This window comes from Pseudomonas taiwanensis DSM 21245 (assembly GCF_000425785.1).
GTDB lineage: Bacteria > Pseudomonadota > Gammaproteobacteria > Pseudomonadales > Pseudomonadaceae > Aquipseudomonas > Aquipseudomonas taiwanensis.
In genome coordinates this window covers 57,672-113,886 of record NZ_AUEC01000019.1, presented here as the reverse complement: position 1 = coordinate 113,886, position 56,215 = coordinate 57,672, and the positions used below count along the sequence as shown (strand labels likewise).

The 56,215-nt window shown below is 62.7% G+C and carries 53 protein-coding genes, 2 pseudogenes and 1 riboswitch (1 of these 56 running past the window's edge); of the genes and pseudogenes, 27 read left to right on the top strand and 28 right to left on the bottom strand.

What is annotated here, in order from left to right; genetic code table 11:
- The first annotated feature begins 101 nt into the window (after window positions 1-101).
- A complete protein-coding gene (locus tag H620_RS0108760; protein WP_027907187.1) occupies window positions 102-701 on the top strand; it encodes a hypothetical protein in 600 nt (199 codons plus the stop codon).
- A gap of 70 nt (window positions 702-771) precedes the next feature.
- On the opposite strand, the gene H620_RS0108755 is transcribed toward H620_RS0108760, so the two are convergent.
- Window positions 772-1,650, bottom strand: a complete 879-nt coding sequence (locus H620_RS0108755) for a DMT family transporter (RefSeq protein WP_023380233.1) — start codon at window positions 1,648-1,650, stop codon at window positions 772-774.
- Between the two features lie 229 nt (window positions 1,651-1,879).
- Here H620_RS0108755 and H620_RS0108750 point away from each other — a divergent pair, with 229 nt between their 5' ends.
- A complete protein-coding gene (locus H620_RS0108750) occupies window positions 1,880-2,704 on the top strand; it encodes an aldo/keto reductase (RefSeq protein WP_027907186.1) in 825 nt (274 codons plus the stop codon).
- Window positions 2,705-2,787: 83 nt separating this feature from the next.
- Here H620_RS0108750 and H620_RS0108745 read toward each other — a convergent pair whose 3' ends face one another.
- Together H620_RS0108745 and H620_RS0108740 are read right to left on the bottom strand one after the other, a co-directional pair.
- Window positions 2,788-4,875, bottom strand: coding sequence for a putative bifunctional diguanylate cyclase/phosphodiesterase (locus H620_RS0108745; RefSeq protein ID WP_023380231.1), 2,088 nt, complete (start codon window positions 4,873-4,875; stop codon window positions 2,788-2,790).
- A gap of 148 nt (window positions 4,876-5,023) precedes the next feature.
- Window positions 5,024-5,518, bottom strand: coding sequence for a GNAT family N-acetyltransferase (locus H620_RS0108740; protein WP_023380230.1), 495 nt, complete (start codon window positions 5,516-5,518; stop codon window positions 5,024-5,026).
- A gap of 168 nt (window positions 5,519-5,686) precedes the next feature.
- Between H620_RS0108740 and H620_RS0108735 the strand changes: the two genes are divergently transcribed.
- Complete coding sequence (locus tag H620_RS0108735; protein WP_023380229.1) at window positions 5,687-6,010, top strand: hypothetical protein; 324 nt, start codon at window positions 5,687-5,689, stop codon at window positions 6,008-6,010.
- Between the two features lie 44 nt (window positions 6,011-6,054).
- Here H620_RS0108735 and H620_RS0108730 read toward each other — a convergent pair whose 3' ends face one another.
- The gene (locus tag H620_RS0108730) at window positions 6,055-6,525 is read right to left on the bottom strand and encodes a hypothetical protein (protein ID WP_023380228.1); all 471 of its coding nucleotides are present in this window, start codon (window positions 6,523-6,525) and stop codon (window positions 6,055-6,057) included.
- Between the two features lie 139 nt (window positions 6,526-6,664).
- Here H620_RS0108730 and H620_RS0108725 point away from each other — a divergent pair, with 139 nt between their 5' ends.
- The gene (locus tag H620_RS0108725) at window positions 6,665-7,672 is read left to right on the top strand and encodes a GlxA family transcriptional regulator (RefSeq protein WP_023380227.1); all 1,008 of its coding nucleotides are present in this window, start codon (window positions 6,665-6,667) and stop codon (window positions 7,670-7,672) included.
- 7 nt (window positions 7,673-7,679) lie between these two features.
- Here the strand turns inward: H620_RS0108725 and H620_RS0108720 are convergent, their stop codons facing one another.
- Window positions 7,680-8,351, bottom strand: coding sequence for a TetR/AcrR family transcriptional regulator (locus tag H620_RS0108720; RefSeq protein WP_023380226.1), 672 nt, complete (start codon window positions 8,349-8,351; stop codon window positions 7,680-7,682).
- 344 nt (window positions 8,352-8,695) lie between these two features.
- Window positions 8,696-10,603 carry a 3-dehydroshikimate dehydratase QuiC gene (gene quiC / locus H620_RS0108715; RefSeq protein WP_023380225.1) on the bottom strand — a complete coding sequence of 636 codons (1,908 nt, stop codon included), beginning with the start codon at window positions 10,601-10,603 and terminating at the stop codon, window positions 8,696-8,698.
- 512 nt (window positions 10,604-11,115) lie between these two features.
- On the opposite strand from quiC, the gene H620_RS0108710 reads away from it, so the two are divergent.
- Window positions 11,116-12,489, top strand: coding sequence for an MFS transporter (locus tag H620_RS0108710; protein ID WP_023380222.1), 1,374 nt, complete (start codon window positions 11,116-11,118; stop codon window positions 12,487-12,489).
- 33 nt (window positions 12,490-12,522) lie between these two features.
- Here the strand turns inward: H620_RS0108710 and H620_RS0108705 are convergent, their stop codons facing one another.
- The 5 genes from H620_RS0108705 to H620_RS0108685 all read right to left on the bottom strand — a co-directional run bounded on the left by H620_RS0108705 (window position 12,523) and on the right by H620_RS0108685 (window position 18,757).
- Window positions 12,523-13,935 carry a DOPA decarboxylase gene (locus H620_RS0108705; RefSeq protein ID WP_027907184.1) on the bottom strand — a complete coding sequence of 471 codons (1,413 nt, stop codon included), beginning with the start codon at window positions 13,933-13,935 and terminating at the stop codon, window positions 12,523-12,525.
- 203 nt (window positions 13,936-14,138) lie between these two features.
- On the bottom strand, window positions 14,139-15,083 hold the full coding sequence (locus H620_RS0108700; protein WP_023380219.1) for a LysR family transcriptional regulator: 945 nt from the start codon (window positions 15,081-15,083) through the stop codon (window positions 14,139-14,141).
- Between the two features lie 100 nt (window positions 15,084-15,183).
- Window positions 15,184-15,894: a YebC/PmpR family DNA-binding transcriptional regulator gene (locus H620_RS0108695; protein WP_023380218.1), complete on the bottom strand. Its 711-nt coding sequence runs from the start codon at window positions 15,892-15,894 to the stop codon at window positions 15,184-15,186.
- Between the two features lie 140 nt (window positions 15,895-16,034).
- A complete protein-coding gene (locus tag H620_RS0108690; RefSeq protein ID WP_027907183.1) occupies window positions 16,035-17,426 on the bottom strand; it encodes an FAD-dependent oxidoreductase in 1,392 nt (463 codons plus the stop codon).
- Between the two features lie 14 nt (window positions 17,427-17,440).
- On the bottom strand, window positions 17,441-18,757 hold the full coding sequence (locus tag H620_RS0108685) for an MFS transporter (protein WP_027907182.1): 1,317 nt from the start codon (window positions 18,755-18,757) through the stop codon (window positions 17,441-17,443).
- Between the two features lie 247 nt (window positions 18,758-19,004).
- Between H620_RS0108685 and H620_RS0108680 the strand changes: the two genes are divergently transcribed.
- The 4 genes from H620_RS0108680 to H620_RS0108665 all read left to right on the top strand — a co-directional run bounded on the left by H620_RS0108680 (window position 19,005) and on the right by H620_RS0108665 (window position 23,455).
- Complete coding sequence (locus tag H620_RS0108680) at window positions 19,005-19,874, top strand: LysR substrate-binding domain-containing protein (RefSeq protein WP_023380215.1); 870 nt, start codon at window positions 19,005-19,007, stop codon at window positions 19,872-19,874.
- 51 nt (window positions 19,875-19,925) lie between these two features.
- The gene (locus tag H620_RS0108675) at window positions 19,926-20,843 is read left to right on the top strand and encodes a pyridoxal-phosphate dependent enzyme (RefSeq protein ID WP_023380214.1); all 918 of its coding nucleotides are present in this window, start codon (window positions 19,926-19,928) and stop codon (window positions 20,841-20,843) included.
- A 238-nt stretch (window positions 20,844-21,081) separates the two neighbouring features.
- Window positions 21,082-22,179, top strand: coding sequence for a carboxynorspermidine decarboxylase (gene nspC, locus H620_RS0108670; protein ID WP_023380213.1), 1,098 nt, complete (start codon window positions 21,082-21,084; stop codon window positions 22,177-22,179).
- Between the two features lie 31 nt (window positions 22,180-22,210).
- On the top strand, window positions 22,211-23,455 hold the full coding sequence (locus tag H620_RS0108665) for a saccharopine dehydrogenase family protein (RefSeq protein ID WP_023380212.1): 1,245 nt from the start codon (window positions 22,211-22,213) through the stop codon (window positions 23,453-23,455).
- Between the two features lie 72 nt (window positions 23,456-23,527).
- Here H620_RS0108665 and H620_RS0108660 read toward each other — a convergent pair whose 3' ends face one another.
- Window positions 23,528-24,574 carry a class I SAM-dependent methyltransferase gene (locus H620_RS0108660; protein ID WP_023380211.1) on the bottom strand — a complete coding sequence of 349 codons (1,047 nt, stop codon included), beginning with the start codon at window positions 24,572-24,574 and terminating at the stop codon, window positions 23,528-23,530.
- Between the two features lie 185 nt (window positions 24,575-24,759).
- On the bottom strand, window positions 24,760-25,605 hold the full coding sequence (locus tag H620_RS0108655; RefSeq protein WP_023380210.1) for a type 1 glutamine amidotransferase domain-containing protein: 846 nt from the start codon (window positions 25,603-25,605) through the stop codon (window positions 24,760-24,762).
- Between the two features lie 94 nt (window positions 25,606-25,699).
- On the opposite strand from H620_RS0108655, the gene H620_RS0108650 reads away from it, so the two are divergent.
- The 3 genes from H620_RS0108650 to H620_RS0108640 all read left to right on the top strand — a co-directional run bounded on the left by H620_RS0108650 (window position 25,700) and on the right by H620_RS0108640 (window position 28,773).
- Window positions 25,700-26,608 carry a LysR family transcriptional regulator gene (locus H620_RS0108650; protein ID WP_027907181.1) on the top strand — a complete coding sequence of 303 codons (909 nt, stop codon included), beginning with the start codon at window positions 25,700-25,702 and terminating at the stop codon, window positions 26,606-26,608.
- A 108-nt stretch (window positions 26,609-26,716) separates the two neighbouring features.
- On the top strand, window positions 26,717-27,937 hold the full coding sequence (locus H620_RS0108645) for a putative DNA modification/repair radical SAM protein (protein WP_023380208.1): 1,221 nt from the start codon (window positions 26,717-26,719) through the stop codon (window positions 27,935-27,937).
- A complete protein-coding gene (locus H620_RS0108640; protein WP_027907180.1) occupies window positions 27,928-28,773 on the top strand; it encodes a TIGR03915 family putative DNA repair protein in 846 nt (281 codons plus the stop codon). Before H620_RS0108645 ends, H620_RS0108640 begins: the two co-directional genes overlap by 10 nt.
- Before the next feature lie 6 nt (window positions 28,774-28,779).
- Here the strand turns inward: H620_RS0108640 and H620_RS0108635 are convergent, their stop codons facing one another.
- The 3 genes from H620_RS0108635 to H620_RS0108625 form a co-directional block, all read right to left on the bottom strand.
- Window positions 28,780-29,751 (bottom strand): 5-oxoprolinase subunit C family protein, encoded by a 972-nt coding sequence (locus H620_RS0108635; protein WP_023380204.1) that lies wholly within the window; start codon window positions 29,749-29,751, stop codon window positions 28,780-28,782.
- On the bottom strand, window positions 29,748-30,635 hold the full coding sequence (locus H620_RS0108630) for a 5-oxoprolinase subunit B family protein (protein WP_023380202.1): 888 nt from the start codon (window positions 30,633-30,635) through the stop codon (window positions 29,748-29,750). The genes H620_RS0108635 and H620_RS0108630 overlap by 4 nt, the downstream gene beginning before the upstream one ends.
- Before the next feature lie 93 nt (window positions 30,636-30,728).
- Window positions 30,729-31,487, bottom strand: coding sequence for a 5-oxoprolinase subunit PxpA (locus tag H620_RS0108625; RefSeq protein WP_023380201.1), 759 nt, complete (start codon window positions 31,485-31,487; stop codon window positions 30,729-30,731).
- Window positions 31,488-31,606: 119 nt separating this feature from the next.
- On the opposite strand from H620_RS0108625, the gene H620_RS0108620 reads away from it, so the two are divergent.
- The 3 genes from H620_RS0108620 (at window position 31,607) to H620_RS0108610 (ending at window position 34,031) form a co-directional block, all read left to right on the top strand.
- Entirely contained in the window at window positions 31,607-32,524 is a 918-nt protein-coding gene (locus H620_RS0108620) for a LysR family transcriptional regulator (protein WP_023380199.1), read from the top strand.
- Between the two features lie 165 nt (window positions 32,525-32,689).
- Window positions 32,690-33,319 carry a riboflavin synthase gene (locus H620_RS0108615; RefSeq protein ID WP_023380198.1) on the top strand — a complete coding sequence of 210 codons (630 nt, stop codon included), beginning with the start codon at window positions 32,690-32,692 and terminating at the stop codon, window positions 33,317-33,319.
- Window positions 33,320-33,329: 10 nt separating this feature from the next.
- Complete coding sequence (locus H620_RS0108610) at window positions 33,330-34,031, top strand: YoaK family protein (RefSeq protein ID WP_023380197.1); 702 nt, start codon at window positions 33,330-33,332, stop codon at window positions 34,029-34,031.
- A gap of 16 nt (window positions 34,032-34,047) precedes the next feature.
- On the opposite strand, the gene hemB is transcribed toward H620_RS0108610, so the two are convergent.
- Window positions 34,048-35,022: a porphobilinogen synthase gene (gene hemB / locus H620_RS0108605; protein WP_023380196.1), complete on the bottom strand. Its 975-nt coding sequence runs from the start codon at window positions 35,020-35,022 to the stop codon at window positions 34,048-34,050.
- Window positions 35,023-35,242: 220 nt separating this feature from the next.
- Here hemB and H620_RS0108600 point away from each other — a divergent pair, with 220 nt between their 5' ends.
- From H620_RS0108600 to H620_RS0108575, 6 genes are all read left to right on the top strand, one after another.
- A complete protein-coding gene (locus H620_RS0108600; protein WP_023380195.1) occupies window positions 35,243-36,409 on the top strand; it encodes an acetyltransferase domain-containing protein in 1,167 nt (388 codons plus the stop codon).
- A 29-nt stretch (window positions 36,410-36,438) separates the two neighbouring features.
- Window positions 36,439-36,637, top strand: a riboswitch (cobalamin riboswitch).
- A gap of 127 nt (window positions 36,638-36,764) precedes the next feature.
- Window positions 36,765-37,775, top strand: a complete 1,011-nt coding sequence (locus H620_RS0108595; RefSeq protein ID WP_023380194.1) for an ABC transporter substrate-binding protein — start codon at window positions 36,765-36,767, stop codon at window positions 37,773-37,775.
- Window positions 37,775-38,791, top strand: coding sequence for a FecCD family ABC transporter permease (locus tag H620_RS0108590; RefSeq protein WP_023380192.1), 1,017 nt, complete (start codon window positions 37,775-37,777; stop codon window positions 38,789-38,791). Before H620_RS0108595 ends, H620_RS0108590 begins: the two co-directional genes overlap by 1 nt.
- Complete coding sequence (locus tag H620_RS0108585) at window positions 38,788-39,576, top strand: ABC transporter ATP-binding protein (RefSeq protein ID WP_023380191.1); 789 nt, start codon at window positions 38,788-38,790, stop codon at window positions 39,574-39,576. Before H620_RS0108590 ends, H620_RS0108585 begins: the two co-directional genes overlap by 4 nt.
- Before the next feature lie 17 nt (window positions 39,577-39,593).
- Entirely contained in the window at window positions 39,594-40,028 is a 435-nt protein-coding gene (locus H620_RS0108580) for a pseudoazurin (protein WP_023380190.1), read from the top strand.
- Window positions 40,025-41,362, top strand: a complete 1,338-nt coding sequence (locus H620_RS0108575) for an OprD family porin (protein WP_027907179.1) — start codon at window positions 40,025-40,027, stop codon at window positions 41,360-41,362. Before H620_RS0108580 ends, H620_RS0108575 begins: the two co-directional genes overlap by 4 nt.
- Before the next feature lie 24 nt (window positions 41,363-41,386).
- Here the strand turns inward: H620_RS0108575 and H620_RS0108570 are convergent, their stop codons facing one another.
- Window positions 41,387-41,698, bottom strand: a complete 312-nt coding sequence (locus H620_RS0108570; RefSeq protein WP_023380188.1) for a hypothetical protein — start codon at window positions 41,696-41,698, stop codon at window positions 41,387-41,389.
- A gap of 183 nt (window positions 41,699-41,881) precedes the next feature.
- On the opposite strand from H620_RS0108570, the pseudogene H620_RS0108565 reads away from it, so the two are divergent.
- Window positions 41,882-42,967 (top strand): annotated as a pseudogene (locus tag H620_RS0108565) (IS630 family transposase).
- 22 nt (window positions 42,968-42,989) lie between these two features.
- Here the strand turns inward: H620_RS0108565 and H620_RS0108560 are convergent.
- Entirely contained in the window at window positions 42,990-43,490 is a 501-nt protein-coding gene (locus H620_RS0108560; RefSeq protein WP_027907178.1) for a GNAT family N-acetyltransferase, read from the bottom strand.
- 181 nt (window positions 43,491-43,671) lie between these two features.
- Between H620_RS0108560 and H620_RS0108555 the strand changes: the two genes are divergently transcribed.
- The 3 genes and pseudogenes from H620_RS0108555 to H620_RS26330 all read left to right on the top strand — a co-directional run.
- On the top strand, window positions 43,672-44,151 hold the full coding sequence (locus tag H620_RS0108555) for a DUF2059 domain-containing protein (protein WP_023380186.1): 480 nt from the start codon (window positions 43,672-43,674) through the stop codon (window positions 44,149-44,151).
- Between the two features lie 88 nt (window positions 44,152-44,239).
- Window positions 44,240-45,823 (top strand): sensor domain-containing diguanylate cyclase, encoded by a 1,584-nt coding sequence (locus H620_RS0108550; protein WP_023380185.1) that lies wholly within the window; start codon window positions 44,240-44,242, stop codon window positions 45,821-45,823.
- A gap of 232 nt (window positions 45,824-46,055) precedes the next feature.
- Window positions 46,056-46,409 (top strand): annotated as a pseudogene (locus tag H620_RS26330) (TonB-dependent receptor domain-containing protein); the annotation flags it as partial.
- 12 nt (window positions 46,410-46,421) lie between these two features.
- Here H620_RS26330 and H620_RS0108535 read toward each other — a convergent pair.
- From H620_RS0108535 to H620_RS0108520, 4 genes are read right to left on the bottom strand one after another with little or no spacing between them, the layout of a single operon-like run.
- Window positions 46,422-47,156 (bottom strand): amino acid ABC transporter ATP-binding protein, encoded by a 735-nt coding sequence (locus H620_RS0108535; protein WP_023380184.1) that lies wholly within the window; start codon window positions 47,154-47,156, stop codon window positions 46,422-46,424.
- Window positions 47,143-47,790: an amino acid ABC transporter permease gene (locus H620_RS0108530; RefSeq protein ID WP_023380183.1), complete on the bottom strand. Its 648-nt coding sequence runs from the start codon at window positions 47,788-47,790 to the stop codon at window positions 47,143-47,145. Before H620_RS0108530 ends, H620_RS0108535 begins: the two co-directional genes overlap by 14 nt.
- Window positions 47,791-48,456: an amino acid ABC transporter permease gene (locus H620_RS0108525; protein WP_023380182.1), complete on the bottom strand. Its 666-nt coding sequence runs from the start codon at window positions 48,454-48,456 to the stop codon at window positions 47,791-47,793.
- Window positions 48,457-48,477: 21 nt separating this feature from the next.
- On the bottom strand, window positions 48,478-49,263 hold the full coding sequence (locus tag H620_RS0108520; protein WP_023380181.1) for a transporter substrate-binding domain-containing protein: 786 nt from the start codon (window positions 49,261-49,263) through the stop codon (window positions 48,478-48,480).
- 276 nt (window positions 49,264-49,539) lie between these two features.
- Here H620_RS0108520 and H620_RS0108515 point away from each other — a divergent pair, with 276 nt between their 5' ends.
- Both H620_RS0108515 and H620_RS0108510 read left to right on the top strand, forming a co-directional pair.
- On the top strand, window positions 49,540-50,232 hold the full coding sequence (locus tag H620_RS0108515) for a FadR/GntR family transcriptional regulator (RefSeq protein WP_023380180.1): 693 nt from the start codon (window positions 49,540-49,542) through the stop codon (window positions 50,230-50,232).
- A 266-nt stretch (window positions 50,233-50,498) separates the two neighbouring features.
- Window positions 50,499-51,836 carry an MFS transporter gene (locus H620_RS0108510; protein WP_027907177.1) on the top strand — a complete coding sequence of 446 codons (1,338 nt, stop codon included), beginning with the start codon at window positions 50,499-50,501 and terminating at the stop codon, window positions 51,834-51,836.
- 46 nt (window positions 51,837-51,882) lie between these two features.
- Here H620_RS0108510 and ku read toward each other — a convergent pair whose 3' ends face one another.
- The 5 genes from ku to H620_RS0108485 all read right to left on the bottom strand — a co-directional run.
- Window positions 51,883-52,725: a non-homologous end joining protein Ku gene (gene ku, locus H620_RS0108505; RefSeq protein WP_023380178.1), complete on the bottom strand. Its 843-nt coding sequence runs from the start codon at window positions 52,723-52,725 to the stop codon at window positions 51,883-51,885.
- A 9-nt stretch (window positions 52,726-52,734) separates the two neighbouring features.
- Window positions 52,735-52,872, bottom strand: coding sequence for a PSPA7_2676 family Cys-rich small protein (locus H620_RS27170; protein WP_167332796.1), 138 nt, complete (start codon window positions 52,870-52,872; stop codon window positions 52,735-52,737).
- 91 nt (window positions 52,873-52,963) lie between these two features.
- On the bottom strand, window positions 52,964-53,908 hold the full coding sequence (locus tag H620_RS0108495; protein ID WP_023380177.1) for a malate dehydrogenase: 945 nt from the start codon (window positions 53,906-53,908) through the stop codon (window positions 52,964-52,966).
- Between the two features lie 157 nt (window positions 53,909-54,065).
- A complete protein-coding gene (locus H620_RS0108490; protein WP_023380176.1) occupies window positions 54,066-55,250 on the bottom strand; it encodes a M20 aminoacylase family protein in 1,185 nt (394 codons plus the stop codon).
- A gap of 1 nt (window position 55,251) precedes the next feature.
- Window positions 55,252-56,215: the 3' portion of an MFS transporter gene (locus H620_RS0108485; protein ID WP_027907176.1), read on the bottom strand. 338 nt of this gene lie beyond the right edge of the window; only the last 964 of its 1,302 coding nucleotides appear in the window; the start codon falls outside the window, past its right edge; its stop codon occupies window positions 55,252-55,254.

Below are 56,215 nucleotides of genomic sequence, written 5' to 3'. Positions count from 1 at the left end.
TTCATCGACCTCGTCAATAGCCACCATGAACAGCATCGAGTTCCGCCGCAAGCAGTGCCTGGCGGAAGATGGCGGCATTGATGCATTGACGAGGTTTCCCGATGAAAACCGGCATGATCGCAGCCCTGCTCGTCCTGCTCGCGGCTCTCAGCGGCTGTGCGGCGCCTGCAGCGAACCACGACGCCAGGCCCGACGGGCATTTTTACTCCGCCACCGCAATGTCCAGTGTGGTGCTTGCGCCCGGCCAGCATGTCGCAGTACTGCTGGGGCGCAACGGCGCCTCGACACTCGACTACCTGCAGCGCCATCGCGACGAACGCACTGCGCCCGCGCAGAACCGCAGCATTCCGGTCGCCACCCTCAACAGCGGCAGCCAAGCCTACGACTGGCTGGCCAAATCACTGGCCCAACAGTTCGCCGAAGTGACGTTCTATGACGACCTGGACACACTGTTGGCTGATCGCCCGGACATCATCGTGCTCCTCGATAGCGAAAGCCGACTCGCCAGCGCCGATATCGAAAGCCGTGTGGTAGCACGCTTCTTCGACGACCAGCTGACCTACATCGGCCGTGCCGAGGGACGGGCGCACAAGGCGCTTGGCGATGTGACACGGGTTATCGACGATGAGCAGGCAGTGCAGGCCGATGCGTTGCGAGACTTCGATGCGTCGTTGAGCAGCTTGCTGGGGGGGCGTGCCTGACCCATGTGGCCATCGAGCAGCCCCTTCGCAATGCATGGGTTCTTCCACATCCAGCTGCACGCAATGACGGTCACTTCCTGCGCTGCATCCACGCCGCACCCAAACCGCTCAGGCAGATGACGGCGATCCCGATCAGGCTGGCACTGTCCGGCACCTGCCGGTAAATGAGCAGGCCGAGCAACCCGGCGAATACGATCTGGCAGTAACTGAACGGTGCCAACAGCGCCGGCGCCGCATGGCGGAACGCCTGGGTTAGCAGCAAGTGCGCGCTCATGCCAAAGCCGCCCAGTGCCAGCATCAACAGCGCATGATCCCAGCGCGGCACTTCCCAGAAAAATGGCACCAGCGCCGTCATCACCAAGGTGTTGCACAACCCTGCATAGAAGTTGCTGGTGGTCGGGCTGTCGTGGGCGGCCAGGATACGGGTCAGCAACTGGTAGAAGCAGAACCCCAGCGCCGAGCCGAACGGGTACAGAATCGCCGGGGTGAACATCGCGCCTCCCGGGTGCACCACCACCAGCACCCCGACGAACCCCAGCACCACCGCCACCCACTGCCCCGCCGTCACCCGCTCTTTGAGCAGCGGTGCCGACAATGCCGTAACCAGCACCGGCGCAAGGAAGTTGACCGCCGTCGCCTCGGCCAGCGGCAGGTACTGCAGGCCGGTGGTGAATAACAGGCTGGTGCTCAGCAGGCTCAACGCACGCAAGGTCTGCAGCACCGGGCGACGAGTCCGCAGCACGTTAAGGCCGGACTTGGGCAGGAAGATCCCGGCCATCAGCAAGGTATGCACCAGATAGCGCGCCCAGACCACCATGATGATCGGGTAAAGCCCGCCGAGAAACTTGGACAAGGCATCGTGGCTGGCAAATAGAAACGTCGCCACCACCACCAGGGCGATGCCTCGCAGTGGTTGATTGACTCCGGACAGCGGTGTGCTGGAACTCATGGCGCTCTCGATGGCGGCGCGGCGGGATACTGCGCCAGGGTGAAAGGCAGGTGCGGCAGGTCGAATTCTAGAAGAGATACGACAACTTAAGGAAGACCCATTGCCGTTCCCGCTCAAGGCCCAGAAGATTTCGTTCGCTGATCGACCACTTTTTGCCTCAGGCACATGGCCCAGGCCGCAACACACACGCACCATCAATGCCCGTTCCTCCCCCCTACAAGGAGTTCTCATGCATAGGTTAACAACCCGCAACGGTCTGGACTTGCCCTGTATCGGCCTGGGCACCTGGCCAATGACCGGCAGCGAATGCACCACAGCGGTCCGCCAGGCGCTGGAGCTGGGTTATCGGCACATCGATACCGCCACCGCCTACGACAATGAGGCCGCGGTCGGCCAGGCCCTGCGCGAGAGCGAAGTGCCGCGCGAAGCCATCCACCTGACCACCAAGGTCTGGTGGGACAAGCTCGAACCCAAGGCCATGCGTCAATCGCTGGAGGACAGCCTGCGTCTCCTGGGCACCGACCAGGTAGACCTGTTCCATATCCATTGGCCCGCCAAGGACATGGACCTGGCCCGCAGTATCGAGACACTGGTCACCCTGCACGAGGAAGGCAAGGCGCGCAGTATCGGCGTGGCCAATTTCCCGCTCGGCCTGTTGCGCCAGGTGGTCGAGGAGCTGGGGGCGCCGCTGTCGGCGATCCAGGTGGAGTACCACGTGCTGCTCAGCCAGCAGCCGCTGCTGGACTACGCGCGTCAGCATGACCTGCTCTTGACTGCCTACACGCCGCTGGCGCGCGGACGGGCCGCGGAACAGCAGGCTATTGGCGATATCGCCGCCAAGCATGGCGTCCTGCCAAGCCAGGTCGCGCTCAAGTGGCTGCTGGACCAGGATGGCGTGGCGGTGATTCCAAAAGCCAGCAGCCGCCAGAACCAGTTGGCCAACCTGGCGGCACTGGACGTGCAACTGGATGATGATGACCGGACCTTGATCGCGGCGCTGCCGAAGGATCAGCGGGTTGTGAGCCCAGATTTTGCGCCCCAGTGGAATAGCTGAGCGCCCCCATCGCCGCCAACCCGGCTCCTGCATAGACCCCGCAGCATAGCGACGGCGGGGCATGGAGCCGGCACCGCCAGCGATCAGCCCACCTGTTTCAATCGCTCGCTCGCCGGTGCCGGTCGACCGTACAGGTACCCCTGAAAGTGCGAGCACCCCTCGGCAGCCAGGCGGCGCATCTGCTCTTCCGACTCCACACCCTCGGCCGTGGTCTTGATCATCAGACTGTTGGACAGCTCGGTAATGGCCCGAATGATCGACATCGCCTCGCGGCTTTCGCACATGTCATGTACAAAGGACTTGTCGATCTTGATCCGGTCGAACGGGAATGAACGCAGGTAGCCCAGCGACGAGTAACCCGTCCCGAAATCGTCCAGCGAGATGGACACTCCGAGTGCCTTTAGCGCCCGCAGGGTACGCACGTTCTCTTCACTGTTGCCCAGCAACACCGATTCGGTGATTTCCAACTCCAGGCGCTGAGGCGCCAGGCCCGAGTCGGCCAGCGCCAGGGCCACCGTGTGCACCAGATTGGCGTTCTTGAACTGCACCGGCGACAGGTTCACCGACACCGTCTGCTCGCCTTCCCAGCTGGCTGCCTCCTGACACGCCAGGTTGAGTGCGCGGGTTCCAAGCTCGTGGATCAGCCCGGTTTCTTCGGCGATGGGGATGAAGTCCATCGGCATCACCATGCCCCGGGTCGGATGCTCCCAGCGCAGTAGCGCTTCGTACCCGGTGATCTGGCTGGTCTGCTGGTCGACTACTGGCTGGTAGTGCAGGTGCAATTGCCCAAGGTGCAGCGCTGTACGCAGGTCGGTCTCGACCAGGCGGCGCTGGCGTGCGGCAACGTCCATCTCGACGCTGAAGCACTCGTAGCGATTGCGCCCATTGCGCTTGGCTTCGTACAACGCCATGTCGGCATAACCCAGCAGTTGCTCGGCCTGATCGCTGTCCTGCGGGGCGATGGCCACCCCGATGCTGACCCCTACCGAGAACTGATGGCCTTCGATCTGGAACGGCGGGCTGATCGCTTCAATCAGGCGCTGGGCGATGTGGTAGGCACCCTCACGGTTCTCCAGGTTGGTCAGGACCACGGCGAATTCATCGCCGCCCAGACGGGCCAGGGTGTCGTGCTCCCGCAGCTCGCGACGCAGCCGCTTGCCCAAGGCTCGCAGCAACTTGTCGCCGAAAGCATGGCCAAGCGAGTCGTTGATGTTCTTGAAATTGTCCAGGTCCAGGCACAGCGCAGCGGTCAGCTTGCTGTTGTCCTCACCCCGCACCAGCGCCTGTTTCAAACGCTCGTTGAACAGCGTGCGATTCGGCAACCCGGTGAGCGCGTCATGGTGTGCCATGTGGTGGATCTGTGCGTGGGCGGCCAGCTCCTCGGTGGCGTCTTCGGCGACGAACAGCACGTAGTCGGCCTGACCGTCGCGATTCTGGCAGAGCAGCGACCGGCTGCGCAGGATGCGCGGGCCGCAGGCGGTGTCGACCCGGGTTTCGGCGGCAAACCCCTTGGCACTGCGGGCACCACGGCTGAACTGCTGACCCAGGAATTCAGCGCCAGCCGGGGTCAGGCACTCGTTGGGCATCTGGCCGATCATGTTCGCGTCACGGCCGCCGAACAGGCGCTCGGCCTGCTGGTTGGCCAGCAGGATGCGCTGGCTCTGCAGGTCCTGGACGATCACACTGGCAGGAATATTGGAGATCACCGAGTCGAGGAACTGCGACAGGTTGGTCATCTCCTGGCTGTACTGCTCGGCCAGCTCCTTGGCCTTCAACAGCTCCAGCTCCTGCTGGCGACGCTCGGTGATGTCACGCGTGACCTTGGCAAAGCCGACCAACTGGCCATCGTCGTCGTATACCGCGTCGATCACCACATGGGCGTGAAAAGCCGTGCCATCCTTGCGCAAGCGCACACCGATTTCCTCGAAGCGCCCCGTGCGCCGGGCCTGATCCAGGTTCTGCTCGGGCAGACCGGCGTTACGCTCGCTGTCCTTGTAGAACAGCGAATAGTGCTTTCCGACAATCTCGTCGGCCCCATAGCCCTTGGCCCGCTGCGCTCCCGGATTCCAGTTGGCGACGATCCCCTCGGGGGTAAGCAGGTAAATGGCGTAATCCAGCACACTCTGGATCAACAGCCGGTACATGATGTCCGAACTTGCGACTAGCGACATGAGATTTACCTGAACCTGCCAAGGGAACGATAAGCCGCCGGGCACGGTGGCGGCCAGGTCTTGCAAAAGGGTGCTGGCATTATGCCAATTACCTGATTTTTGTGAAGTGACTCACAAAATTTTGCCGTTGCCCATCGCGGCGCGGCGCTCAGTGGCGGGCCGCGCTTACCCAGAAATTGAGCAACTCCGGGTCGTCATCCAGCTCGATCATCCGCACCGGACGCGGCAGGGTATCCACCAGCGCTTGGCAGAACGCCACGGCCTGGCGGTCCCGGCCATGGCAGCGCAGCAGCCAGTCGCCGGGGCGGCCGAGGAACTGTTGCGCGACAGCCCGCGCAACGCCCTGGCGGCGATACTTTTTAAGGATGAACAGGTCAGCCAGTTCCAGGGCATCGACCCCCGGCAATTCGCTGCGCTCGACCAGCACGAAACCCGCGATGAAACCATCCACCAGGACCAGGCTGGCGCTCCAGTCGGGAGCGTGCCAATAACGTTGCAGGTGTGATTCATGAATGTAGAAACGCCCGTCCACCTCGACGTCCTCCTGCTCCCAGTCGGAGGATTCATAGGCATAGAACTGATAAAGGTTGCGCAGCAGTTCAGCCTGGTCGGGGCTGGTTTCAAGCAATTCGATGGGCAGCATGAGGCGGGCTCGAAAAATTAGCAGTTTAACGCGCGCCGAAGAACGCTGTGGGCAGATTCCCACCGCGACCGGAGCAGCCTGAACAACGCGTTGGTTTCAGTTTCGCTAACGGCCGGTTAGATTGCAGGCCCCGGCACGGAGGCCTGCATCCACAGAAAAGGAAATGCCATGAAACACGACTTCCAACTCGCCTACACGATCAGCCCCCTCGACACCGGCAAACCACAGCACGTAGCTTCGGCGGAGAAAGCGCGCACCATCCTGCGCCACAACCTGGGTTGGGAAACCACCGGTGATATCGAGACCACACTGCTCGGCCAAGTGGAGCTGGCACCCGCCACCCTCGATGACAAGGCCCGCGAAGCGAAACGCCAGGTCCGCATGCGAATAAAAGGCGAACTCGAATCGGCGGACGTGATCAAGCACATCGAGTTCGAAGGCAGCCTGATGGTCAATGGCCTTGGTAGCGCCATCACGCTCAATATTCCATGACCCCGCTCAGGGCATCAGTGCATCGGGTGCCCTGATCACCCCTTTCAAGGGTGCGGCGCTTGGTCCAGGGCGGCCTTGAGCGCCTGCGCATCGCTGAACAGCCGTTGGCTCACCAACGCGCCCCGCTCCAGCTGCAACCACAGCACCTTGCCCTCCTCGGCTGGGTAACGACTGGCCACTCGGCCGTCACGGTCAAGCAGAACCCGGTAGCTGTAGTCACGCATCGCCGGAATGGCGAACAGTTTGCTGATCAGCGCCGGCATGCGCTGGATATCGGCGACGAACAACGCATGGCGTGCTTCAAGGTAGCCCTTGGGCTGATCGGCAAGCGCCGCCTTCACCAGCTTGGCGCCGTCCATATCGCGGGCAACCAGCAAGATATGGGTGCCGGTTTCAAGACTGCCGGCCTGGTCGTACTGGTCGAGCAGCGTCCAGGGCGCCAGTGTTTCACCTGTTTGCAAGGCATTGGCAATGAATGGCAACAAGCTCAACAGCAAAGCGAGGGCGTATTTCATCGAGGGTCTCCGGGTGAGGTACGCCAGCATAGCTCAGTTGCCTCAATACGACCTCCAATACCACGCCCGCACCCCGGAGATTGTCTTTCCCTCGGCCTGCCGCCACACTCTGCGAACCAGCCTGGAAGCGGAGTTCAGAGTGCCAACGCCACGTCAGTTCAGCAAGAAGACCAGCACCAGCAACATGCTAAGGCTCAAATCCTCGACCGAGAACGCACAGGCGCCCTATCGGGTCGACTTCGTCCTGCTCGAACACTTTTCGATGGCCAGTTTCACCGTGGCCATGGATGTGCTGGTCACCGCCAACCTGCTGCGCGCCGACAGTTTCCGCTTTACCCCGCTGTCGCTCAGTGGCGATCGGGTGCTGAGCGACCTGGGCCTGGAACTGGTGGCAACCGAGTTGGAGGCGCAAGCGCTCAAGGACCTTGATCTGCTGCTGGTGTGTGGCGGCCTGCGCACGCCGTTGAAGTACCCCGAACTCGATCGCCTGTTGGGGGACTGCGCTGCCCATGGCATGGCCCTGGGTGGCCTATGGAACGGTGCCTGGTTCCTTGGCCGCGCCGGCGTGCTCGATGACTATGGCTGCAGCATCCACCCCGAACAGCGCGCGAGCTTGTCCGAGCGCAGCCCGCAGACACGCATCACCCCTGCCAGCTTCACCCTCGACCGTGACCGCCTGAGCGCGGCCAGCCCCAACGGCGCCATGGAGCTAATGCTAGGGCTGGTACGCAGGCTTTACGGCGATGGCTTGGCCGAAGGTGTCGAGGAAATCCTGTCGTTCTCGGGTGCTCGCTATCGCCAGGTCGGGCCTGGAGCGAAGAAGTCCATGAGCCTGCACCTGCGCACCATCGTCGAGCTGATGGAAAACAACCTGGAAGAAACCCTCAGCCTCGACCAGCTGGCCACCTACAGCGGGCGCTCGCGAAGACAGATCGACCGGCTGTTCCAGGCCCAGTTGGGTACCTCGCCGCGGCGCTACTACATGGAGCTGCGCATCACCAAGAGCCGCCGCCTGTTGCAATACTCCGACCTGTCGGTGATGGAGGTGGCGGTGGCCTGTGGTTTCGTCTCGGTGTCGCACTTCAGCAAATGCTATGCCGCCTACTTCGGCTACCCGCCGTCACGCGAGCAACGGCTGGGTGAATGAGCGCCGGTCAGGCGCGGATGTAGCGCATCACTACGTCGCAGATCATCGCCCTGTGGCGCTGCCTGACGTTGGTGTCGGAGAAATCGACCTGGAAGATGTCGCCAAAGGTATGCCGGTTCGATACCCGATAAAAACAGAACGAGCTCATCAGCATGTGCAGGTCGATGACCTCGATTCCGGGCCGGAACACGCCCTCTTCAACACCGCGCTGCAACGTACGACTCAAGGCCTGGAGCACCAGGCTGCTCATCTCGCGGATGACCGGGGTCTTCTTGACGTATTCGCCGTAATGGATGTTCTCGGTGCAGACCATGCGCACGAAGTCGACATTGCGGTCATGGTGATCGAAGGTGAACTCGACCAGACGCTGAATTGCCTGCTCGACCGGCAGCGATTCTAGCTCGAGGCTTTGTTCGGTCTTGCGGATATCGCCGTAAAGCTTGACCAGGCACTCGACGTACAGCTGTTCCTTGCTGCCGAAGTAGTAGTAGATCATGCGCTTGGAGGTGGCCGTGCGCTCGGCGATGGCGTCGACCCGCGCGCCTGCCAGCCCCTGCTGGACGAACTCGTTGATCGCGGCCTGGAGGATGTCCTCGCGCGTTTTCTCGGGGTTGTTCTTGCGCGTCTTGCGCACCCCTTCGATCTCAGGCTGGCCGAGGCTGACTACGGAATCACTCATACCCACTCACAGGCTGTTTATTGGAATGCGAGGATTATCCGTGAGCGAAGCGATACAGGGAAGCGCGCTGTTGGTCGGGTGGCGTCGCGGAGGGTGTGGTGATTGTGAGATCGAACCCCGCCTGCGCGGCGCATCGCGAGCAAGGCTCGCTCCTACGTCTATTCCGGGCCAATAATTCCTGAAAGATGTGCGCTTGACGCGATATCAGGTCGTACAAGCAAGGCGCTCGCGCGCGCCTGTCACTGACGTCATTGGCCCGAAACAGACGTAGGAGCGAGCCTTGCTCGCGATGCGCCGCGCGGGCGGCGCTCGATCTCACAGGCCCCCAAAGCCTAACGCCATGCTCACAACACCGGCTTGCGCGCCGCACCACTGCGCCGCTTGGCCATCGCCGCCAGACGCACCGCAACGTTGGCGGCACCATAGCCGGCGTACCCCCCCTTGCGCTGGATGATTTCGAAGAAGAAACGCTCCTCGAACGCCTCGGTGTAGACGTGGAACAACTCCCCCCCCTGGGCATCGCGGTCGTACAGCACGTTGTAATACGCCAGCTCGCTGAGGAATTCGTCGTCGAAATCGAAGCGCGCAGCCAGATCGTCGTAGTAGTTCAGCGGAATCTCCAGCAACGGCACTCCCGCCTCCTTGGCCCTGGCCACTTCGCGGAAGATATCGTCACAATCGAAGGCGATGTGATGAACACCCGAGCCCCGGTAGCTGGACAATGCGTGGGCGATGGCGGTGTTACGGTTTTCCGAGATGTTCAACGGCAAACGCAAGGTACCGCACTGACTGCGCAGGGCGCGGCTTTTCACCAGGCCGTATGGGTCGGGCAAGACCACCTCGTCGTCGGCGGCGAAGTCGAAGAGACTCTTGTAGAACAGCACCCAACTGTCCAGCGACTCGGCCGGCAGGGCCAGAGCCATGTGGTCGATTCGGCGCAAGCCACCACTGGCAGTCGCTTCAGGGTCCAGGGAGAAGTCGGTATCGTACAGCGAGCGGCCTTCGCGCCCCTGCTGCACCAGGTAGATCAGGCTACCGTCCGGGGCACGCACCGCAGGCACTTCACATTCGTTGGGGCCGACCAGGCCGCGGAACGGCTGACCACGGAAAGCCGTCGCACGCTGCAGTGCCGCCTCCTCGTCCTTGACTCGCAAGGCCGTGGCACACAGTGAAGGGCCGTGAGCCTCGAAGAAGTTGTGGCCGAAGGAATACGGCTCGGCGTTGAGCACGATGTTGATATCGCCCTGACGCAGCAGCGTCACGTCCTTGCTGCGGTGCTGGCCAGCCTCGGCGAAGCCCAGGCGCTTGAGCCAACCGCCAAGGCGCGCACCAACGGCCTCATCCACTGCAAATTCAAGGAATTCGACACCGTCATAGGCACTGGCCGCCGGTGGCGCGAACAACACACCCGGCTCGATGGGCGTGGCTTCTTGCTCCAGGCGCAGGCGGGTCTGCTCTTCAAGGTACAGCAGCGAACGCAGGCCATCGGCGGCGTTCTGCCGTGCCGGTGCCGCGCGGAAGCCGTCGTTGAAAATCTCCAACGACAACGGACCACGATAGCCAGTCGCCAAAATCGGTGCGAGGAAGCCCGCCAGATCCATTTCACCTTGCCCTGGGAAGCAGCGGAAGTGGCGGCTCCACTCCAGCACGTCCATCGCCAGGATCGGCGCATCGGCCATCTGCACGAAGAAGATCTTGTCGCCGGGGATATCGCGGATCGCCGACGGATCGCCCTTGAGCGACAGGGTGTGGAAGCTGTCGAGGATCACGCCCAGCGCAGGATGGTCAGCCTGGCGCACCAGGTTCCAGACTTGCTGGTAGGTGTTCACATGGCGGCCCCAGGCCAAGGCTTCGTAGCCGATGCGCAGACCGCGCTTGCCGGCATGCTCGGCCAGCAGACGCAGGTCATCCACCAGAATCTGCTCTTCGCTCAGCGCATCGGCCTGGACGTTGCTGCACACCAGGACCAGGTCGGTACCCAGCTCTTGCATCAAGTCGAATTTGCGTTCGGCCCGATCGATGTTCTTCTGCAGGCGTTCACGACGGCAGCCTTCGAAATCGCGAAACGGCTGGAACAGAGTGATGGCGATACCCAGGTCGGCGCACATCTGCCGAATTTCACGTGGGCTACCGGCGTAATAGAGCAGATCGTTCTCGAAGATTTCAACGCCGTCAAAACCGGCGGCGGCGATGGCTTCGAGCTTTTCCGGCAGAGTGCCGCTCAAGGACACGGTGGCTATCGAACGCTGCATGCTGGAATACCTTGTTATTGGAGCGCGGCGCGGGGCCTGCGCGGAGGACGACGGTGCCGAAACCTCGAACAGGTTTCTGGCACGATCAATTATTCGCAGGTAAAGTCCTGTCAGCAATTGGTTTGTACGAAATGGTTAGTTTTGTGTTCGATTACCGAACAAAACCCGTTTCGATGAATTGATCAAATGCCAACCCGTGCGCAACTATGAATTCCAGACGCAGGTAAACCGAAGATCCGATTCTGCCCAGAAGGTCGTTCGGCGGAACCTGCGCTGAAGAGCCCAGTATCACCACATAATAAGTTCAATAAACCGGGTACCGACCTATGCACACTCCAGTCGCCTTGCGATCCGCACCTGCTCGCTCGCTCTCCCTTCGCACTTCCCATCCGCGATTGCGCGCCATTTAGCAACGCCCCTACTCCCGATATCGATCGCTACGTCTGGCCCCTTGTCGCGCCTCGCGAACGCTGCCAGCCGTGCGGTAACCAACAAGAACAACGGAGACAACGATGGCCCACTCCAGCTCTCAAGCCAAGAAGGCGACCGCCAGCGGATGGATCGGCTCGGCACTCGAGTACTACGACTTCTTCATTTACGCGCAAGCTGCGGCCCTGATCTTCCCGCAGATCTTCTTCCCCAACACCGACCCGAAAATGGCCATCATCGCTTCGCTGGCCACCTACGGTGTCGGCTACCTGGCCCGTCCGGTCGGCGCCTTCGTGCTCGGCCACTGGGGTGATACCCGCGGGCGCAAGAACGTACTGCTGCTGTGCATGTTCCTGATGGGCCTGTCGACGATGGCTGTCGGCCTGCTGCCTACCTACCACGACATCGGCCTGCTGGCCCCGGCACTGCTGGTGTTGCTGCGCCTGGTCCAAGGCTTTGCCGTGGCCGGCGAAATCTCCGGCGCCAGTTCGATGATCATGGAGCACGCTCCGTTCGGCCGGCGCGGCTACTACGCCAGCTTCACACTGCAGGGCGTACAGGCCGGTCAGGTCATGGCCGCCGCGGTATTCCTGCCGCTGGCCTACTTCATGCCAAGTGAAGCCTTCAACGATTGGGGCTGGCGTATTCCGTTCCTGATGAGCGCCCTGGTGCTGGTAGCGGGCTTCATCATCCGCCGGGAAGTGCATGAAACCCCAGCCTTCGTGAAAGAAGAGAAGCAGGACAAAGTCGCCAAGTCGCCCGTCAAAGAAGCTTTCCGTCACAGCTGGAAGCACATGGTGCTGGTGATGTTCATGGCACTGATGAACGTGATCCCGGTCGTGGCCACCATCTTCGGTGCAGCCTACGCAGTACAGCCGGCCTACGGCATTGGCTTCGACAAGAGCGTTTACCTGTGGATTCCGGTGGTCGGCAACATCGTTGCAGTGTTGGTGATTCCGTTCGTCGGCAACCTCTCGGACAAGATCGGTCGTCGCCCGACCATGATTGCCGGTTGCCTGGGCTCTGGTCTGCTAGCCTTCGTCTACCTGTATGCGATCAGCATCCAGAACGTACCGATGGCCTTCGTCGCCTCGATCGTGATGTGGGGTCTGGTGTACCAAGGCTACAACGCGGTGTTCCCAAGCTTCTATCCAGAGCTGTTCCAGACCCGCTACCGGGTCTCGGCCATGGCCATCGCACAGAACATCGGCACCATGCTCACCGCCATGCTGCCGGCGCTGTTCGCCTTCGTTGCCCCGCCAGGTTCGGACAACATCCCACTGGTGATCGGCGGTTTGGCGTTCCTCATCACCTGCGTGTGCGCCTTCGCTGCCTACCTGGCACCGGAAACCCACCGCCTGGCAATGGAAGACCTGGGTAACCCACAGGCCAAGCCGATGGAAAAAGAAGCCTACGAGGCCAGCCGCAAAGGCAGCTTTCAGACAGTAGGACATTGATGGACAAGGGGGCCGCTTAGCGGCCCCCTTGTTTCAGTCGTTGACGATTTGCTGTAACCGCTCCCACAACCGCTCCACATGCTCTCGCTCGGTCGGCAGAGCCCCCACCGACACTCGCACCATCCAGCGCCCATCCAGGGTAGCCGGCGTGACATAAGCATCCCCCGAGGCATTGAGCCGTTGCGCCCAGCCCTTGGTGTGGGTATCCAGCGCCTCGCCATCCAACCCTGCTGGACAATGGCGAATGCACAACGTCTGCAATTGCACAGGTGCCAACAGCGCCCATTGCGCCGTAGCCTGCACCTGCTCGGCCAGCCAGCGGGCGTTTTCCAGGTCCCGGCGCAAGCGTTGCTGCAAGGCCTCTACCCCCTCGCTTCGCAACATGAACCACAGCTTCAACGCGCGGAACCGACGACCCAATGGGATCCCCCAATCGCGCAGGTTCTTCACCTCGTCATCCACCGCCGACTGCAGGTAGCTGGGGTTGGTGCTCATCACCCGGATCAAATGCTGTGGGTCGCGCACATAGTAGATCGAGCAGTCGAAGGCCACGCCCAACCACTTGTGGGCATTGACCACCACCGAGTCGGCCAGCTCAATGCCATCCCACATCCAGCGGAATTCCGGCAGGATCATCGCCGAACCAGCCATGGCCGAATCAACGTGCAGCCACAAGCCATGCGCCTGGGCGATCTCGCCAATCGAACGGAGCGGATCGAGCGCGGTGGTGGCGGTGGTGCCGGTGGTGGCGACGACCGCACAGGGCTGATTGCCCGCTGCCAGGTCCTGCACGATGGCCTCGCGTAGTGCCTCAGGGCGCATGGCGAACTGTTCGTCAACGGCGATCAGGCGAATGTTGTCGCGTCCGAAACCCGCCAGCAACGCTGCCTTGTCCACCGAACTGTGCGCGTGGGCGCTGACATACACGACCAACGGTTTTGCCTCGGCCTGCAGGCCACCCCGCACCAAGGCGTACCCGGTGGCTCGTTCGCGCGCGCAGATCAGCGCCACCAGGGTGCTGGTCGAAGCGGTGTCCTGGATAACCCCGCTCCACTGTGCCGACAAACCCAACAATTGGCGCAGCCAATCCAGGGTGGTCTCTTCCAGCTCGCTGAGTGCCGGACTGGATTGCCAGGACAGCCCGAGCACGCCCAGGCCGGTGCTGAGGAAGTCGCCCAGGACCGACGACAGCGTGCCGTTGGACGGGAAGTAGCCGAAGAAATTCGGGTGCTGCCAGTGCGACAGGCCAGGCATCAGCAGGTGGTTGACGTCGTCGAGAATTGCCTCGAACGGCTCGGCCTTCTGCGGCGCTGCATCGGGCAATGCCGACTTGAGATAGCCCGGCTCAACCTGTGCCATGACCGGGCGCTCGGCGATACCTTGCCGATAGTCTGCGATCAAGTCGATCAGTTGGTGGCCATACTGGCGAAATTGTTCGGGGGTCACGCTCAGTCTCCTTTGGGGGTGCCTGGCGTCAGTGCCGCTCTTTGCACAAGCACGCCCGCTCCCACAGATTACTCACTGGCTCCGAAAACAGCGCAGTCCTGCAGGAACGGCTTCACCCACGAAAAGGGCCAGCCCCGACACCACGATGTCCCCCAGTCTAGGCAGCCCCACGCCGCCGAAGAACCCCACTTGGCGCATACCTGCTATGGCAAAGGCGCATGACCGCCCTGTACACCGAACTGCGATTGCCGCCACAGCTCGAAGACTCGGTTGCGCAACCAGCGATGCTCAGCAGATGCCTGCAGGCGCTGGTGCCACACCACCCAGTAGCGTTGGGTGTGCTCGATAAAGCCCAGCGGTCGCCAGGCCAGTGGGTGCAGCCGGCACAATTGGCGGGCGATGTGTTCGGGAACGGTCGCCACAGCCTGGCTGTTGCCGACCACCTGCACGGTGGCGGAAAAGAACGGCACTTCCAGGCCAACCCGCCGCTGCAGGCCTTGGGCGCGCAGGTGGCGATCGATGAAGCTGTCCTTGTCGCCGCCACCTGAGATACGCACATGCTTGAACGCCAGGTAGTCCTCCTGGCTCAAGGCTTCGAATGCTGTGAGCGGATGGTCCTGACGCATCAGGCACACCGCACGGTCCTCGCCCAGCAGGCGGCCGTGCAGGTTGGGTGGAGACTCATCGAACAGGGTCGTGGCCAGGTCGATCTCACCACTGGCCAGAAGCGCATACTGGCCAGCCTGCCAGGTGCGGTACTCCAGGCTTATGCCCGGCGCTTCGCGCTCCAGCGCTGCCACCAGCAGCGGCAGCATATGTTCGGCGACGTAATCGGAGGCAGCCAGACAGAACCGACGCTCGCAACGGGCTGGGTCGAAGGCCGCTGGCTGGCGCAGGGCCTGGAGCTCTTCCAGCACCTGACGCAGCGGTTCGACCAAGGCTTCGGCATACTCGCTGAGCACATAGCCGCGGCCCTGTCGCACCAGCAGCGGGTCGTCGAACGCTTCGCGCAGATGGGCCAATTGACGGCTTAGGGCCGACTGGCTGACGCCCAGGCGCTCGGCTGCATGGCTGAGGTTCTTCAACTGCAGGAGGCAGTCAAGCGTACGCAGGTGAGCGAGGCTGAGGGAGGTGAAGGTGGGGTTCATTCAAGCCTTCCAGCAAGGGAGCGCCATGCCCAATCGCCAGCCCCCCAGCCCCTGCAGGAACCGGCTTGCCGGCGATTGGGACGCAACGCGGCCCCTGTCTTCAGGCAGTCAGGCCGACGTAGACGTTCTGCACATCGTCGTTTTCGTCGATCGCTTCGAGGAATGCCTCGACCTCGGCCAGGGCTTCAGCGCTCAGGCTGGCAGCGCTTACCGGGTTCTTCGGGGTGTAGCCGATTTTCGCCGAGGTCACGGTGAAACCATGCTCTGGCAGCGCCTTCTGCACGGCGTCCAAGTCGGTGGTGTCGGTGATGAACAAGGTCGAACCCTCTTCCTCGCCTTCTTCGAAGTCCTGGGCGCCGGCCTCGATGGCGGCCATTTCCGGGTCGGCGTCACCGTTCGGGGTCGCCTCGATCAGGCCAACGTGGTTGAAGTCCCAGGCCACCGAACCGCTGGCACCCAGCTGGCCCTTGCGGAACAGCACGCGGATCTGGGCGACGGTGCGGTTGACGTTATCGGTCAGGCACTCGACGATCAGCGGCACCTGGTGCGGTGCGAAGCCCTCGTAGCTCACAGCCTGATACTGCACCGCGTCGCCATCGAGCCCTGCGCCCTTGCGGATCGCCCGTTCCAGGGTTTCACGGGTCATCGAGGCCTTCTTGGCCTGTTCGATGGCCAGGCGCAGACGCGGGTTCATGTCGGGATCGGCGCCGGACTTGGCGGCAATCTGGATCTCTTTGGACAGCTTGCCCATGATCTTGCCTTTGGCGTTGGCCGCGGCTTCTTTATGTTTGGCTTTCCACTGTGCGCCCATGTCGACTCTCTTTGTTTCAGCGGCCGGTTCAGGAAGCGACCGGCCAAAAGTGGGTGCAGTTTATACGCCCTCGGGCGATGGTTCGACAAGAAATCTTCGCCCAAGCGCTGGCAAGCCAGCGCCTACACGCCCAGAGCCACTCAGGCCTTGTCAGACTTACCCGCCGCCGCCGCGAACCGTGCCAGCCGCACGTCCAGCCGCCGCGGCCTTACACCCTGGTCCTCGGCGCGCTCCTTGCGCCGAATGGCATTGCGCACCATCAACGAGCCCAGGTAGCGAATCGGCTCTGGCGGGAACAGGCCCAGCGGTCCGTTGACCAGTGGCGAACGGGTCCATGGGTTGTCCAGCCCCAGCGCAAGCGACGAGAGAATCTGCCCGCCCATGTGGCAAGGCCCTACACCGCTGCCGGAATAGCCGAAGCCATAGAACACGTTGCCTTGCCCATCCAACCGGCCAAAGAACGGCAAACCGGTCACCGAACGGTCCGAGGGCCCGTTCCAGCTGGCCGCCAGAGGCACATCGGCCAGCGCTGGGAAGAACGCGCCGAGGCTCTCGCGCAGCAAGGGCCGGTACGGCGACGGTTGGTCGAACACTGGCAGCATGCGCCCACCATAGGCGAAGGTATTGCCGCCCTTGCCGAGCATCAGCCGGCCGTCAGAGGTGTTGTGGTAGTAATGCACGAAAATGCGCGAATCGAGCACGCTGATGCCGCTGTCGAGGCCGATTTCCTGGAGCAACTCGGGGCACGGCTCGGTGATCACCATATCGCTGGAAACGATGGCCACGGTGCGTTCGAACTGCGCGAATGCCCGCGCCATCCAGGCATTGAGACCAAGCACCACGCGGTCGGCACGGACCGTACCGTGGGCAGTGCGCACCTGCACCGGAGCGCCATGCTCAAGCCCGGTCATGGCCGTGCCTTCATGGATTCGCACCCCCAGCTGCAGGGCCACCCGGCGCAGGCCGCGCACCAGGCGCCCCGGCTGCACGGTGGCGGCAGCCGGAGAGAACCAGCCCTCCAGGTGTCGCGCCGAACCGGCCAGGCGCTGCACCTGTTCCAGCGGCAAACGCTGGAACGAATTGATCCCCTTCTGCTCCAGCGCTGCGATCACTGCGTCGGTGGCCCCCACCTGGGCCGGATTGGTAGCGGTGTACAGCGTGCCATCCAGTCGGTAGTCGCAGTCAATGCCATGCTCGGCGCAAAACGCGCCGATGGCGCTGATACTGCGCTCGGACTCGCGCACCAGGCGCACCGCCTCAGCCACCCCGAACAGACGCTCCAAGGTGAAATACTTGGCCGACCACGACAGCGCGCATCCGCCGTTGCGCCCACTGGCCCCAGCGCCGCAGATATCCGCCTCGATCAGCAATACATCCAGTGCTGGCACCGCTTGCTTGAGCATCAGTGCTGTCCATAGCCCGGTGTAGCCGCCACCGACGATGCAGACATCACAGCGGGCATCGCCCTGCAGCGGTGGGCAAACAGCCGCCTGTTCGGAATCCAGGGCCTGTTGCAGCCAGAAGGGTCTCATTCGCTTGCTTTCCTTTATGTACGCAGTGGCTTTATTGCCATGCTGGTGTTGGGCGCCACGTCACTGGCCTGGGCCGTGCTCGCCGGGCGACTGTTCCAATGCGGCACCAGCACCAGGGCCGAGAACAGCGCACAGCCTGCGAAGACGATGAACACCGTGACACTGTCGAAGTAACCGGGCAGCAAGCCGCCCAGCACGGCACCCACCGAACCACACCCGTTGACGAAACCGGCCGCCGTTGCCCCCGCCTTGGCCGTGCCGAAATCGATCGCTGCCGCGCCGCTGATCATCGAGTCAGGCCCATAGAGGGTCAGGCCCATGACGAACAGCAGCGCCACCACCAGCATCACGCTGCCGCTATGCATCGCACCCATGAAGGCTGCCAGTGTCAGGGTCAACAGCAGCAGGCTGATCACGCAGGCCGGCATGCGCCGCGCGCCGAACAGTTTGTCCGAGGCCAGGCCAATGATGATGGGGCCCAGCAGTCCGGCCAGCTCGAAGGCCGTCGGAATGATCGCCGCCCCCACCTTGCCCACCGAAGGCATTTGCTCGAAGACGATCACCGGCCCCCACAGCAAAATGGCATAACGTGCCGGCTTGAGCAGGAAGTAAGCCAGGCCGAGGGTCAGTACCGTACGGTTGCGTAGCACTTCACGTAGCGGCGCCCAGACACTGCACAGGTTTGAACCCGGGGACATGCTCTGCGGCTCAGGCTCCACCGCTGGCAGGCCTACATCCTCGGGTTTGTTGCGCTGCAGAAAGAAGAACAGCACAGCGACAGCCGCCACCACCGCGGCACTGGAGAAGAACGCCGCGTGCCAGGTGCCGACCAGGGTGTAGGCCCACCAGCCGGCGAATGGCGAGGCGACCAAGCCGCCAAAGGCATAGCAGGAACTCCACAGCCCCAATACCCGGCCACGCTGCGAGGCCGGGAAGAAGCTGCCGATGTTTTTGCACAGCCCCGCCCAACCGGTGGACTGCGCCAGGCCCTGGATCAACATGCAGGTGGCGAAGATCGGGAAGGTGGCGTAACTGCCCATCACCACCGCAGCGGCGGCCGAAATCAGCAGGCCGCCGAGCACTACCACGCGCGGGCCAAAGCGGTCGGCAAGCATGCCCCAAGTAAACTGGCCCACGGCATAGGCGGCCAGGTAGATCGCATCGAGGTTGGCCATGGCGGCCTTGTCGAGCATGAAATTCGGGTCTTCGCCGATGCCAAGCTTGGCCACCGAGAACGCTTTGCGGGTGAAATAGAAGGCGGCGTAGGCCAGCCAGGTGATGGCGAAGATCTGTACGCGCCAACGTTTCATCGCGGCTAGGGTTTGATTCATTTTGACTCTGACCTCTTGCTCAAGTGTGCCGGCAGAATGTGAAGAAAATGCCTGTCTTGTTGTTGTGTTGCGCACTACATGACGTGGCTCGTCATCTGGTCAGATGGCGCCGTATGGGCACCATGGCCACAGGCGGCCGCTTGTGGCGGCTGGTTGGGGCTGATCGGTATGGAAACAGCTACTGACTGATAAATAAAAACGATTTAAGGTATTTCAGACATAAGCTCAGCTTGTTACTGGAGACGTCATGGCGGTTTCCCACGCTCAACTCAAGGCCTTTCATGCCGTGGCCGTGCACGGGAGCTTCACCCGCGCCGCAGAAAAACTGTTCCTGAGCCAACCGGCGGTGTCCGACCAGGTGCGCAAACTCGAAGAACGCTTTGGCGTGTTGCTGTTTCATCGCAACAAGCGCTCGGTGCACCTGACCGACCTGGGTGAACGCCTGCTGGGTATCAGCCAGCGCCTGTTCGCCTGCGAAGCCGAGGCCCACGAGCTGCTGCAAGACTCCCGCGCCCTGCAAACCGGCAGCCTGGTCCTGGCCGTGGATGCGCCTGTCCACGTGCTGCCGCAGATCGCCCGCTTCTGCCAGCGCTATCCAGGCATCCAGGTAAAGGTCGAGACTGGCAACACCGATGAATCCCTCGCCCGCCTGTTCAGTTACCAGGCGGACCTGGCGCTGCTGGGGCGCGATGTCGACGACGAGCGCCTGCACTGCGTGCCATTGCGACGCGACCCGATGGTGGCCTTCGTCTCCCATCAGCACCCATGGGCCAGTCGCGGGTCGATCAGCCTGGCCGACCTGGACGACACACCGCTGGTGCTTCGCGAACCGGGCTCGGTAACCCGGCAAACGCTTGAAGAAGAAATGCAACGTGCCGGCCTGCGCATACGCCCGGCGATTCAGGTCGAGGGCCGGGAGGCCGCGCGTGAGGCGGTGGTGGTGGGAATTGGCGTGGGGGTGGTCTCGGCAGCCGAGTTCGGCGCCGACGCCCGTGTATGCGCGCTGCCTATCGTCGATTGCCAGCGGCACCTGACCGAAACCCTGGTGTGCTTGAGCGAACAACGCACACGGCGGGTGGTGGCGACTTTTCTACAGATGGTCCAGGAGGCAATGTGACCTGTACCGTACGCGACTCATTTCAGCCTTGGTAAACAGAGGGATCTACCCATGACCTTGCACATTCAGACGCCCCTGATCGAATCCCGGCCCATGTCCATCGCAGCCGGTCGAGCGGTGTGGCTCAAGCTCGATGCACTGCAGCCCTGCGGTTCGTTCAAGTTACGCGGGGTCGGCCACGCCTGCGAGACGCATCATGCGCGTGGAGCCCGGCACTTCGTGTCGTCCTCCGGTGGCAACGCTGGCCTGGCCGTGGCCTATGCCGGTCGCCAGTTGGGCGTCCCGGTCACGGTGGTGGTGCCCGAAACCACCACTGAACGCGCCAAGGAGCTGCTGCGCCTCGAGAACGCCGAGGTGGTGGTGCACGGCAGTTCCTGGCAGGAGGCCAACGAACTGGCGCAGACCTTGGTCGGGCCGAACGATGCCTTCATCCACCCCTTCGACGACCCATTGCTGTGGACCGGCCATGCCAGCCTGGTGGACGAGCTGGCCCAGGCCGGTTTCAAACCCGATGCGGTGGTGCTCTCGGTTGGCGGCGGAGGCTTGCTCAGCGGCGTGGTCGAAGGCCTGCAGCGCAACGGCTGGGACGATGTACCGGTGCTGGCGGTGGAAACCGAAGGTGCAGCATCGCTGCACGCGGCCATGCAGGCCGGCCAGTCCATCGAACTGGCGCGCATCACGTCGGTCGCCACCTCGCTGGGCGCCAAACGGGTGGCCGATCAAGCGTTGACCTGCGTGCGCACGCACCCGGTCCAGAGCCACCTGGTCAGCGACCGCGCCGCACTACAGGCTTGCGAGCGGTTCCTGCTCGATCATCGGGTACTGGTCGAGCCAGCCTGCGGCGCAGCCTTGGCCCTGGCCTACGACCCGCAGGCACTGGAGCAATACCGCCAGGTGCTGGTGGTGGTCTGTGGTGGCGCCACGGCGACCCTGGCGCAGATTCAGACCTGGTTGGCGGCGGCGCAGTAGATCTCCCCTGCTGGCAGGTACGGCGCAGGTCGTCGATCGGGTTCCCGCCAGCCACCGAACGCGGCGATTAGGATAGTCATATTCGTCTGTTCAACTGCCTTGCGCGAAGGACGGATGGCGCATCGATTACCGTCAGCCACATAACTCTGACGAAATGCGTCTTCCGCCCTTTCGATATACGGCAAGTGAAGGCACAATGCGTGTCCTTTTTTTGGCCGGCCTGGCCGGGGGCCTTTAAATGATCAAGACGCCGTACTACCTCATCGATAAAACCAAGCTGCTGGGCAACATGGAGAAGATCGCCTACGTGCGCGAACACTCCGGTGCCAAGGCCCTCCTCGCCCTCAAGTGCTTCGCCACCTGGTCGGTATTCGACCTGATGCAACAGTACATGGACGGCACCACTTCCTCGTCGCTGTACGAGCTCAAGCTCGGCCGCCAGAAATTCGCTGGCGAAACCCATGCCTACAGCGTGGCGTGGGCCGACGATGAAATCGAGGAAATGCTCGAGAACTGCGACAAGATCATCTTCAACTCCATCGGCCAGCTGCAACGCTTCGCCGAGCAGTCCGAAGGCAAGGTTCGCGGCCTTCGCGTCAACCCGCAGGTGAGCAGCTCCGACTACCTGCTGGCCGACCCGGCCCGCCCGTTCAGCCGCCTGGGCGAATGGGACCCGGCCAAGATCGAGCAGGTCATCGAGCAGATCTCCGGCTTCATGTTCCACAACAACTGCGAGAACGGCGACTTCAGCCTGTTCGACAAGATGCTCTCGCACATCGAGGAACGCTTCGGCCACCTGCTGCACAAGGTCGAGTGGGTCAGCCTCGGTGGCGGCATTCACTTCACCGGCGAAGACTATGCTCTGGATGCCTTCTGCGCGCGCCTGAAAGCCTTCTCGGAAAAGTACGGCGTGCAGGTTTACCTCGAGCCGGGCGAAGCTGCCATCACCCAGAGCGCGTCGCTCGAAGTGACCGTGCTCGACACCCTTTACAATGGCAAGCACCTGGCTGTGGTCGACAGCTCCATCGAAGCGCACATGCTCGATCTGCTGATCTACCGCCTCAATGCCAAGATGGCCCCTAACGAGGGCGAACACACCTACATGGTCTGCGGCAAGTCGTGCCTGGCCGGTGACATCTTCGGCGAGTACCAATTCGATCGACCGCTGGCCATCGGCGATCGCCTGTCGTTCATCGACGCGGCGGGTTACACCATGGTCAAGAAAAACTGGTTCAACGGTCTGAAAATGCCAGCCATCGTGGTCAAGCAACTCGACGGCAGCGTCGAAGTTGTCCGCGAGTTCGGTTTCGAAGACTACGTTTCCAGCCTGTCGTAAGACGGGCTTTCAGTAAGGAGCAAGGGATAAATTGAAGAAGAACGTTCTTATCATTGGTGCAGGAGGTGTCGCCAAGGTGGTGGCCCACAAGTGCGCGCAGCATAACGACGAACTCGGTCGTATTGCCATTGCGTCGCGGAACATCTCCAAATGCCAGGCCATCATCGACAGCGTAAAGGCCAAGGGTAGCCTCAAGGTACCCGCCGACATCCAGGCCTTCTCGCTCAATGCTCTCGATGTCGAGGCGACCAAAGCGCTGATCCGCGAAACCGAATCGCAGATCGTGATCAACGTTGGTTCCGCCTTCCTCAACATGTCGGTGCTACGTGCCTGCATCGATACCGGTGTCGCCTACCTGGACACCGCCATTCACGAAGAACCGGGCAAGATCTGCGAGACGCCGCCCTGGTACGGCAACTACGAGTGGAAACACCTCGAAGAGTGCCAACAAAAGAACATTACCGCCATTCTTGGTGTCGGCTTCGACCCGGGTGTGGTGAACAGCTACGCGAAACTCGCGCAGCAACAGTATTTCGACAGCATTGAGTCGATCGACATTCTCGACGTCAATGCCGGTTCCCACGGCAAGTACTTCGCTACCAACTTCGACCCGGAAATCAACTTCCGCGAATTCACAGGTCAGGTTTGGAGCTGGCAGAACAGCCAGTGGACCAGCAACACCATGTTCGAGGTCAAGCGTACCGACGACCTGCCGGTGGTAGGTTCGCAGAACCTGTACCTGACCGGTCATGACGAAGTTCATTCGATCTCCAAGAACCTCAACGTACCGAACGTGCGTTTCTGGATGAGCTTCGGCGAGCACTACATCAACGTGTTCACCGTGCTGAAGAACCTGGGCCTGCTCTCCGAGCAACCGGTCAAGACCGCCGAAGGCCTGGAAGTGGTACCGCTGAAGGTGGTCAAGGCCGTGCTGCCTGATCCGGCCTCCCTGGCCCCGGGCTACACCGGCAAGACCTGCATCGGTGACCTGGTCAAGGGCACCAAGGATGGCCAGCCCCGCGAAGTGTTCATCTACAACGTCGCGGACCACGAAGAAGCCTACGCCGAAACCGACAGCCAGGGCATTTCCTACACCGCTGGCGTACCGCCAGTGGCCGCTGCCCTGCTGGTCGCACGCGGCGAGTGGGATGCCAAGCGCATGGTCAACGTCGAGGAGCTGCCAGCCGAGCCGTTCCTCAAGGCGCTGGACGTCATGGGCCTGCCAACCCGCGTGAAAGACGAAAAAGGCGACCGTCCTTGGGACGCTGAAGCCTAAGCAACAAGACAGAAGGGGCGCCGAGATGGCGCCCCTTCTGCTTTGGCCGCATCCCTGACAAGCCAGCGCCTGCTACTTGCGCGCCTCCAGGATCAGGTTGAAGGGCGTTTGCGTCGCGCGCCGGAACCGGGTGAATCCCGCTTCCTCGAACACCGCCCGCAAACGCGCCTCCCCGGCCTGGGCGCCAAGCCCCAACCCGACTTCCTGCGAAAGCGAATTCGGTGTGCAGATAAACGTCGAGGCCGCGTAGAAGAGCCGCCCCACCGGCGTCAGATTGCCATCCAGCGAGTCCTCGGCATAAGGCTCCACCAACATTACCGTGCCATCTGCCTTGAGCGCACGGTAGGCATGCCGCGCCGCCCCGACCGGGTCGCCCATGTCATGCAGACAGTCGAAAAAACACACCAGGTCATGATCATGACCTGGGTAATCCTTGGCAGAAGCCTTTTGGAAACTGACGCGTTCAGTCAGCCCAGCCTCGCGTGCACGTTCGCTGGCCGTGGCGATAGAAGGCGCGTGGTAGTCGTAACCGGTAAAGGTCGAGGCTGGAAACGCCTCGGCCATGACCAGGGTCGACGCCCCATGACCGCATCCCACGTCCGCGACCTTCGCCCCGGCCTGCAGCTTGGCCACCACGCCCTCCAGCGCTGGCAACCAGTCAGCCACCAGGAAGGTCCGATAGCCCGGCCGGAAGAAGCGTTCGGTACCGCTGAACATGCACGGGTGATGATCGCCCCAGGCCAGGCCTCCACCACCGCGCATGGCTGCCACCAGCTTGTCCTTGTCATGGAACAGGGCGGCGATCACCGACGCGCCCCCTGCCATGTAGGCGGGGGAGTCTTCCAGCGCCAGGGCCATGGCCTGCTCTTCGGGTAGCACGAAGCTGCCCTTTTCATGAACGACGTAGCCGGCGGCCGACTGGGCATTCAGCCACTCACGCACCAACCGTGGGTGGCAACCGGTCTTGGCCGCAAGTGCCTCGGGGGTGACGGGTTGGCTGTCAGCCATGGCTCGGTACAGCCCCAGCTCATCGCCGAGAATGACATTGGCCAGCGTCGCCGCCGCGCCCATGTCGCCGACCAGCTTGCCCATGAAATCGTGAAGCCTTGCCTCGTCCATGACCAGCCCTCCTCTGCAAGAAGGCCACCGTCAACGAGGGCAGTCCTGTCCGGAGGGCGGTGGTCGGATGGATGAAACGTTCTGCAAGCGAACCACGCATAAGTTTAGTTCAAACCGCAGAGCGAACCCTGGTCGGCGCAGGGTCGCCCGCGATCACGGAAACCGCCTTGGCAACCACAAGGCTGTCATTGCCGGCGGCTTGCCAGCTTCTCCAGCAACGCCTTGGCCAGCGCCTTGTCCGAGAAGGGGTTCTGCCCAGTGATCAATTCACGGTCCACCACCACGTTCGGCTGCCATGCCGGGGCGTAGGTCATGTTACCGCCGGCTCCAGCCATTGCCTTGGCCGGATAGAACAGCAGCCGGTCATCCTTGAGCGAGCCTTCGAACACCTGCTCCTCCGGGTCGGAGAAAATGGTCATCTTGTAACCCTGGTACACCCAGTCAGTGGCTGCTGGCTTCTCACCACGGGCCAGTGCGGCCTGGTAACTGGCCGGGTCTTTCTGAGCCGAGAGCAGCGCAATAGGGCCATGGCAGATGGCAGCGGTCGGCTTGCCCGCCTGGTGGAAGTGGTTCAGCAAAGCGCCGACCTCAGGGTTGTTCGCCAGGTCGATCAGCGGCGCATGGCCACCTGGAATGAACAGCCCCGCATAACGGTCCAGGTCACCGGCCAGTACTTCCTTCACCGAAAGCGTGTCACCAATGTCCGGCAGCCCCTGCACAACCGTCTGAATGCGCTGCATCTCGGCAGCATCGCCGCCGAAATACTGGGGGTCGACCGAACGCTGGTCAACCCTCGGCGCGTTGCCCTTGGGCGTGACCAGGACCAGTGTGTAGCCAGCCTTGAGCAACTGGTCCGCAGGTACACCGAACTCGTTGAGATAGTAGCCGGTGGCATAGCTTGTACCGCCCTGCAGCGGCAGCTGGTTCTCGCTGGACAGCAGCACCAGCACTTCCCCCTTGGGGGCGGCACTGACCGTGCCGGCAAGCAGCGCGCCGGCCACGGCCAACGCTAGAGTGGATGTCTTTTTCATGCAACGATCTCCGGATCAAGCGAAAAGTGGGCCCATGCTACCCGGCGCGCTATGATTCGATTATTCGAAAGCCTTCATGCCTGCGATTCGTAAAATGAATATCACCCGCAAGGATCTGAACCTGCTGCACCTGTTCCACGTGCTCTATCAGGAACGCAATGCCACCCTTGCCGCCGAGCGCATGGCCCTGAGCCAACCCGCACTCAGCCACAAGCTCAACAAACTGCGACACCAGTTTGGCGACCCATTGTTCGTCCGCGCGCCGCGGGGGATGACCCCGACGCCTCGGGCCCACGAACTGGCGCCCGAGGTACAGCGTTTGGTGGAAGGGCTGGAGGCGTTCTACGAGCGCTGCGATGGCCAGGACTTCCTCTCCCGCCCTGCCCGCCTGCACCTGTACAGCACCGATTACATCGAGCAGACCTTGTTACCGAAACTGCTGCCGGTTTTGCGCGAGCAGGCGCCGAACCTGGTGCTGGTCACCCATAACACGCGGGGTCAGCTACCCCGCGACGCATTGGAAAAAGGCAGTTGCGACCTGGCCATCGCCGGCTTTTACACCGACCTTCCAGATACCTTTCACCAACAGCGTCTGCTCAGCGAGGACTTCGTCGTGCTCGCCTGGAAACACAATCCACATCTGGCCCAAGGCCTGGACCTGGATACATTCCTGCGCTGCGATCACCTGTTGACCACCCTCACGGGCGATCTCGATGGCCTGGTGGATCGGGCCTTGCACGCCCAAGGGCACCGCCGCAAGGTGGTTGCGGGCCTTTCGAGTTTCCTGGCGCCGGCCAGGTTGGTGCGGGGTACCGACCTGCTGCTCACTTGCCTTCGCTCGGTGGCAGAGGACGCCACCGAGCGTGATCAGGACCTGTGTCATCACCCGCTGCCGCTGAAGCTTGCGCAGGTGGAAGTGATGCAGATCTGGCACCAACGAACCCACGCAGACCCGATGCGCAGCTGGTTCCGCCAACAGGTGTGGGCCGCGGCGCAATCCTGATCCCAAGGTCTAGCGGTCGCCGAAGCGAGTCGGGTGCCGCGCGCAGGTGCTTGCAATCCGGGCACACTCAAAATACTGTATGAATAATCAGTATTGCGAGACGACGCCATGCAACTCATCGCCAAGCTCGGCATCCTTGCCGATGCCGCCAAGTACGATGCCTCCTGCGCCAGCAGCGGTGCGCCCAAGCGTAATTCGCGCGGTGGCGATGGCCTGGGTGCAACCAATGGCATGGGCATCTGCCACAGCTTCACCCCGGATGGGCGTTGCGTCTCGCTGCTCAAGGTGCTGCTGACCAACTTTTGCCTGTACGACTGCCAGTACTGCGTCAATCGTCGATCCAGCAACGTTCCCAGGGCCCGTTTCACCCCCGAGGAGGTGGTTCGCCTGACCCTGGACTTCTACCGGCGCAACTGCATCAGCGGGCTGTTCCTGAGTTCCGGCATCATCCGTTCGGCCGACTACACCATGGAGCAGTTGATCCGCGTAGCCCGCCTGCTGCGGGAAACCCACCAGTTCCGCGGTTACATCCACCTCAAGACCATTCCCGACGCCGACCCCTTGCTGATCGAGGAAGCTGGGCGCCTGGCCGACCGCTTGAGTGTCAATATCGAGCTGCCCACCGACGCCAGCCTCAAGCGCCTGGCGCCGGAGAAACGCGCGCACACCATTCGCCAGGCAATGGGCGTGATCCATCGCGGCCAACAGGCTGTGGCCAACGAACCCAAGGCACCGCGCTTCACCCCGGCCGGGCAAAGCACCCAGGTGATCGTCGGGGCCGACTCGACCGACGACAGCACCCTGCTGCGCAACGCCGAATCGCTCTACCAGGGCTACGGGCTAAAGCGTGTGTACTACTCGGCGTTCAGCCCCATCCCGGACAGCCCCAACAGCGTGCCGCTGGCCGCGCCGCCGCTCCTGCGCGAGCATCGTCTGTACCAGGCTGACTTCCTGCTTCGAGGTTACGGCTACAAGGCAGGCGAGCTGTTGGGCCCGAACGCCAACCTGGCGTTGGACATTGACCCGAAGCTGGCGTGGGCACTGGCCAACCGCGATGTGTTTCCACTGGATGTGAATCGCGCAGAACCCGCCCTGCTGGCACGTATTCCGGGCATTGGCTTGCGCAGTGTGCAACGCCTGGTGGCACTTCGCCGCGAGCGACGCATCCGCTACGATGACCTGATCCAGCTGCGTTGCGTGCTGGACAAGGCGCGCCCGTTCATCGTCACCAGCGATTACCGGCCCGCGCAGGCCGAGTTGCGCAGCGGCCTGCTGCGGGCCCGTCTGCGTGAGTCCCAGGCTCCGGTACAGATGGGGTTGTGGGGATGATCGCGCTCGACTGCGACAACCACTTCGCCACCTGGCGCGGCCAGGCCCGGACACTGCTTGGCCACGGCATCGACCCGGCCGAGGTGACCTGGTCCCAGGGTCCGATGGACGACTTACTGGCGGTGCCAACACCATTGCCCGAAGGCCCCGGTCCCTTTCGCGCACGGGTTCCGCCGGAATTGCTGAACCAACTCGAACGGGCGGCTCGCTACCGAGGCGAGCAACGCTGGAACCTGCTCTACGAAGTGCTCTGGCGCGTGGCCCATGGCGACCGCACAGCCATGCTCGCCGGTGACCGCCTGGGCAGCGAACTGCACCGTCGTATCAAGCAGGTCAACCGCGAAGCACACCACCTGCATGCCTTCCTGCGCTTCGTGCCATTGCCCGAAGCGCTTGCCCATGAGCTGCAACTGGATCTGGTGGCTTACCATGAGCCGGCACATGACATCCTGGAAAGCGCCAGCGCGCATTTTGCCGATCGTCTGGGTCGCCAACGCTGGATGATCGCCACGCCTCAGGACGGCATTCGTTTCGACGGTCAGCATTTCGACTACCAACGCTGCTGCCCATCGACCTGGCAGCAGTGGGCACGCCATGCCAACGATCCGGATGCCGAGCTGTGGCGCACCTATTATCGTCACACCTTCAACCCTGCCCGCCTGAACCCCGAAGCCTTGCGCCTGCACATGCCAGGGCGGTTCTGGCGCCACCTGCCCGAAGGGATGCTGATTCCACAGCTGGAAGGCCTGGCGCGCCAAGGCAAGCAGCGCGACGGCCAGGCGTTGGAAGTGGCGGAACAACGGGGCAAAAAGATCAGCCACGCCGCCGGCAAATGACATTGATCAGCCGAACAACCGCCCCAGGCAGGCAAGTTTCTTCTTGTACGAACGCCGGGCCTGTAGAGCCTCCTCAAGGCTAACGGCCAGGAATCTTGCCTGCTGGTTCGGCTGCATCTGCCCGATGTGGTCGAGGTCGGCGCTGATCACCGTGCCGATCATGGCATACCCGCCACCCGACACCGCGTCGCGGTGCAGAATGATCGGCTCAAGCCCTGCCGGCACCTGAATCGAGCCAATGGGGTAGCAACTGTCGACGATGTTCGAAGGGTCCGACCCGGCGCCGAAGGGTTGCTCACGGGGCTGGAAGCTCAACGCGCTTGCGCCTTTGTAGCGATAGCCGATGCGGTCGGCCTCCGAGCCCACCGTCCAGGCTTCGGTGAAAAAGCTCTTGGCAGCCGCTTCGGTCAAACGGTGGAAATACAACCCGGGCACTACCCTCAGCACCACCTCCCCACCTAGCGATTGACGCAGCGCCATTGGCAAGCTCGCACCTGCCCGCGTCTTTCCAGTGCTCACACCCACCGGCAGCACATCGCCGGCCATCAGCTTGCGGCCGTGCAATCCTCCAAGCGCCCCCAGTGCGTAGGTCGATCGGCTACCAAGCACCTCGGGCACTTGAATACCACCGGCCACTGCCAGATAGGCACGGGCGCCCGCCGAGGGAAAGCCGAAGCGCAGCACTTGTCCGGCGCGGACCGCAAACGCCGTGTCCGGTGGCTGTTGACGACCGTCCAGGAGCACCGGCATCTGTGCACCGCACACCGCCACCAAGGCATCGTGCTGAAACTCCAGTTCCGGCCCCACCAGCGCGCATTCGAGTGCCGCCGCACCCGCCGGATTGCCCACCAGGTGGTTGGCCGCGCACAGGGCATACTGGTCCAGAGCGCCGGAAGGCGGGATACCCAAATGATAATAACCCTCGCGGCCAAGGTCCTGAACCGATGTGGCCAAGCCAGGTTTGAGCACCTTGATCATGCCAGTACCTCCTGAAGCGATTTCGGGTAGCCCACCGGGTCGGCCAGGAAGGCATCGAGGTCAAAGTCCACGGGGCGTATGCGCAGGTTGAAACGTCCCTCTTCCACATCGGATACGGCCTGGTCGTAGCTGGCCCGGTCGATGGGCTTGAACTGCACGATATCGCCCGGACGGAAGAACACCATGTGCTCCTTGAGGTAGGGCAGACGCTGCTGCGGATCATAGATCGGTGCTGGGGTCACGCCGAACATCTGGTATCCCCCTGCTCCGCGCACCGAGTAGATGCAACCGAAACAACCGCCATGTCCAAGGGTCAGCTTGGGTGTGTCGGTGCGCGGACGCAGGTATTTGGGCACTTGCAACTGCCGTTCTCGCTCGACCATCTGGAACATGAACGGCAAGCCTGCGACGAAACCGACCATGGACACGAACCACGGCGCACCACTGTGCGCGGCAATGAACGCTTGAACATCGGCCAGGCCGTTGATTCGCGCCGCATACTCCAGATCGGTGCTGTCCGGCTCCTGATGGCGGTCACGAAAGCGCATCAGGGTTTCATGGGTCCAGGGGTCGTTGTACAACACCGGAATCTCGATGATGCGCGTCTGCAGCGAGCGCTCGGCTACCGCTTCGGACTCGGCGCCACGTACCGCCTCCAACAGGTCCTGCGGGGCGATACGGTCCGGGTCGAAGCGGATCTGGAACGAGGCATTGGCCAGGCACACATCCAGTACGCCGTCCAGCGCCAGGCGCTCCACTGCACGTGTCACGGCCATACCTTTGAAAAAGGCTTCCAGCGACATGCTGTCGCTGACCTCGGCGAACAAGTGCTCGTCGGCACCAAAGCTGTAGCGAATCGGGGAAGTTGCAAGCGGCTCGGCCATCTCTGTTCCTTTTTGGAGTCTTTATACAAAGGCAGGCGAATTCGAATCATGCGGAGGCCCAGGCTTGTCTGCGCCGGGTGCCTGTGACAGGCCTCAGCGCGGTGCGCGCACCCTGATGCCCGCCCCATTCAACGCCTTGCGTGTGGCCTCGACCAGGTCAAGAGCGCCAGGCGTATCGCTGTGCAGGCAAATGGAATCGAAACTTATCGCCAGGTCCTGGCCTTCGACCGTACGCACTACCCGCTCCTGGCAAGCGCGCAGAACCCGTTCGGCAACCCGCTGGGGTTCGTAGCCGCGTACATGACGGGTGAACACAATGGAGCCACTCAAGTCGTATTCGCGGTCGGCATAGAACTCACGGACCACCGGCTGCCCCATCTCCTGGGCGACACGGCAGATCACCGAACCAGGCATGCAGTAAAGCAACAGCTCAGGCTCGACCACCCGCAGGTTTTCCACCAGCAGACGTGCGGCTTCTTCGTCACGGGCCAGGTGCATGTACAGCGCGCCGTGGGGTTTGATGTGCTGCAATGACACGCCCTGGGCACGGGCAATTTCACGTAGCGCACCCAGTTGGTAGAGCATGTCGTCGACCAGTTCCTGGGCTGGCGCATTGATGTGGCGACGCCCGAAACCGACGAGATCACGAAAACCTGGATGGGCACCCACCGCCACGCCCAACGCCTTGGCCCGCGCCACGGTACGGCGCATGGTGCCGGGGTCGCCTGCATGGAAACCGGTGGCGACGTTGGCCGAACTGATGTAGGCCATCAGCTCGTCGTCGACACCATCACCGATGGTCCAGGGACCGAACCCCTCACCCATGTCAGAGTTGAAATCCACTGCGTGCATACCCTGGCTCCTGATACTTGTGACTGCATGCCAGCCACGTTAGATTTTCCTCACCCCCTTGGGAAGATTTATAAACAGATGGGGTGTCTTCTGAAAAACAGATACGACAGGAGCATGCTGTGTCACTGACCCTGCGCCAGGTCCGTTACTTCGTCGCAACCGCCGAAATCGGCCAGATTTCCCAGGCTGCGATCCACCTGAACATTTCCCAGTCGGCAGTGACCACCGCCATCAAGGAGCTGGAGGCGATGCTCGGTGCGCTGTTGTTTCAGCGCTCGGCCCAGGGCATGACCTTGACCGAGGCCGGCCGGCACTTTCTCAACCGCGCCTATGTGATCTTGCGCAGCGTCGATGACGCGCTCAACAGCCCGCTGCCCGACCTGCGCGCCAGCGGGGTGCTGCGTCTGGCAGCCAGTTACACAGTGCTGGGCTACTTCCTGCCGCACCACCTGCAACGGCTTGAGCATTGGCATCCGGATGTGAGCCTTCAGGTGCAAGAGCAAGAACGCAGCACCATCGAACAAGGCCTGCTGGAGGGCGACTTCGACATGGCCGTGGTGCTGACCGCCAACCTGACGCACCCGGATATCGTTTCCGAGACGCTGTTCAACTCCGAGCGTCGACTGTGGCTTCCCAGCCATCACCCGCTGTGCGAACGCTCATCGGTGAGCCTGGCCGACGTGGCCCGCGAGCCTTACATACAGCTGACCGTGGATGAGGCGGAACAAGCCACCTTACGATACTGGGAGCAGGCCGGTCAGCGACCACGTGTGCGCGTGCGCACCAGTTCGGTCGAAGCGGTGCGCAGCATGGTGGCCAACGGCAGTGGCGTGGCGATCCTCTCCGATCTGGTGCACCGCCCCTGGTCGTTGGAGGGCAAGCGGATCGAGACCGTCACCATCAGCGACCCTGTCACACCCATGAGCGTGGGGCTGGCCTGGCACCGCGAACGGGCATTCAGCCCAGCGATGCAGGCCGTGCGCACCTACTTCCACGGAGCGTTTCTGGCGCCGCAGCAATTGTCGGCGCGGCGTTGATGGACAGACACTTTACCTAGCCACATGCCAGCCCGCTGTCGGAGCGGGTTTACCCGCGCAGGATCGGCGTCCACAACCCCCATCACGAAAGCCAAGCGCTTGCATTTACCGGCCCACGGGCATAGCGTTCGAGAGTTCAGCATTCCCTGTGCCCAGGAGCTCCCCATGTACACCGGCATCGTCCAGGCCGTCCGCCCTCTACTTGATGTAACCCGCTACCCAGGTCACAACCAGTTCACCATCGACCTCACCGCCGAGCTGCTCGATGAGCTGAAGATCGGCGCCAGCGTCAGCGTAGAAGGTACCTGCCTGTCAGTCACCGAAATCAACGGCAGTCAGGTGAAGTTCGACGCCATGACCGCCACCCTCGAACGTACCAACCTGCGCTTCTTCAGCGCAGGCCAAGGCGTGAACATAGAACGCTCGGCGAAGATGAACGCCGAAGTCGGTGGGCACCTGATGGCCGGCCACATCGCCACCACTGCAGAGATTGTCGAGCTGTCGATCAAGGAGACCGGGGCCTTCATCAAGTTCCGCATGCCGCCGGAATGGGCCAAATACGTATTTGCGCGCGGATTCCTCGGCGTCAATGGTTGCAGCTTGACTGTCGCCGACGTTGAAGAAAACGTCGTCACCATCAACCTGATTCCCGAAACCCTGCGCCAGACCACCTTCGCCCGCTACCAGAACGGTGACCTGATCAATATCGAGGTGGACCACCAGACCATGGTCCTGGTGGATGTGGTCGAGCGCACCCTGAAGGGCACCTTGGCCCGCGAAAACCTGCTGCGCTGAGACCACCGCTATGTTGCCCAATGCCCTGCCCTCGCGCAGCGCCAAACGCCTGAGGCTGCAGAGATTGCGTGGTCGGGTAGGTCTTGGCCTGGTCGCCAGTCTATCGGTACTGGCGGGTATGACCGATGCCATTGGCCTGTTGGCGCTAGGCGATTTCGTCTCGTTCATGAGTGGCAACACCACCCGCCTGGCAGTGGCCATCAGCCAGGCGGACCTGGCCCTGGTGCTGCGCCTGAGCGCCGCCATTCTCAGCTTCGTGCTTGGTAATGCGCTGGGGATAGTGCTGGCCCGCGGTTTCAGGCAACGAGCCTGGCCTGTGCTGGTGGTGGTCGCAGCCCTGCTTGCCCTGGCGGCCTCCTGGCCAACGGTCACGAGTTGGCTACCCCTGATCGCGGCGATCCTGGCCATGGGCATGATCAATGCCGTGGTCGAACAAGTGAATGGGCTGCCGATCGGCCTGACCTACGTGACCGGAGCGCTGTCCCGGTTCGGTCGCGGCTTTGGCCGCTGGCTAATGGGTGAACGTCGCGACGGCTGGCGTGTGCAACTGGTGCCGTGGAGCGGCATGCTGCTGGGTGCCGCGCTGGGCGGCTGGTTGCAACATCACCTCGGCCTGCAGGCACTGGTGGGCAGTTGCGCCCTGGCGTGCCTGCTGGCCCTGGTGGCGCGGTTCATTCCGCGCTCATGGCAACGGGGCTACATGCCCCGCTGAGCCCGGGTCGCGTGTCTCAGATGCCTTCGCGGGCCAGATCCATGGCGAAGTAGGTGAGGATCAGGTCCGCGCCGGCACGCTTGATCGCGCCAATGCTTTCACGCACCACGCGCCCTTCATCGATGGCGCCAGCCAGGCCGCCGAACTTGATCATCGCGTACTCGCCGCTGACCTGGTAGGCCGCCAGCGGCAGGCGCGAGGCTGCGCGGATGTCGGCGATCACATCCAGGTAGGCGCCGGCTGGCTTGACCATCAGCACGTCAGCGCCTTCCTGCTCGTCGAGCAATGATTCGCGCACGGCTTCGCGACGGTTCATCGGGTTCATCTGGTAGCTCTTGCGGTCGCCCTTGAGTGCGGTGCCACCGGCCTCGCGGAACGGGCCATAGAGCGACGAGGCGAACTTGGTCGAGTAGGCCATGATGGCGGTGTCATGGAAGCCGGCGCCATCGAGGGCGGAGCGAATCGCCTGGACCTGGCCGTCCATCGCCGCCGAAGGGGCGATGAAGTCGGCGCCCGCGGCAGCGGCCACCACCGCCTGCTTGCCGAGGTTGGCCAGGGTCGCATCGTTGTCCACGCCATGGTCATGCAACACGCCGCAATGGCCGTGACTGGTGTATTCACAGAAACAGGTGTCGGACATCACCACCATCTCCGGCACGGTGTCCTTGCAGATTCGCGCCATGCGCGCGACCAAGCCGTTTTCGTTCCAGGTGTCGCTGCCGGTTTCGTCCAGGTGGTGGGAAACACCGAAAGTCATTACCGACTTGATACCGGCACGGGCATAACGCTCGATTTCCTCGGCGAGTCGTTTCTCCGGGATGCGGTTGACCCCAGGCATGCTGGTGATCGGGACGAAGTCATCGATGCCCTCTTCGACGAAGATCGGCAGGATCAGGTCTTCGAGGCGGAACTCCGTCTCCTGGAACAGGGTACGCAGGGACTCGTTCTGGCGCAGACGACGAGGGCGAACAACAGGGAAACGGCTGGACATGGAAGCTCCAAGAAATTTGACGACCTACACCATAAGCCTGTCGTGCGTGACTGAAAAGCCAAAATATCGAGATTGTCCCGTGCGCGCCGGGCAATAACGATTATTCAGTGCTGGCGCGGGCGCGACAAAATGTCACCCACCTGAAAAAGCCTGTTCAGGGCTCATCAAATAGTTATAAGATAACGTTTCACTTGATAATGATTCCTGCCTGCGACCCCCCATGACAAGCGCCATAGCCACGCCTACCCAACTCACCCAGCGCCTGCACAGCATCGATGCCCTGCGCGGCCTGGTGATCGTGTTCATGTTGCTGGACCACGTCCGCGAAACCTTCTTCCTGCACCGCCAGGTAGGCGACCCGATGGACATCGACACCACCGAGCCCTCGCTGTTCGTCAGTCGTACCCTCGCCCATCTGTGCGCCCCGGTGTTCGTCCTGCTCACTGGCCTTTCGGCCTGGCTGTACGGCGAAAAGCACAAGGGCCGCAGCGATGTGTCGGCATTTCTGTTCAAGCGCGGGCTGTTCCTGGTGGCACTGGAGTTCACCCTGGTCAACTTCGCCTGGACCTTCCAACTGCCGCCCACCGTCATCTACTTGCAGGTGATCTGGGCCATTGGCGTGAGCATGATTGCCCTGTCTGTGCTGGTGTGGCTGCCGCGTCCGCTGATGCTCGCCGTGGGCGCTGTCATCGTGGCCGGGCACAACCTGCTCGACGGCCTGCACTTCGAGCCGGGATCGGCTCTGCATGTCCCGTGGGCCATCTTGCATGATCGTGGTTGGTTGACGCTCTCCGACGGCCTGCGCCTACGCACGTCCTACCCGGTGTTGCCATGGATTGGCGTCATCGCCCTGGGCTATGGCATGGGTCCATGGTTCGCCCGCGGCAGCGACGCAGGCCAACGCCAGCATCGTCTGCTGATGGCCGGCGTGATCGCCCTGCTGGGCTTCGTCGTGCTGCGCATGATCAATGGCTATGGCGAGGCGCCCTGGAGCGGTTACCCAACCTTGACGCAGACGGCGATGAGCTTCTTCAACATCACCAAGTACCCTCCTTCACTGCTGTTCCTGGCCCTGACCCTGGGGGGCGGCCTCGTGCTGCTGCGCGTCTTCGAACGTGCCGGCCAGGCTCGCTGGATCAGGGCCTTGGCCGTGTTTGGCGCAGCCCCCATGTTCTTTTACTTGTTGCACCTTTACGTCCTGAAGCTGTTGTACCTGGCCTGCGTCGCCCTGTTCGGGCTGAACCAGGGCCAGTATTTTGGCTTCGACGGGATCGGTGCAGTGTGGCTGGTCGCCGTGCTGCTGGCGGTGGCGCTGTACCTGCCGGTGCGGGCATTCGGCCGCTTGAAGGCGCGTCGCCGCGACATCAGCTGGCTGAAGTACTTCTGATATGACGTTTTCACCCGGCGGCCGAATGGTCTACCATGCGGCCCGCCGGTTTCCACCACGGAATTAATAGGGAATCCAGGGCCAGCTTTCACTGGCCAATCGGAACTGCCCCCGCAACTGTAGGTGCCGAGCCTGCTCCAACCAAGCCACTGGGTCTGCCGATCCGGGAAGGCCGGAGCCGGGCAAGGACGCACCAGTCAGGAGACCTGCCGGCCTACATTCACCAACCGGCGGGGTGTCCGGGATGGCCATCTCCACCCGTTCCCGGGTGCAGCCCCACGCCGTGCGCATGGGGCTTGGCGATGCCTGTCCGTGCGTTCATGCCGTGAACTGTCCGATAGGAGATCGCCCCCACATGCTGCTGCGCTTCACCACCCTGCTTGCAGGCCTGAGCCTCGCCGGCCTGGCCCAGGCCGCTACCACCCACTACCCGCTCACCGTCGACAACTGTGGCCGGCCCCAGACCTTCGCCCAGGCCCCCGAGCGCGCCGTCACCATCGGCCAGGCGGCGACCGAGATCCTCTATGCCCTTGGGCTGGGCGACAAAGTGGCCGGCACTTCGCTGTGGTTCAACAATGTGCTGCCCGAGTACAAGGCGGTGAACGACAAGGTCGAGCGGCTGGCCGACAACGACCCCAGTTTCGAAGCCGTGGTGGGCAAGCGCCCACGGTTGGTGGCGGTGCAATTCGAGTGGATGGTCGGCGCCCAGGGCGTCGTGGCAACCCGCGAGCAGTTCGATGAGCTGAAGATTCCTACGTACCTGCTGCCATCGGACTGCGAAGGCAAGGACAACCTGGTCGGAGCCGACGGTACCCGTCTACAAGCTTTCCAGGTCCAGAGCATCTACAAAAGCGTCAGCCAACTGGCCGAGATCTTCGACGTGCAGGACCGCGGCGCGGCATTGAACGCCGATCTCAAGGCAAGCCTGGACAGTGCCAGAAAGCACGTTGCAGGCAAGGACCTCTCCAACACCAGCGCATTGTTCTGGTTCTCCAGCGCCGACTTCCAGATAGACCCTTATGTGGCTGGTCGCCAAGGGGTGGCTGACTTCATGCTGCGCACCCTCGGTGTGCGCAATGTGGTCGAGTCCAACGAGGAATGGCCGACCGTGGGCTGGGAAACGCTGGCCAAGGCCAATCCAACCTGGCTGATCATTGCCCGCATGGACCGCCGCCGCTTCCCCGCCGACGACTACCAGAAAAAACTCGACTTCCTGCACAACGACCCGGTCACCCGCAACATGGACGCGGTGAAGAACAACCGCATCATCATCCTCGATGCAGATGCCATGCAGGCCGGCATCCGTCTGTTCCGTGGCCTGCAGACTTTGTCTGCCGCCTTCGCCAGCGGCAATGCGGCGCCGTGATGAAGCGTTTGTTGATTTATAGCGTCCTGTCGGCAATGGCCCTGCTCGCCGCCGTCCTGGCCGGCACCGTCATCGGAGAGGCCAACGTATCGTCCAGCGTGGTTTACCAAGTGCTGGCCAACCACCTGTGGCAGGCTGGTTACCCGGTCGACCCGATCGATGCGGGCATCGTCTGGAACTACCGTCTGACCCGCACCCTGGTGGCTGCCGCCTGCGGTGCCGGGCTGGCGACCTGCGGGGTGATTCTCCAGGCATTGCTGCGCAACCCGCTGGCCGAGCCTTACTTGCTGGGCCTCTCGGCAGGCGCTTCGACCGGTGCGGTGCTGGTGGGCTTGCTGGGGTTCGGTGGCATGGCACTGAGCATGTCAGCAGGTGCGTTCCTCGGTGCACTCGCTGCCTTCGCGCTGGTATTGGTGCTGGCCCGCACCAGCGGCTCCACTGGCAACAGCGCCCAGGTCATCCTCGCAGGCATTGCTGGCTCGCAACTGTTCAATGCACTGACTGCCTTCCTGATCACCAAGTCGGCCACCGCCGAGCAGGCGCGTGGCATCCTGTTCTGGCTGTTGGGCAACCTCAGTGGCGTGCGCTGGCCATCGGTGTGGCTGGCACTTCCAGTGGCGCTGGCCGGCCTGGTGGTGTGCCTGTGGCACCGCCGCACGCTGGATGCCTTTACTTTCGGAGTCGACTCGGCAGCGTCGCTGGGTATTGCCGTGCGTCGCACCCAGTTGCTGCTGATCAGTTGCGCTGCATTGGTGACAGCGGTGATGGTGTCGATCGTCGGGGCCATCGGTTTTGTCGGTTTAGTGATTCCCCACGCCCTGCGCTTGCTGCTCGGCCCTGGCCATAGCCACCTGCTGCCGGCCAGCGCCCTGGGCGGCGCCTTGTTCCTGATCGCCGCCGATGTACTGTCACGCACGCTGATTGCGGGCCAAGTGATACCGGTTGGCGTGGTCACCGCATTGATCGGCGCGCCTGTGTTCGCGCTGATCCTGGTCAGCCGTCGGGGGCGCCCATGACCCTCATGATCAATGCGCCCATCGCCCCACTCGCCTGTCAGGGCCTGAGCCTCGAATTGTCGGGCAATCTCGTGCTCCGCGATATCGACCTCACCTTGGTCACCGGCGAAACGCTGGGGATCGTCGGCCCGAATGGTTCGGGTAAATCGTCTTTGCTCAAAGTGCTGGCCGGGCTACGCGCGCCGGCCAGCGGCAGTGTCCAGTTGCTCGGTAACGCCTTGGCGCGGCTTCCCCGACGGCGTATCGCCCAGACTCTGGCGCTGGTCGAACAGCAGGCCGACACCCTCGACGCCATCAGCGTGTTCGACGCCGTGGCCCTGGGGCGCACGCCATGGTTATCGGCCCTGTCGCCGTTCTCCAGCCACGACCGCGCCATCGTCGAGCAAGCCTTGGTCGACCTCGACGCCGAGCACCTGCGCACCCGCATCTGGAACTCACTGTCCGGGGGCGAGCGCCAACGGGTGCACATCGCCCGCGCCCTGGCCCAAAGCCCTCAGGTGCTGCTGCTCGACGAGCCGACCAACCATCTGGATATCCAGCATCAGCTCAGCCTGCTACGCCAGGTTCAGGCGCTACCGATCACCACCCTGATCGCCCTGCACGACCTGAACCAGGCGCTCACCTGTGACCGTGTCGCCATGCTGGACAAAGGCCGCCTGGTCGCCCTGGGCAAACCGCAGGACGTGCTGACGCCGGAGCGTCTGCTGAGCACCTTCGGCGTGCAGGCGCACTACCTCACCGACCCCTTCGATGGCGCGCGCATCCTGCGTTTTCGCGCCCCTTGAACCTGGAAGTTCCCACCATGCCGTTGCGTCCTTTCGCCCTACTGCTCGTCAGCACCGTTTTCACCCACGCCGCCCAGGCCGAGGTGCATGAAGTGAAAATGCTCAATCGCGGCGCCGAGGGGTCGATGGTGTACGAGCCGGATTATCTGCGCATTGCGCCAGGCGACACGGTTCGCTTCCTGCCTAGCCAAAGCGGGCACAACGCCGCCAGCGTTCCAGGGCTGCTGCCTGCCGGGGCCGAGGCATTCATGAGCAGGCTCAACCAGCCCTTCGAGCACAGCTTCACGGTGCCCGGTACATATGGCGTCCAGTGCATTCCCCACGTGGCCATGGGCATGGTGATGTTGATTCAAGTGGGTGACGCCCAGGCCACGCCAATCCCAGGAAACCTGCCGACCCGCGCCAAAGACCGCTTCGCCGCACAGTTGAGCAAACTGGAGGCCGCACGATGAGCCGCTTGCTGCTGGCGCTGCCGCTGCTGGGCATCACCCCATTCACGATGGCCGACTCCACGCAGTCGCAAAGCAACGGCTTCGTCGAGGACAGCACCTGGGGCCTGCTCAATCGCAGCGTGTTCGACCAGCGCGACTACAAGCATGGGGGCCGCAACGGCAGCGCGCGTAATGCCTACAAGCCGCGTGACGAACGCAACGGCCTTGCCGAAGAGTGGGCCTACGGTTTGATGGGCACCTTCACCTCAGGATTTACCCAAGGCGTTATCGGCGTGGGTGTCGATGCACACGCCTACCTTGGCCTGCAATTGGACAGCGGCGGAGGACGCGCCGGCAAGGCACGCTTGCTCAGCCTGGACAACGATGGCCACCCCAAATCCGAGTACAGCCGGGGCGGTGCTGCGCTCAAGCTGCGTGTTTCCAATACCGTGCTGTCCTATGGCGAACAGCGCGTGAAGACGCCGGTATTCAGTTCCTCCGACAGCCGCCTGTTGCCTGAGACGGCCACCGGATTCTTCCTCACCAGCAACCCGTTCGACTCACTCAAGCTGGTGGCCGGCCATTTCAACGAGAACACCGACCGCAACGCGTCGAGCCACGACCAAGGCTTCGTGGTCAACTATTCCAACGGCCGGCAAGGCAACGGTTTCGACCTGGCAGGCGTGGTGTGGAACCCCGGCGCCGCCTTCAGTGGCAGCCTGTACACCTCTCGCTATGAAGACAGCTGGAACCAGCACTACCTGGGCAGCACACTCACCCATGCCCTGGACGACCGTCGCAGCCTGAGCCTGGATCTCAACCTGTATCGCACCACCGATACCGGCAAGGCGCTATCCGGGCACATTGACAACACCACATGGAGCCTGGTCTGGCGTTACAACCAGGGCCCCCACGGCTTCAGCCTCGGCTGGCAGCAGGTGGACGGTAACACGCCGTTCGACTATGTCAGCCGTGGAGCGATCTACATCGCCAACGCCGTGCAGATGTCCGACTTCAACGCACCCAACGAAAGGTCCTGGCAGGCGCGCTATGACCTGAACATGGGCGCCTATGGGGTACCAGGGTTGAGCCTGACAGCGCTGTACGTCAGGGGGTTCGATATCGACGGATCGCATGTGGACCCCAACGGCGGTTATGCCTACCTGGGCTATGGCAAGGGCGGCAAGCATTGGGAGCGCGACCTTGAGGCGCGCTACGTGGTGCAGAGCGGCAAGGCCAAGGGCACTGCGTTTTCTGTGCGGCACAACGTGCACCGGGGCAATACCGCGCAAGCGGAACTGGACGGGAACCAGATCCGCCTGGCGGTGGAGTGGCCGCTGACAGGAGGATTCTGATCCTGCGCGCGGCCCGCTGCGCTTTCAGGTTGATGCCTGCAATCGCCACTGCGCCCTCTCCTGCGAGCTTATCGACGCCACGACATCAGCGAACGTTGCACTGAGCTGCGCACTGACATTGCCAAAAACCTGGTAGTGGGTCAGCACGTAACGCTTGACCGTCTTTGGCCAGCATCCTTCCTTATGCGCCGCATGGATGATGGCCTTGGCATCATCGCGCGTCGCCCGGCGCCAGGCCTTGAGCAAGCTGCTCTCGAAGTCTGCGAAGGTCCAGGCGTCTCTGCGGTCTTCGAAATGGTCCAGCAGCTTGAGCTTGTACAGGGCCAGGTGCGCCATGGGCATTGCTTCCTCGTCTTGATGATCGGACGGGAAAGTAAGGAACGCGGCGGGGGAATGAAATGAACGTGATGGCCCGCGCCGCAGCGCGGATGTAGGAGCCTTCCTAGTGTGGTGCTTCGCAAGTAACACTCATATTTTGGTCTAGGCTTTACAGCATCAGAAATGCCTCGGAGCCACGATATGAAAGCCGGCCGACCTGCTGCCCCGATTGAGCTGAGCGACGAAGAACACATCGAACTGCTTCGTCGCTCCCGATAGCGTAAAGGCTCTGCTGAATCTCGCATTCGCGCCGAAATCATCTTGGCGTGCGCTAGTGGAGAATCAGGCACCTCAATCGCCCACAGACTTGGCATCGGCGTACACACGGTCTCGCGTTGGCGAGTGCGATTCAGTCGGCTGCGGCTCGATGGTTTAAATGACGAACATCGCTCAGGCCGGCCTCGCAGCATAACCGATGAACAAGTACAGGCCGTGGTCAATCAGGCACTGCAGTCCAAACCCGAAGATGCCAGTCACTGGAGCACTCGCTCGATGAGTCAGGCAACCGGCATTTCTCCAGCCAGCGTCATGCGGATATGGCATGCCTTCGGCCTCAAGCCTCACCTTGAGAAGACCTTCTAACTTTCGACCGACCCTCTGTTCGTCGACAAGGTCCACGACATTGTTGGGCTCTACCTCAACCCTCCCGAAAAGGCCCTGGTGCTCTGCATCGCCGAGAAAAGCCAGATTCAGGCGCTGAACCGCACCCAGCCAGGCTTACCTCTTGCCCCCGGCAAACCCGTCACTCGCACCCACGACTACAAGCGCCACGGAACCACATCGTTGTTCGCGGCGCTGGATATCGCTACGGGTGAAGTCATCGGAAGATTGAAGCGCCGCCATCGAAGTACAGAGTTTCTCGCTTTCCTCAAAGAGGTGGACGCTAACGTACCCGAGGACATGCCTGTTCATCTGGTAATGGACAACTACGCGACACACAAGACTGACAACGTGAAAGTGTGGCTGGCAGCGCATCCGCGCTACCAAGTGCACTTCACACCTACTTCGGCATCCTGGTTGAATCTGGTGGAGCGCTTCTTCTCGACGCTGAGCGAAAAGTGGATCAAGCGCCAGGCACATACCAGCGTGAAGGATCTGGAAGAGTCCATTGAGTACTACCTTGCCACCCACAACGCCAACCCTCGACCCTTTCGCTGGCATCGAAAGGCCGATGACATCTTGGCAAGCGTCGGTCGTGCAGCCGAGGCGTTAGGCCGAAAAATATGAGTGTTACTTGCGAAACACCACACTAGGTTCGCCGCCATTGGTGCATATGGGTGGTGCGCCACAGCGGGTCATCCTCGACATCGACCACCTTGAATCCTTGCCGCTCCCAGAACGCAATCGCGCCAGGCAGGAAGGGATGGGTGTGCAGGTACAGGCAGTCGACACCTGCATTCATGGCCTGCTCGCGCAGTGCCGCGAACAGGGCGCCAGCCAGCCCATGCCTGCGGTACTCGGGCCGGACGAACAAGCGCACCACCTCGACCACGTGAGCACCTCGGTAGTCGAGCTGAGGGAAGCGATGGTCATACGGCAGATAGCCGATGGCTGCGACCAGCCGGCCCTGGTCGCGGGCCACGAGGAAACGACCAGCGCCATCGAGGTAGGTATCGCCGAAGTGGGCAAGGTCGTTGGGTAACGGCGCTTCGGCGAGCATGGGGAACAGATCACGGCGTGCCGCGTCGACGAACCTCACGACTTCTGCGATGGCGTCATGGCTGGGAGTATGGAGGGTCCAATGTGGCATGGTCGGCAGGTAGCGATGGCGAGTGCGACCTGAGTTGTACTTCAGTAAGGTCGGCGCCACAAGGCCTGCTTGCCCGTTCGGGCATTGCCCTGGCCGGCCAATTGCTGACGCACATTCGCTCTCGTCGCCGGCACATCGACATCGGTATAATTGCCCCATACATCGCGCCCAAGGCCAGTCCATGCCCCGCCTCCCCTCGCTCCTGCTTCCCCTGTTGCTCGCCGCTGCCCTCGTCGCTTGCGACCAAAAGCCCAGCCGCAACGAACAGATCCTGGCCAATTTGCCGCTGCAGGAGGCCTACGAGAACAATATCGACCGTATGGCGTCGCTGCTCACCCGCACCCACCCGGCGCTGGCCGAAACCACGATCAGGGAAGTGCTGCGCAAGCACCTTACCGTCGAGGACCAGCGCCAGGACCTGTACAAGCTCTACAGCGAGAAGAACTTCAGCGACACCGAGTTCAACACCATCGTCGAAGCCACCCGCGACCCGGCCAAGGCCAGGGCCTTGGAAGAGACCGAGGAAGGCCAGCGCCTCAGCCGCAAGCTGACCGCACTCATGCGTGAGTCTGCACGTGATGAAAAGGTGCAGGCATTGGCCAAACAGCGCATGCAACAAGTGGAAGACGAGCTGAGGTCGCTGGAAAAGGCCGGCGCTTGATGCCTCGGTACCTCACACCGTTCTTCTATAGCCGTGCAAACACATAACGAGTAAGGTTATTCCATTTTCCGCGTCAGTGAGATCAGGATTGCCACACGCCAAGCACGGACTGCGCCTGGACCTGCGCACGCTCATTCTCGTCCTTTGTGCCCTCACCGCCCTGGTGATGCTGTGCGCCAGCTATTTCGCCAGCTATCGGGTGCAACGACAGTTGCTGATCGACCACGCGCTTGAAGCGAACCGCGTGTATGCGGCCAAGCTGGCGGCCATCACCGAGACCTTCATCAGCAACGCCTTGCAGCATCTGTCGTTCAGCGCCGGTTTGCAGGGACGTCAGATGGACGACACCGAAGCGATGGTGGCGGAAACCGAGCGTCTGCTGCGACAGAGCAGTGCCTTCAACTCCACCTTCGTGGTGGACGCCGAGGGCGTCCTGCGGGCTATATCGCCCGCTACACTACGTCGTTTCATCGGCACCCGCGTGCATTCACCCGGGTCCCAGGAGGCACTGACCCAGCGCCGGCCTCTGGTCTCGACGCCTTTTCTGTCAGCCGCCAACAACCTGGTGGTAGCGCTGTCGCACCCGATCTTCGATGGCAACGGCCGGTACCTCGGTTATGTCGGCGGCAGCCTTTACCTGCGCGAGCGCAACATCCTCAACAGCTTGCTGGGTGAACATTTCTACAAAGACGGCTCGTACCTCTACGTGGTCGATCGCAATCGTCGGTTGCTGTATCACCCCGATGCAGAGCGTGTCGGCACGCTGGTGGAAGGCAACGCACTGGTGGACCAGTTGGCGACGGTGCCCAGCGGCACCCGGCAAGTGACCAATACCCGTGGCGTCGAGATGCTGGCCGGATTCGCCACCGTACCCAGCGCGGGCTGGGGCGTGATAGCCCAGCAGCCGCTGGAGCAAACCGTTGCACCATTGAGCCACCTGATACTCAGCGTGATGGGTATTTCAGCTCCCTTGGCGTTGCTTGGCTGCCTGCTGCTCTGGTGGCTGGCAATGATCATCGCCCGCCCGCTATGGCAATTGGCGGCCGGGGCCAGGTCGATGGACCGCGCCAGTACCGCCGAACGCCTGCATCGCGTGCGCGCCTGGTACTTTGAAGCGGCCGAGCTCAAGCGTGCGCTACTGTTTGGCTTGAACCTGTTGCACGAGCGCATAGGCCGGCTCAACCGCGACGCCCAGACCGACCCGCTGACCGGGCTGGGCAACCGCCGCAGCCTGGAGTTCAGCCTGTCGCTGCTCAAAGCTGAAGGGCGGCGATTCTCGGCCATCGTCCTGGACATCGATCACTTCAAGCGGATCAACGATGGCCATGGCCATGATGTTGGCGACCAGGTGCTGCGCCGCCTCGCCGAACTGATGCGCGGCTGTTGCCGTGAAGGCGACCTGCTATGCCGAACCGGTGGCGAGGAGTTTCTGATGCTGTTGCCCGGTGCCAGTCTGGAGGTGGCCACGAATGTAGCCGAGCGCCTGCGAGTGACGGTACAGGACACGCCGCTGGAGCCGGTGGGCGCAATGACCATTTCGCTGGGTGTCGCGCATTGGCAGGCAGTGGAAGGCAGCGACCCTGGCGAGGCGCTGAGCGAGGCGGATCGGGCGCTGTACCAGGCCAAGCAGAGCGGGCGCAACCGGCTGTGCACCGGTGATTCGCAGGGCTGAGTCCTACGCGATGCCAGGTGCGGCAATCCGCCACCGCGAAGCACTACCTGAGCATTCACCCCAATGCTAGATTCGCCGCCATGAAAATCACCCCACGGCCCCGCGTGCTGCCCTGGCACTGGAATACCAGTAGGACACCGAGGACAGTCCGTACTGGGGCTCGCCGCTCCTGCCTGGTCGCAGCACCCTGCAGAGCGACAAGAGCCGGCGCTTCGAGAACTACAACGTCGGCGACGGGCGGTACGATCAGCTCAACGAAGCGCTCAACGGCGCATCGGTGTCGCGCAAGGGTAATGCACCAAATGTCGGCAACCTGTGGCTGACCTACAGCCTGCCCCAGGACGGGTCAGGGGGCGTGGACGCTCGCTATGTCGACTCGGTGTACGCCGACAACGCCAATACCCCCAAGGCACCAGCCTACACCCTGTAGGGTGCCTTCGTCCGCTATCACCTGGACGAGCACACCCCCCTCACCGGGCGGGTGCGCAACCTGACCAATGAGGTATATGCCAAGCAGGCCTACCACCAGCAGTACTACATGGGCGCGCCACGCACCTTCGAGCTGGCGCTGGACCTTCGTTTCTGATCGTTTGGCCGGTCAGGCCGACGCCACCGCACCGATGAAGTTCGCCAGCTCCGCCGTGCGCGGGGCGGCGAACACTTCGCGGGGGTCTCCCACCTCGTGCACCTTGCCGTGGTGCATGAACACCAGTTTGTCGCCCACCTCGCGGGCGAAGCGCATTTCGTGGGTGACCATGATCAGGGTCATGCCCTCGCTGGCCAGTTGGCGAACCACGCCCAGCACTTCGTTGACCAGCTCCGGGTCCAGTGCCGAGGTGATCTCGTCGCACAGCAGTACCTTCGGCGACATCGCCAGCGCCCGGGCGATTGCCACGCGTTGCTGCTGGCCACCAGAGAGTCGGTCAGGATACGCATCGAACTTCTCGGCGAGCCCCACCCGCGCCAGCATCTGCTCGGCCAGCTGGCGGGCCTCTGCACGGCTGGCCTTCTTCACCACCTGTGGCGCGAGCATCACGTTCTCGCCCACGCTCAGGTGCGGAAACAGGTTGAACTGCTGGAACACCATGCCAACCTTCTGGCGCAGGGCGCGTAAGTCCGCGCGGCTGGCATCGAGGTATTCGCCGTCGACTTCGATCACCCCATCGCTGATCGACTCCAGACCGTTGAGGGTACGCAGGAAGGTACTCTTGCCCGAACCACTGCGGCCGATGATGGCCACCACCTCGCCTTCCTCGATACTCAGGTCAACGCCCTTGAGCACATGATTGTCGCCATAGTATTTGTGCAGTGCGGATACTCTAAGCAGGGGCATGCAGCCTCCTTTCCAGATAACGGGCGCTCAGCGAGAGCGGATAGCAGAGAAGGAAATAGCCCAGCGCGACCAGGCCGTAGATCAGGAACGGTTCGAACGTGGCGTTGGCCAGCATGCCGCCGGTCTTGGTCAACTCGGTAAAGCCGATGATCGAGGTCACCGCCGTGCCCTTGACCACCTGCACCGAGAAGCCCACCGTCGGGGCGATGGCGATGCGCAGTGCCTGGGGCAGGATCACGTAGCGCAGTTGCTCCAGGCGATTCAACGCCAGGCTGCCCGACGCCTCCCACTGACCGCGAGGAATGGACTCGACGCAGCCACGCCAGATCTCGGCCAGGAAGGCGCTGGTGAACAGCGTGAGGGCAATGGCAGCGGCCATCCACGCCGAGACGTCGATGCCGAACAGCGCTATGCCGAAGAACACCATGAACAGCTGCATCAGTAGCGGCGTGCCCTGGAACAGCTCGATGTAGCCACGGGCAAAGCCACGCAATAAGGAGCTGTCGCTGATCCGCGCCAGCAACAGCAGCAACCCGGCCAGCCCGCCGCACAGAAACGCGACCAGCGACAGCAGCAAGGTCCACTGCAGCCCGGTTAGCAGGTTTCGGACAATGTCCCACAAGGTGAAATCCATTCAGCGTCTCCCCATCAGCCAACGTTGGCCGACCCAGGCCAGCAACTGGCGCACGACAATGGCCATGACCAGGTACATCAGCGTGGTCAGCAGGTAGGTTTCGAAGGCGCGGAAGTTGCGCGACTGGATGAAGTTGGCGGCAAAGGACAGCTCTTCGGTGGCGATCTGCGAACACACTGCCGAGCCCAGCATCACGATCACGATCTGGCTCGACAACGCCGGCCAGACCTTGGCCAATGCAGGGCGCAACACCACATGGCGCAGTGCCTCGAAGCGGCTCATGGCCAATGCCGCAGCGGCCTCCAACTGCCCCTTGGCTATAGCCTGGATCCCCGCACGGATGATCTCGGTGGAATACGCCCCGAGGTTGATCACCATCGCCAGCACCGCCGCTTGCCACTCGGTCAACCTGACGCCCAGCGCCGGCAAGCCGAAGAAGATGAAGAACAGCTGGACGATGAAAGGCGTGTTGCGGATCAGTTCCACGTACACGCCGAACAGCGCATCGAACGGGCGCAGCCGCCAGGCGCGGACCACCGCGCCGACCACGCCGATGGCGACACCGAGCAGGGTACCGATAACCGTCAGCTGCAAGGTGAACAGCGCCCCCCTGAGCAACAGGTCACCCTGCGCCAGCACCGGGGCGAAGTCGAATTGATAGGCCATGGTTCAGGCTCCGCTTGCCGCTCAAAGATCAGCCGGCAGCGGTTGCTTGAGCCACTTCTCGGCATTGCGATTGAGGCTGCCGTCGGCCTTGGCCGCTTCCAGGGTGGCGTTGACCTTCTCCAGCAACGCAGGCTCTTGTTTGGCCAGGCCCACATAAACTGGCGAGTCCTTGAGCTTGACCTTCATCACCGGGACCTTGGAAGGGTTCTTCTCGGCGATGGCAGCCATTACCACACTGCCGCTGGCGATCAGGTCGACCTGGCCGGACAGGTAAGCGGCGATGGTCGAGTTGTTGTCCTCGAAGCGTTTGATAAGGGTGCCTTGGGGCGCGACGGCGGACAGCTCCATGTCCTCGATCGCGCCACGGGTGACGCTGATGGTCTTGCCAGCGATGGCGTCGATATTGTCGACCTTGGCGTCCTGCGGGCCGAATACCGCCAGGTAGAACGGCGCATAAGGGCGGGAGAAATCGATCACCGCCGCGCGCTCGGGGTTCTTGCCCAGGCTCGAGATCACCAGGTCGACCTTGCCGGTGGTGAGGAATGGAATACGGTTGGTGCTGTTGACCGGCGTCAGCGCCAGCTTGACACCGAGCTTGTCGGCCAGCAGCTGGGCGGTGTCGATGTCCAGGCCACGAGGCTTGAGGTCGGGACCGACCGAACCGAACGGCGGGAAGTCCTGCGGCACCGCCACCTTCAGTACACCGCGGGCAGTGATGTCGGCGAGGGCGTCGGCCTGCGCCTGGGACAAGCCCAGGGTGCTGCCGCAGAACAGGGTGGCCAGAAGCAGGGGACGGAACATCTTCATGGAAAAGCCTCGCAGGGAACGGGGTGATGAGTCTGCAAGGCCATTGCATGGGCCATGCCAGATCCCTGAAAACACACGACGAACCCTGCGCAAGGCCCGCGCCTGCAAGGTCTTACTGGTCTGAACAGTTACTTCGAACGCTTCACCCACAGCGGTGCGCCGCGCCCCGCATTCGTGCAGGGTGAACCGATTCTGCGCCACACCGGGGCAAGACTTGCAAGGCGCCGCCAATGCCCGTAAAAGGAGCGGATATCGCCTCCGACCGGTCTGAACAGCATGCTCGACACCCTCCCCCGCGCAGTCCCTGAAATCGCCCTGCAGGCGATTCGTAAACTGATCGACGACGGCGGTTACCTGCCCGGCGATGCCCTGCCCTCGCAGCGCGACCTGGCGGAACAATTGGGCGTCAGCCGGGCTTCGTTGCGCGAAGCCCTCTCCTCGCTCAGTGCGCTGGGACTGGTGAGCGTCCAGCCGGGCAAGGGTGTGTTCGTCCAGGCGCCGCTGGCCCAGACGCCGCCGGCGTTCGCCTGGCCCTACGCCGAGCAGGTGTCGGCCGCCGACACCTTCCAATTGCGCTACACGCTGGAAGGTTTTGCCGCCGGGCAAGCTGCCTTGAGGCTGACCGCTGACGACATCGACCGCCTGGAGGCCAATGTCGAGGCCATGCGTGTGGAATTGCGGGCCGGTCGCTTCGAAGCGGCCGCGCGCCTGGACTTCGCCTTCCACCAGCAGTTACTGCAAGCCTGCGGCAACCAGGCGATGCTGCAGGTGATCACCGCCAGCCAGGAGATCTTCCTGGAAAGCCAGAAGCTTCCGTTCATTCGCCCCGAGCGCGCCATGGAAACCTGGCAGGAGCACCGCAAGATCCTCCGCGCGCTGGCACGGCGTTCGCAAGTTGGAGCGCAACGGGCCATGCAGGAGCATATTCGCAATGCCGCATCGCGTACTGGCGTCGTATTCACCGTCTAAGCGATTGCGACTGGACGGTCGTTGTGGAAACCGGCTTGCCGACCATCACCGCTCGGCCGGTGCATGCACCGCATGGGTCGCATCGCCGGCAAGCCGGCTCCTACGGGGCCGTATCGCACGACAAACGGTCAAAACAGATATCCCGATGTCGCCCTCGAAGCAGCACTCACCCGCGCTGGCCTGTCTACTGCCTGTACCACAACGATAAAGCGGCCCGACCGCTCTACATTCATCCAGGCTGCCTATGACCACCGGAGAGCACACGCATGTCCGCACCTCATGAGGTATCCCCCGCCACGCTACGCCGCGTCATCGCCGCTTCGGCCATCGGCAATTTCGTCGAGTGGTTCGATTTTGCCGTCTACGGTTTTCTCGCCACCCTGATCGCCAGCCAGTTCTTCGCCAGCGAAGATGCCAGCGTGGCGCTGCTCAAGACGTTCGCGGTATTCGCCGTGGCCTTTGCCTTGCGCCCCCTGGGCGGAATTGTGTTCGGCGCCTTGGGCGATCGGCTTGGGCGCAAGCGCGTCCTGTCGATGACCATCTTGCTCATGGCCGGCTCCACCACCCTGATCGGCCTGTTGCCGACCTATGCCAGCATTGGCCTGGCCGCCCCCGCACTGCTGACCCTGGCACGCTGCCTGCAGGGCTTCTCTGCCGGCGGCGAGTATGCCGGTGCGTGTGCCTACCTGATGGAGCACGCGCCCAGAAACCGCCGGGCCTTCTACGGCAGTTTCGTTCCGGTTTCGACCTTCTCGGCCTTCGCCTGCGCCGCAGTGATCGCGTACGGGCTGGAAGCCAGCCTCACCAGCGAAGCGATGAACACCTGGGGATGGCGCATTCCGTTCCTGGTCGCCGCGCCGCTGGGGCTGGTCGGCCTCTACCTGCGCTGGCGCATGGAAGAAACCCCGGCCTTCCGCGAAGCCATGGCCGAGGGCAAGGCACACGAGCACTCGCCGCTCAAGGAGACCCTGCGCACCCATGGCCGGGCGATCCGCAACCTGGGAGCTTTCATCTCGCTGACGGCGCTGTCGTTCTACATGTTCACCACTTACTTCGCCACCTACCTGCAACTGGTTGGCCACCTGACCCGCGCCCAGTCGCTGCTGGTGACTACCGTGGCGCTGCTGTTCGCCGCCATTGGCTGCCCGCTGGCTGGCGCATTCTCGGACCGGGTCGGACGGCGCAAGACCATTGGCTTCACCTGCCTGTGGGTAATGGCCTGCGTGTTCCCTGCTTACTGGCTGGCCAGTTCCGGGTCGATGTCCGGGGCACTGCTGGGGGTGATCCTGCTGGCGGTCGGGGCGCTGCTAAGCGGGGTGGTGACCGCGGCGCTGCTGTCGGAAACCTTCCCGACCCGCACCCGATACACCGCATCGGCGATCACCTACAACGTGGCCTACACGCTGTTCGGCGGCACGGCGCCCTTGGTGGCGACCTGGCTGATCGGCCAGACCGGCAGCAGCCTTGCGCCAGCATTCTACCTGGTGGTGATTGCCCTGGTGGCATTGCTGGGCGGCCTGGCGCTACCGGAGACATCGCGGATCTCGCTGCACGAGCCACTGCCAGCACAAGGCAGCCGGGAAGCCGCCCGCGGCGCGGCCTGAGTCACGCTACAGCCTGATTGCACAGCATGGGGGCGACCCGTCGCCCTCATGACGCCTTGCGCGAGCGTTTGGTCGTCGATTTCTTGCCCTTGACGGTCTTGCCGCCGCCCAGGCTGCGCTTGAGCAGTTCGGTGAGGTCGATGATGTCGGCGCCTTTCTCCGTACGGGTACCTTCGCCCTTCTCCACCGTCTCGATCTTGCCTTTGCTGGCCTTTTCCTCCACCAGGTCAAGAATGGTCTGGCGAAACGCATCGTGGTACTCATCCGGGGACCACGGCCCGCTCATGTCCTCGACCAGCCGCTTGGCCATGTCCAGTTCGCGCTTGTCGACCTTGGCTTCGGTCACGCTCTTGTCCAACTCCAGGGTTTCAATGCTGCGCACCTCCTCGGGCCAGCGCAGGGTGATCATCACCAGGGCATCGTCCAGCGGCCGCAGCAACGCAAGGTGCTGACGGGTGTGCAGCACCACCGTCGCCAACGCCACCTTGCCGGTGCTTTCCAGGGTTTCGCGCAACAGTGCGTAGACCTTGCCACCACGGCGGTCGGGGCTCAGATAGTAAGGGGTGTCAAAGTGCTGCAGCGGGATGTCGCCGGCGTCGACGAAGGAGAAGATGTCGATGGTTTGGGTCGCCTCAGGCCGCGCGGCGCGAATCTCTTCCTCGCTGATCACCACATAGCGACCTTTCTCATACTCCACGCCCTTGACGATGTTTTCCTTGTCGATGTCCTTGCCAGTGACCTTGTTCACCCGTTTGTAGCCCACCGGCTCCATGCTGCGCTTGTCGAGCCAGTCGAAATCGACCCGCTCGGTACGCACCGCCGTATTGAGCGAAACTGGGATGTGCACCAAGCCGAAACTGATCGCGCCTTTCCAGATGGCCCGCGCCATGCTGACCTCCTATGGGTTGAACGGATCGCCAGCGCTGCTGTAGCGCAGGGCGCCGCAGCGCTCGCAACACTGGCATTCGAGACCCGCGACTTCACGGGTCATCACCGTGCGCCACTGGCAACCACGCAGCAAGCAGACGAGTTTCATCAGCTACCCCTCCAGCCATCACCAAACGAGGCTTGTTACTGCAACTGACTGCGCGCTGACGCGAAGGTTTAATCCCAGGGCCATTGCACCCTCATGCCGTCCCGCTCACCAGTGCGTTCATCTCAGCGATATCACGCGCTACCTGGTCGGCGGAGTGGTCGAACATCGCCTGTTCCCGGGTATCCAGAGGCAACTCGATCACCTGCGAAATCCCGTCCGCTGCCAGTACGCATGGGACGCCCATGGCGATACCCGTGCGCCCGTACTCGCCCTCAAGCATCGCGACCGTCGGCACGATACTGCGCCGTCCGTAAGCGATGGCGTCCACCATCCGCGCAATGGCCACGCCCGGCGCATCGCAGGCGCTGCCCGATTTTTTCAAGCCGAGGATCTCGCCACCGCCCTGCCGTGTGCGCTGCACGATCCGCGCTATCTGCTCGTCCGACAGGAAGTGGGACAACGGCACCGAACCGACCGCGCAATAGCGCATCAACGGCACCATGCTATCGCCATGCCCGCCCAGCACCAGCGCGGTGATATCCCGCGCTGAAAAGCCGGTTTCCTCGGCGATGAAACACTTCATGCGTGCGGTATCGAGCACCCCTGCCTGCCCAAATACCTTGTTGCGCCCCAGCCCGCTGAGGGACCAGGCCCGATAGGTCAGTACGTCGACCGGATTGGACACCACCAGTACCGTGGCGGCTGGCGCATGCTGCTGGATATCCCGCATGATGCCATCGAGAATCGGCAGGTTGACGCTCAACACATCCTGACGCGACTGGCCGGGCTTGCGCGGCACACCGGCCGTTATCACCACCAGGTCGGAGCCCTGCAGGCATTGGGCATCGGCCCCGCCGTAAACCCGGGTATCAGACCCTGACTCGACCGCCGCCTGCCACACATCCAGTGCCTTGCCCCGTGCCAGATCACCCTGCACATCGATCAACACCAACTCGCTGCACAACTCTTCCCGGGCGATGGCCTGAGCCGCCGCCTCACCCACCATCCCAGCACCCACGATTGATAGCTTGTTCACCTGACACCTCCCGCGGTGCGCCACCGGCTATGCGCCCGCCTGTACAGAGAAGTATCGTCTGCTAAAGCCAAAAGACCACCCGCGCCTCAGGCGTACCAGCAGTGTCCGTGGGAACCGCGCGTGACAGCGTTGGCAGTTAAACCGCGCCCATCCACCATCAGCGCAAGTAGTCCTGGACCCACTTTACCCAACAATCGGCGCCAATCTTCACCAGCGCATCGTTGAAGTCGTAATGAGGATTGTGCACCGAGCATCCATGGAACTCGCCCGTACCATTGCCCAACATGAAGTAACAGCCTGGCCGCGCCTCCAGCATGTAGGCGAAGTCTTCGGTGCCCATGACCTTGCTGGGCATTTTGTCCAGCACTGAGCCGTCGGCGAACAAAGGCCTCAGGCTTTCACGGAGCAACGTGCTTTCGTGGTCGCTGTTGCACAGTGCGGGCGCCAGTTGGGTGAATTGCACATCGATCGCCACGCCGAAACTCTCGGCATGCCCCTTGACCAGAGCGTCGATGCGGCGGTTGATCTTGTGTTGGGTCTGGGCCGTGTCGGTGCGCACGCTCAACAGCATGCAGGCCTCGTCAGGGATGATGTTGTAGACGGTGCCGGCTTGGATCATGCCGATGCTGATGACCGCATATTCATCCACGCTCAGGTTGCGCGACTTGATGGTCTGGATGCCGCTGATCAGGCTGTTCAACGCCATCACCGGGTCCACCGACAGCTCCGGCATCGCACCGTGCCCGCCTTTGCCGGTAATGCGAATGCTCACCCGCTCAGAGGACGCCATGGTAGGCCCGGCCTGCACCACGCAGGTACCCACTGGCAGGCCAGGCATATTGTGTAATGCGTACACCGAGTCGCATGGGAAGCGCTCGAACAGGCCGTCGTCGATCATCGCCTTGGCCCCGCCCAGACCTTCCTCGTCAGGCTGGAAGATCACATTCACCGTGCCATCGAAGTCACGCGTCTCGGCCAGTTGCGCAGCGGCGGCCAGCAGGATCGCGGTATGCCCGTCATGGCCACAGGCATGCATGCGCCCGGGAATCTTGCTGGCATGCTCGAAGCGATTCTTTTCGCTCATGGGCAATGCGTCCATGTCGGCCCGCAAGCCAATGCTGCGTGGGCTGTCCCCTGCTTTCAATACGCCGACCACACCATGCCCACCGACATTGCGATGCACCTCATAGCCCCAGGCCTGCAGCCTGTCGGCCACCAATGCGGCGGTATTGGGGGTGTCGCCGCCCAGTTCCGGCGCAGCATGGATCTGCCGACGAAGCATGACGAACTCATCCAGCTCTGCAGACGAGGGCCGAGGTTGCTTGCTCTGGAAAGTACCCATGTCACGCGCATCCTTTGTTTTCAGGGAAATGTTTGAGGCAGGCCAGGCTGACGACGCCCCCAGCCAATAGGAAATAGGCTGGCGCCAGCGCGGTGCCCATCACGCCAATCAACCAGGTAGCCACCAGCGGCGAAAAACCACCGAAGATCGTCACCCCCAGGCTATAGCTGACTGAGGTGCCGAAGGAGCGCCGAGCTTTGGGAAAACCTTCCATGATCAATGCGAAGAACGCACCGGCACCGATGCAGGTCGGCAGGATCAGGATGGCTACGCACATCATGGCCAGGCCTGTGTGTCGCACTTCGCCAAGCAGGTGGAACACCGGCAGTATCAGCACCACCGGCGTCGCAACCGTCCACGCCAGCAGGCGCTTCCTGAGTTGATACTTGTCCGCGAATCGGCCAGCCAACGGGCAGATGATTGCCATGCAACCGCTGCTGATACAGGCAATGGCCATGGCGCTGCCCGGCGGGTAATGCAACGCCGTGGTCAGGTAGGTGGGCATGTAGAACACGAACAGGTACATGCCTATGGTCGAACTGGCCATCAGGCCGATGCCTAGGCCGATACGCTTGAGCAGCTCGGCGTCGAGCCCCCGCTCGGCCTTCTGCGCAGGCCCTGTGTCGTGGGTTTCGGGCAAACGCGTGCGAATGTACCAGCCGACCGGACCGATCAGCAGCCCGAAGATGAACGGTATTCGCCACCCCCAGCTTTCAAGGGCAGCGGGGTCGAGCAACTGGTTGAGGGCAACGCCAAAGCCTGCTCCCACCAATGCGGCGTAACCCTGGCTGGCGGCCTGCCAGCTGACATTGCGGCAACGGTTGCTCACTGCACTGGATTCCATCAGGAACACCGACGCGGTGCCGACTTCCCCGCCCGCCGACATGCCCTGGATGAGCCGGCCCGCCACCAGCAGCAAGGTCGCGAAAATACCTATCTGCGAATACGTCGGCGCGAAGGCGATC

Excerpts from the sequence above, each read along its gene's own strand:
- nspC (WP_023380213.1), top strand. The coding sequence starts at position 21,082 with ATGATCAAGACGCCGTACTACCTCATCGATAAAACCAAGCTGCTGGGC.
- H620_RS0108695 (WP_023380218.1), bottom strand. The coding sequence starts at position 15,894 with ATGGGCGCACAGTGGAAAGCCAAACATAAAGAAGCCGCGGCCAACGCC.
- H620_RS0108750 (WP_027907186.1), top strand. The coding sequence starts at position 1,880 with ATGCATAGGTTAACAACCCGCAACGGTCTGGACTTGCCCTGTATCGGC.
- H620_RS0108590 (WP_023380192.1), top strand. The coding sequence starts at position 37,775 with ATGAAGCGTTTGTTGATTTATAGCGTCCTGTCGGCAATGGCCCTGCTC.
- H620_RS0108580 (WP_023380190.1), top strand. The coding sequence starts at position 39,594 with ATGCCGTTGCGTCCTTTCGCCCTACTGCTCGTCAGCACCGTTTTCACC.
- H620_RS0108675 (WP_023380214.1), top strand. The coding sequence starts at position 19,926 with ATGACCTTGCACATTCAGACGCCCCTGATCGAATCCCGGCCCATGTCC.
- H620_RS0108685 (WP_027907182.1), bottom strand. The coding sequence starts at position 18,757 with ATGAATCAAACCCTAGCCGCGATGAAACGTTGGCGCGTACAGATCTTC.
- H620_RS0108710 (WP_023380222.1), top strand. The coding sequence starts at position 11,116 with ATGGCCCACTCCAGCTCTCAAGCCAAGAAGGCGACCGCCAGCGGATGG.
- quiC (WP_023380225.1), bottom strand. The coding sequence starts at position 10,603 with ATGCAGCGTTCGATAGCCACCGTGTCCTTGAGCGGCACTCTGCCGGAA.
- H620_RS0108530 (WP_023380183.1), bottom strand. The coding sequence starts at position 47,790 with ATGGATTTCACCTTGTGGGACATTGTCCGAAACCTGCTAACCGGGCTG.
- H620_RS0108600 (WP_023380195.1), top strand. The coding sequence starts at position 35,243 with ATGACAAGCGCCATAGCCACGCCTACCCAACTCACCCAGCGCCTGCAC.
- H620_RS0108490 (WP_023380176.1), bottom strand. The coding sequence starts at position 55,250 with ATGGGTACTTTCCAGAGCAAGCAACCTCGGCCCTCGTCTGCAGAGCTG.
- H620_RS0108740 (WP_023380230.1), bottom strand. The coding sequence starts at position 5,518 with ATGCTGCCCATCGAATTGCTTGAAACCAGCCCCGACCAGGCTGAACTG.
- H620_RS0108570 (WP_023380188.1), bottom strand. The coding sequence starts at position 41,698 with ATGGCGCACCTGGCCCTGTACAAGCTCAAGCTGCTGGACCATTTCGAA.
- H620_RS0108645 (WP_023380208.1), top strand. The coding sequence starts at position 26,717 with ATGCAACTCATCGCCAAGCTCGGCATCCTTGCCGATGCCGCCAAGTAC.
- H620_RS0108585 (WP_023380191.1), top strand. The coding sequence starts at position 38,788 with ATGACCCTCATGATCAATGCGCCCATCGCCCCACTCGCCTGTCAGGGC.
- H620_RS0108755 (WP_023380233.1), bottom strand. The coding sequence starts at position 1,650 with ATGAGTTCCAGCACACCGCTGTCCGGAGTCAATCAACCACTGCGAGGC.
- hemB (WP_023380196.1), bottom strand. The coding sequence starts at position 35,022 with ATGTCCAGCCGTTTCCCTGTTGTTCGCCCTCGTCGTCTGCGCCAGAAC.
- H620_RS0108660 (WP_023380211.1), bottom strand. The coding sequence starts at position 24,574 with ATGGACGAGGCAAGGCTTCACGATTTCATGGGCAAGCTGGTCGGCGAC.
- H620_RS0108730 (WP_023380228.1), bottom strand. The coding sequence starts at position 6,525 with ATGAAATACGCCCTCGCTTTGCTGTTGAGCTTGTTGCCATTCATTGCC.
- H620_RS0108650 (WP_027907181.1), top strand. The coding sequence starts at position 25,700 with ATGAATATCACCCGCAAGGATCTGAACCTGCTGCACCTGTTCCACGTG.
- H620_RS0108760 (WP_027907187.1), top strand. The coding sequence starts at position 102 with ATGAAAACCGGCATGATCGCAGCCCTGCTCGTCCTGCTCGCGGCTCTC.
- H620_RS0108560 (WP_027907178.1), bottom strand. The coding sequence starts at position 43,490 with ATGCCACATTGGACCCTCCATACTCCCAGCCATGACGCCATCGCAGAA.
- H620_RS0108655 (WP_023380210.1), bottom strand. The coding sequence starts at position 25,605 with ATGAAAAAGACATCCACTCTAGCGTTGGCCGTGGCCGGCGCGCTGCTT.
- H620_RS0108575 (WP_027907179.1), top strand. The coding sequence starts at position 40,025 with ATGAGCCGCTTGCTGCTGGCGCTGCCGCTGCTGGGCATCACCCCATTC.
- H620_RS0108615 (WP_023380198.1), top strand. The coding sequence starts at position 32,690 with ATGTACACCGGCATCGTCCAGGCCGTCCGCCCTCTACTTGATGTAACC.
- H620_RS0108555 (WP_023380186.1), top strand. The coding sequence starts at position 43,672 with ATGCCCCGCCTCCCCTCGCTCCTGCTTCCCCTGTTGCTCGCCGCTGCC.
- H620_RS0108690 (WP_027907183.1), bottom strand. The coding sequence starts at position 17,426 with ATGAGACCCTTCTGGCTGCAACAGGCCCTGGATTCCGAACAGGCGGCT.
- H620_RS0108700 (WP_023380219.1), bottom strand. The coding sequence starts at position 15,083 with ATGAACCCCACCTTCACCTCCCTCAGCCTCGCTCACCTGCGTACGCTT.
- H620_RS0108735 (WP_023380229.1), top strand. The coding sequence starts at position 5,687 with ATGAAACACGACTTCCAACTCGCCTACACGATCAGCCCCCTCGACACC.
- H620_RS0108510 (WP_027907177.1), top strand. The coding sequence starts at position 50,499 with ATGTCCGCACCTCATGAGGTATCCCCCGCCACGCTACGCCGCGTCATC.
- H620_RS0108630 (WP_023380202.1), bottom strand. The coding sequence starts at position 30,635 with ATGGCCGAGCCGCTTGCAACTTCCCCGATTCGCTACAGCTTTGGTGCC.
- H620_RS0108610 (WP_023380197.1), top strand. The coding sequence starts at position 33,330 with ATGTTGCCCAATGCCCTGCCCTCGCGCAGCGCCAAACGCCTGAGGCTG.
- H620_RS0108515 (WP_023380180.1), top strand. The coding sequence starts at position 49,540 with ATGCTCGACACCCTCCCCCGCGCAGTCCCTGAAATCGCCCTGCAGGCG.
- H620_RS0108535 (WP_023380184.1), bottom strand. The coding sequence starts at position 47,156 with ATGCCCCTGCTTAGAGTATCCGCACTGCACAAATACTATGGCGACAAT.
- H620_RS0108635 (WP_023380204.1), bottom strand. The coding sequence starts at position 29,751 with ATGATCAAGGTGCTCAAACCTGGCTTGGCCACATCGGTTCAGGACCTT.
- H620_RS0108520 (WP_023380181.1), bottom strand. The coding sequence starts at position 49,263 with ATGAAGATGTTCCGTCCCCTGCTTCTGGCCACCCTGTTCTGCGGCAGC.
- H620_RS27170 (WP_167332796.1), bottom strand. The coding sequence starts at position 52,872 with ATGAAACTCGTCTGCTTGCTGCGTGGTTGCCAGTGGCGCACGGTGATG.
- H620_RS0108745 (WP_023380231.1), bottom strand. The coding sequence starts at position 4,875 with ATGTCGCTAGTCGCAAGTTCGGACATCATGTACCGGCTGTTGATCCAG.
- H620_RS0108625 (WP_023380201.1), bottom strand. The coding sequence starts at position 31,487 with ATGCACGCAGTGGATTTCAACTCTGACATGGGTGAGGGGTTCGGTCCC.
- ku (WP_023380178.1), bottom strand. The coding sequence starts at position 52,725 with ATGGCGCGGGCCATCTGGAAAGGCGCGATCAGTTTCGGCTTGGTGCAC.
- H620_RS0108525 (WP_023380182.1), bottom strand. The coding sequence starts at position 48,456 with ATGGCCTATCAATTCGACTTCGCCCCGGTGCTGGCGCAGGGTGACCTG.
- H620_RS0108595 (WP_023380194.1), top strand. The coding sequence starts at position 36,765 with ATGCTGCTGCGCTTCACCACCCTGCTTGCAGGCCTGAGCCTCGCCGGC.
- H620_RS0108720 (WP_023380226.1), bottom strand. The coding sequence starts at position 8,351 with ATGAGTGATTCCGTAGTCAGCCTCGGCCAGCCTGAGATCGAAGGGGTG.
- H620_RS0108680 (WP_023380215.1), top strand. The coding sequence starts at position 19,005 with ATGGCGGTTTCCCACGCTCAACTCAAGGCCTTTCATGCCGTGGCCGTG.